At 70.7% G+C, this 49117-nt stretch carries 41 protein-coding genes and 2 pseudogenes (1 of these 43 only partly in view); 23 read left to right on the top strand and 20 right to left on the bottom strand.

Features of this window, described 5'->3' with window-relative positions; genetic code table 11:
- Positions 1-246: 246 nt before the first annotated feature.
- The 5 genes from ACZ6KF_RS22505 to ACZ6KF_RS22485 all read right to left on the bottom strand — a co-directional run bounded on the left by ACZ6KF_RS22505 (position 247) and on the right by ACZ6KF_RS22485 (position 6945).
- Complete coding sequence (locus tag ACZ6KF_RS22505) at positions 247-3987, bottom strand: NACHT domain-containing protein (protein ID WP_469239769.1); 3741 nt, start codon at positions 3985-3987, stop codon at positions 247-249.
- Between the two features lie 709 nt (positions 3988-4696).
- Positions 4697-5125 (bottom strand): PIN domain-containing protein, encoded by a 429-nt coding sequence (locus ACZ6KF_RS22500; protein ID WP_469239767.1) that lies wholly within the window; start codon positions 5123-5125, stop codon positions 4697-4699.
- Entirely contained in the window at positions 5122-5394 is a 273-nt protein-coding gene (locus ACZ6KF_RS22495) for a hypothetical protein (protein WP_469239765.1), read from the bottom strand. Before ACZ6KF_RS22495 ends, ACZ6KF_RS22500 begins: the two co-directional genes overlap by 4 nt.
- A 505-nt stretch (positions 5395-5899) precedes the next feature.
- Entirely contained in the window at positions 5900-6094 is a 195-nt protein-coding gene (locus ACZ6KF_RS22490; protein WP_469239763.1) for a hypothetical protein, read from the bottom strand.
- A gap of 128 nt (positions 6095-6222) precedes the next feature.
- On the bottom strand, positions 6223-6945 hold the full coding sequence (locus ACZ6KF_RS22485) for a tyrosine-type recombinase/integrase (protein ID WP_469239761.1): 723 nt from the start codon (positions 6943-6945) through the stop codon (positions 6223-6225).
- Between the two features lie 290 nt (positions 6946-7235).
- Here ACZ6KF_RS22485 and ACZ6KF_RS22480 point away from each other — a divergent pair, with 290 nt between their 5' ends.
- The 4 genes from ACZ6KF_RS22480 to ACZ6KF_RS22465 all read left to right on the top strand — a co-directional run bounded on the left by ACZ6KF_RS22480 (position 7236) and on the right by ACZ6KF_RS22465 (position 8599).
- Positions 7236-7607 carry a GIY-YIG nuclease family protein gene (locus ACZ6KF_RS22480; protein ID WP_469239758.1) on the top strand — a complete coding sequence of 124 codons (372 nt, stop codon included), beginning with the start codon at positions 7236-7238 and terminating at the stop codon, positions 7605-7607.
- A 71-nt stretch (positions 7608-7678) separates the two neighbouring features.
- Positions 7679-7804 (top strand): hypothetical protein, encoded by a 126-nt coding sequence (locus tag ACZ6KF_RS22475; protein WP_469239756.1) that lies wholly within the window; start codon positions 7679-7681, stop codon positions 7802-7804.
- A gap of 78 nt (positions 7805-7882) precedes the next feature.
- Positions 7883-8224: a hypothetical protein gene (locus tag ACZ6KF_RS22470; RefSeq protein WP_356629862.1), complete on the top strand. Its 342-nt coding sequence runs from the start codon at positions 7883-7885 to the stop codon at positions 8222-8224.
- 174 nt (positions 8225-8398) lie between these two features.
- On the top strand, positions 8399-8599 hold the full coding sequence (locus ACZ6KF_RS22465) for a dehydrogenase (protein WP_356629860.1): 201 nt from the start codon (positions 8399-8401) through the stop codon (positions 8597-8599).
- A 50-nt stretch (positions 8600-8649) separates the two neighbouring features.
- Here the strand turns inward: ACZ6KF_RS22465 and ACZ6KF_RS22460 are convergent.
- From ACZ6KF_RS22460 to ACZ6KF_RS22450, 3 genes and pseudogenes are all read right to left on the bottom strand, one after another.
- Positions 8650-8763: pseudogene (locus tag ACZ6KF_RS22460) on the bottom strand (type II toxin-antitoxin system RelE/ParE family toxin); the annotation flags it as partial.
- A gap of 92 nt (positions 8764-8855) precedes the next feature.
- A complete protein-coding gene (locus ACZ6KF_RS22455; RefSeq protein WP_469239754.1) occupies positions 8856-11123 on the bottom strand; it encodes a fibronectin type III domain-containing protein in 2268 nt (755 codons plus the stop codon).
- A gap of 194 nt (positions 11124-11317) precedes the next feature.
- Complete coding sequence (locus ACZ6KF_RS22450; RefSeq protein ID WP_469239753.1) at positions 11318-11623, bottom strand: hypothetical protein; 306 nt, start codon at positions 11621-11623, stop codon at positions 11318-11320.
- A gap of 213 nt (positions 11624-11836) precedes the next feature.
- Here ACZ6KF_RS22450 and ACZ6KF_RS22445 point away from each other — a divergent pair, with 213 nt between their 5' ends.
- Positions 11837-12661 carry a helix-turn-helix domain-containing protein gene (locus ACZ6KF_RS22445; protein WP_469158683.1) on the top strand — a complete coding sequence of 275 codons (825 nt, stop codon included), beginning with the start codon at positions 11837-11839 and terminating at the stop codon, positions 12659-12661.
- 100 nt (positions 12662-12761) lie between these two features.
- Entirely contained in the window at positions 12762-12986 is a 225-nt protein-coding gene (locus ACZ6KF_RS22440; RefSeq protein WP_356629852.1) for a hypothetical protein, read from the top strand.
- Between the two features lie 43 nt (positions 12987-13029).
- Here the strand turns inward: ACZ6KF_RS22440 and ACZ6KF_RS22435 are convergent, their stop codons facing one another.
- The 3 genes from ACZ6KF_RS22435 to ACZ6KF_RS22425 form a co-directional block, all read right to left on the bottom strand.
- Positions 13030-13905, bottom strand: coding sequence for a geranyl diphosphate 2-C-methyltransferase (locus ACZ6KF_RS22435; protein WP_356629850.1), 876 nt, complete (start codon positions 13903-13905; stop codon positions 13030-13032).
- 15 nt (positions 13906-13920) lie between these two features.
- Positions 13921-15342 (bottom strand): family 2 encapsulin nanocompartment cargo protein terpene cyclase, encoded by a 1422-nt coding sequence (locus ACZ6KF_RS22430; protein ID WP_469239751.1) that lies wholly within the window; start codon positions 15340-15342, stop codon positions 13921-13923.
- A 113-nt stretch (positions 15343-15455) separates the two neighbouring features.
- Positions 15456-16871 (bottom strand): family 2B encapsulin nanocompartment shell protein, encoded by a 1416-nt coding sequence (locus tag ACZ6KF_RS22425; protein ID WP_356629848.1) that lies wholly within the window; start codon positions 16869-16871, stop codon positions 15456-15458.
- 423 nt (positions 16872-17294) lie between these two features.
- Here ACZ6KF_RS22425 and ACZ6KF_RS22420 point away from each other — a divergent pair, with 423 nt between their 5' ends.
- From ACZ6KF_RS22420 to ACZ6KF_RS22400, 5 genes are all read left to right on the top strand, one after another.
- Positions 17295-17915 carry a dihydrofolate reductase family protein gene (locus ACZ6KF_RS22420; RefSeq protein ID WP_469239749.1) on the top strand — a complete coding sequence of 207 codons (621 nt, stop codon included), beginning with the start codon at positions 17295-17297 and terminating at the stop codon, positions 17913-17915.
- 103 nt (positions 17916-18018) lie between these two features.
- Positions 18019-18723, top strand: a complete 705-nt coding sequence (locus ACZ6KF_RS22415) for an RNA polymerase sigma factor (protein WP_469239747.1) — start codon at positions 18019-18021, stop codon at positions 18721-18723.
- Positions 18720-19829 (top strand): CU044_5270 family protein, encoded by a 1110-nt coding sequence (locus ACZ6KF_RS22410; protein WP_469176740.1) that lies wholly within the window; start codon positions 18720-18722, stop codon positions 19827-19829. Before ACZ6KF_RS22415 ends, ACZ6KF_RS22410 begins: the two co-directional genes overlap by 4 nt.
- 57 nt (positions 19830-19886) lie before the next feature.
- Positions 19887-20576 carry a hypothetical protein gene (locus tag ACZ6KF_RS22405; RefSeq protein ID WP_469158677.1) on the top strand — a complete coding sequence of 230 codons (690 nt, stop codon included), beginning with the start codon at positions 19887-19889 and terminating at the stop codon, positions 20574-20576.
- A gap of 81 nt (positions 20577-20657) precedes the next feature.
- Entirely contained in the window at positions 20658-21179 is a 522-nt protein-coding gene (locus ACZ6KF_RS22400) for a glutathione peroxidase (RefSeq protein ID WP_469239745.1), read from the top strand.
- A gap of 241 nt (positions 21180-21420) precedes the next feature.
- On the opposite strand, the gene ACZ6KF_RS22395 is transcribed toward ACZ6KF_RS22400, so the two are convergent.
- The 3 genes from ACZ6KF_RS22395 to ACZ6KF_RS22385 all read right to left on the bottom strand — a co-directional run bounded on the left by ACZ6KF_RS22395 (position 21421) and on the right by ACZ6KF_RS22385 (position 23887).
- On the bottom strand, positions 21421-21630 hold the full coding sequence (locus tag ACZ6KF_RS22395; RefSeq protein WP_356629836.1) for a DUF397 domain-containing protein: 210 nt from the start codon (positions 21628-21630) through the stop codon (positions 21421-21423).
- Positions 21631-21876: 246 nt separating this feature from the next.
- Positions 21877-22743, bottom strand: coding sequence for a helix-turn-helix domain-containing protein (locus tag ACZ6KF_RS22390; protein ID WP_469158675.1), 867 nt, complete (start codon positions 22741-22743; stop codon positions 21877-21879).
- Between the two features lie 382 nt (positions 22744-23125).
- The gene (locus ACZ6KF_RS22385) at positions 23126-23887 is read right to left on the bottom strand and encodes a GOLPH3/VPS74 family protein (RefSeq protein WP_356629832.1); all 762 of its coding nucleotides are present in this window, start codon (positions 23885-23887) and stop codon (positions 23126-23128) included.
- A gap of 241 nt (positions 23888-24128) precedes the next feature.
- Between ACZ6KF_RS22385 and ACZ6KF_RS22380 the strand changes: the two genes are divergently transcribed.
- The 3 genes from ACZ6KF_RS22380 (at position 24129) to ACZ6KF_RS22370 (ending at position 30783) form a co-directional block, all read left to right on the top strand.
- Positions 24129-26777, top strand: a complete 2649-nt coding sequence (locus ACZ6KF_RS22380) for a D-alanyl-D-alanine carboxypeptidase (RefSeq protein ID WP_469239743.1) — start codon at positions 24129-24131, stop codon at positions 26775-26777.
- A 253-nt stretch (positions 26778-27030) separates the two neighbouring features.
- Entirely contained in the window at positions 27031-28839 is a 1809-nt protein-coding gene (locus tag ACZ6KF_RS22375; protein WP_356629828.1) for an MFS transporter, read from the top strand.
- A gap of 369 nt (positions 28840-29208) precedes the next feature.
- Positions 29209-30783, top strand: a complete 1575-nt coding sequence (locus ACZ6KF_RS22370; RefSeq protein WP_356629826.1) for a sodium:solute symporter family protein — start codon at positions 29209-29211, stop codon at positions 30781-30783.
- Positions 30784-30897: 114 nt separating this feature from the next.
- Here ACZ6KF_RS22370 and ACZ6KF_RS22365 read toward each other — a convergent pair whose 3' ends face one another.
- A complete protein-coding gene (locus tag ACZ6KF_RS22365) occupies positions 30898-32013 on the bottom strand; it encodes an ADP-ribosylglycohydrolase family protein (protein WP_469158673.1) in 1116 nt (371 codons plus the stop codon).
- Between the two features lie 174 nt (positions 32014-32187).
- On the opposite strand from ACZ6KF_RS22365, the gene ACZ6KF_RS22360 reads away from it, so the two are divergent.
- A complete protein-coding gene (locus tag ACZ6KF_RS22360) occupies positions 32188-32697 on the top strand; it encodes a DUF2165 domain-containing protein (RefSeq protein ID WP_356629822.1) in 510 nt (169 codons plus the stop codon).
- Here ACZ6KF_RS22360 and ACZ6KF_RS22355 read toward each other — a convergent pair.
- Positions 32690-33262, bottom strand: a complete 573-nt coding sequence (locus ACZ6KF_RS22355; RefSeq protein ID WP_469176748.1) for a hypothetical protein — start codon at positions 33260-33262, stop codon at positions 32690-32692. The two genes, ACZ6KF_RS22360 and ACZ6KF_RS22355, sit on opposite strands and share 8 nt — an antisense overlap.
- Positions 33263-33328: 66 nt before the next feature.
- Positions 33329-35914 carry a bifunctional FO biosynthesis protein CofGH gene (locus tag ACZ6KF_RS22350; RefSeq protein WP_469239741.1) on the bottom strand — a complete coding sequence of 862 codons (2586 nt, stop codon included), beginning with the start codon at positions 35912-35914 and terminating at the stop codon, positions 33329-33331.
- A 322-nt stretch (positions 35915-36236) separates the two neighbouring features.
- Here ACZ6KF_RS22350 and ACZ6KF_RS22345 point away from each other — a divergent pair, with 322 nt between their 5' ends.
- The 4 genes from ACZ6KF_RS22345 (at position 36237) to ACZ6KF_RS22330 (ending at position 42109) form a co-directional block, all read left to right on the top strand.
- Complete coding sequence (locus ACZ6KF_RS22345) at positions 36237-37775, top strand: CehA/McbA family metallohydrolase (RefSeq protein ID WP_469239739.1); 1539 nt, start codon at positions 36237-36239, stop codon at positions 37773-37775.
- Positions 37776-38019: 244 nt separating this feature from the next.
- Positions 38020-40995, top strand: a complete 2976-nt coding sequence (gene afsR / locus ACZ6KF_RS22340) for an SARP-family global regulator AfsR (RefSeq protein ID WP_469158668.1) — start codon at positions 38020-38022, stop codon at positions 40993-40995.
- A 212-nt stretch (positions 40996-41207) separates the two neighbouring features.
- Positions 41208-41444, top strand: coding sequence for a regulatory protein AfsS (gene afsS, locus ACZ6KF_RS22335; RefSeq protein WP_356629812.1), 237 nt, complete (start codon positions 41208-41210; stop codon positions 41442-41444).
- A gap of 212 nt (positions 41445-41656) precedes the next feature.
- Entirely contained in the window at positions 41657-42109 is a 453-nt protein-coding gene (locus tag ACZ6KF_RS22330; protein WP_356629810.1) for a phospholipase, read from the top strand.
- Positions 42110-42145: 36 nt separating this feature from the next.
- On the opposite strand, the gene afsK is transcribed toward ACZ6KF_RS22330, so the two are convergent.
- On the bottom strand, positions 42146-44503 hold the full coding sequence (gene afsK, locus ACZ6KF_RS22325) for a protein serine/threonine kinase AfsK (protein WP_469239737.1): 2358 nt from the start codon (positions 44501-44503) through the stop codon (positions 42146-42148).
- Positions 44504-44696: 193 nt separating this feature from the next.
- Positions 44697-45419: an AfsK-binding protein KbpA gene (gene kbpA / locus ACZ6KF_RS22320; protein ID WP_356629806.1), complete on the bottom strand. Its 723-nt coding sequence runs from the start codon at positions 45417-45419 to the stop codon at positions 44697-44699.
- A gap of 134 nt (positions 45420-45553) precedes the next feature.
- On the opposite strand from kbpA, the gene ACZ6KF_RS22315 reads away from it, so the two are divergent.
- From ACZ6KF_RS22315 to ACZ6KF_RS22305, 3 genes are all read left to right on the top strand, one after another.
- On the top strand, positions 45554-46192 hold the full coding sequence (locus ACZ6KF_RS22315; protein ID WP_356629872.1) for a TetR family transcriptional regulator: 639 nt from the start codon (positions 45554-45556) through the stop codon (positions 46190-46192).
- Positions 46193-46283: 91 nt separating this feature from the next.
- A complete protein-coding gene (locus ACZ6KF_RS22310) occupies positions 46284-46709 on the top strand; it encodes a pyridoxamine 5'-phosphate oxidase family protein (protein ID WP_356629804.1) in 426 nt (141 codons plus the stop codon).
- Between the two features lie 11 nt (positions 46710-46720).
- Positions 46721-47392, top strand: coding sequence for a pyridoxine/pyridoxamine 5'-phosphate oxidase (locus tag ACZ6KF_RS22305; protein ID WP_356629802.1), 672 nt, complete (start codon positions 46721-46723; stop codon positions 47390-47392).
- A gap of 651 nt (positions 47393-48043) precedes the next feature.
- Here the strand turns inward: ACZ6KF_RS22305 and ACZ6KF_RS22300 are convergent.
- A pseudogene (locus ACZ6KF_RS22300) lies at positions 48044-48640 on the bottom strand (GNAT family N-acetyltransferase); the annotation flags it as partial.
- 460 nt (positions 48641-49100) lie between these two features.
- On the opposite strand from ACZ6KF_RS22300, the gene ACZ6KF_RS22295 reads away from it, so the two are divergent.
- Positions 49101-49117: the beginning of a flavin-containing monooxygenase gene (locus ACZ6KF_RS22295; protein ID WP_469239734.1), read on the top strand. Its footprint extends 1195 nt past the window's final position; only the first 17 of its 1212 coding nucleotides appear in the window; its start codon is at positions 49101-49103; its stop codon lies off the right edge, out of view.

Genomic DNA, 49117 nt, shown 5'->3' with positions numbered 1-49117 from the left:
GCCCTTCTCTTCATGCCCCGACGTCAGCCAACTCACCCGATCCAGCATCCCGTTCGAACCAGACCAAGCACACGAACGGATAGAGAACGGCCAGTTAGGCAGCCACTTTGGCGCGAGCCTCGAAGATCATGGCCCCAACGTCGTGCTTTAGCGGGCAGGTCCACAGACTGCCCGACGCGCCGGAAGCTTACGGGGCCATGATCACTCGCGCCAAAGCAGCTCCAGCCCAAAGCCGCTCCGCCGACCTCATACCTCGTCGAACCAACCGTTCTCTTCCGCCACTTTAGAGAGGGGAACGGCTTTTTCAGCAAGGTCCCTCTTAACGCTCAACTCTGCCATGCGCACCAGAAAGATGGGATAGGCGAAAGGATTACTAGCGACCTTACGCGCAACTTCAACTGGCATACCTCCTGCCGTACGGAAGTACCCCAGGTGTGGATATCTCACGCTCTCCACTCGATAAGCTCTCTTAATCCGGTCAATTTCTGCCGCCCAGTCGACGGAATCGGTCTGCATTCGCTGGGCCGATGCAGCAAAAATGGCCTGACTTACCGTTGCGTCATCCCCGATGTACGAAGACAGATACTTCGAAATGATTGCTTCGCGTACGGAATCATGCGCCCAAATGGTAAGCGCCGCAGCGAGCCGTGGACTCATTGACTCAGGGAAAAGGTCCAGTCTAATATCCCTAGCCTTTCCCAACCAACCTCTGATTTGATCGACGCTTTCGAAAAGTCGCATCGCGTCACGCATATCGAGGCTGTCAACAATGTCGTCCAGCTCGCCATAAATCTTGGAAAGCGTGGCAGGACCGCAGAGACAGAGCGACACGAGCGTCCAGATTTGCCGCTGCTCGGCATTCGCAGACTCGAATTGCTCCTTCCACCACGAGGCACTGCCAGCCTGGAGGCGCGCATACCTCACCCGCTCCATCAAGCTGATGGAGCCGTCAAACAAATCATTCCTGCTGACTTCCGTGCGCTTGCCTCTCGGAGCCGTAAGTGCGACGGCGCACGCTGCGGCCCAAACCTGCCATCGCTCCCCGATAGACGAAACCATGGAGTCGATATACCGGGAGAATGCGCCGCCTACTCCTGGTGCATCCTCCTCTTGGGGGCTGTTCAACAACCCCTGAAAGGCCTGGACTACGCCATCGATTTCGGCATCCCCAACAGAAAGTACATCGCCTTTCGGCCACCTTATGCCGAAACGTCTCGTTAGGCTTTCGCCGTATGTGCTTCGACCGTCTGGATAATTCCTGAAGAGGACGAATGGATTCAGGGCGGCACACAGGAGCTCCACGGTGGACTCATTGGGACGTGAAAACCGGAAGCCGCTAACGTATCCGCTGCAGGTTCTCTCCTTGTAATCCTGCAAAAGTTCAACGTTCTGGGTGAAGAATCCGGCCCGTCCGGCCGAGACTAGAGCTTGCACCACTTCGTCGTCTAGCGGAATATTGAATTCATTGAACATGCCTAGCAACTCTTCATTGCTATGGGAATTCAATACGCCAAGGAAATGGCCAGACCAAATCCAGGAAATCTTTTCATGCGTAGATGAAATGCGAGAAAATCCACTTTTCCAGAGAATACGGAGCTCTTCGCGTGTTCCGTTCTTCTTTGCAAGTTCAGTGATTGACATCTGAATATCACGAGGGGGCGCGCTCTGAAGTACGGTAATGCACCGCTCAAGCAGCTCGACGCGTCCGCAGCCATCCGGTAGCGTGATGGGCTCTCCACCGCTACTGCTGTAGTGGTCATCGCCCAAAAGAGAGCGATATCCGTCTCTATCCAGGATAAGCGCGATTACCTTTTGCAGACTTCTATTGTTCTGACTGAAGACCCAGTCTGCGACGAGAGTAGCCGCCAGCGAACGTGGATGCGACGTCATCCCTAGATGGCTATCGGCACATAGAACCTCAAGGCGATCGACGAGTGCCGGCAGCTCACCCTTGCTGAAGCAGCCAGCGTAAAATCGGGTGACGTTCAACCAGTGTGTATTACGGGCCACAGCATCGAAACGCTCATCTTTGGTACCGCTTCGAGGATTACCAACAGGACTATAGGGTGCTGTTTCATATAGGAAGCGACCGGCGAAGTACTCACGTAGGGGCTGAACTTCGAACTCAAACAGGCCTTCTACTGCACCAACGAGGAAAACGACCCGCTGAGCAAGGCCTGTGAATAGCTCCGTTGCCCAGGCAGGATCCCTCCCTTCAGAGACTAGATACTCCCGAATCACTTCACGTAGCCGATTCGCGTCGATCTTCCCTAGCGCCCTGCCCGTTTCTGCCTCACTGTGAAGCATCCAGGCCAAATAGCGATGCAGGTCGATCAAAACTTCTTGACGCTTCTTAACGATTTCGCTCTTCTCGGCCTCACGCGCCAGAAACTGCTCGACGTAAAAATCATACAGCGCGGTTCTTTTGTCAGGGAGAGCTTCCCCGCGAGTATGAATTACAGTGAGAAGAATCGCCAATTGCATCGGATTTCGAGCCAAGTCACGCATATGCGGCTGATCCAGCTTCTCAGCCAATGTGCGACGGAGATTGGCTTTCTCTTTTTCCTTGAGGCGACGCGATTTGGCCCAGCGCTCTGAGTATTGCTCGATTAGAGGACGGCCCAGCCTAGTAAGCGTCCATCGCTGGAACACCCTAGAAGGGAAATCTGTCACCTCTGCTAGGGCAGACGGTCTCGTAGTAACTAGCATTTGAAGCGCGACGGAAGACTCTCTAAGCCGCCGAGCCGCCGAGCTAATTTCCTTAACCATCTCATTGCGGAGCCGCACTTCTGCGACTTCGTCCAAGCCGTCAAGCACAATAAGAAGCGAGCTAGAGCGGGCAACGGCAGACAGGTCGTCAACCGTGAACGTGCGCCCGCCGGATACGTCACTGATCAGTGCACTTATGAAGGATTCGAGAGATTTCGACGATTGCGCAGGTCTAGTTGCGCCGACCTCCTGGTCGAACGGGTTGTTACCAGCCAACCAACTAGCGTACTCCCGTAGGTCTACCTTGATAGGGAATCGCACCGATTTTGGGCGATGCCCATCGGGGAGTGTGTCAAACTCCGACTTCCCTAGCACGCGCATGCGATGCACTTGGCATACATACTGCGCCAAGGTCGACTTTCCCTGCCCAGGGCCGCCTTCCAGAATTACCAGGTCGGAGAGTCGTGCTATTTTGTCATGCAGAAGCAGGGTCGCGGCACCGATGGGCTCATCCCGATCATTGCCCGTCTCTCCCCGGTTCGCGATTTGACTCACGACGTCACGAATTTCGAGTGCGCGCTTCTCTTCTCTGCGCCGCCCCTCTGTATGCGTTAGTGAGATTAGCGCGGGTACATCCACAAATAGGTTCAAAATTTCATTGCTAAGTTCTACTTGCTTGAAACGGACCTCGTTGTCCAATTCGAACTGCTCGACCATAAAGGTCCGCAAAATGTCGAGCCGATTACCCTGCAGATCAGGCCCGATTGACTCTGCCAGCGCCTGGAGTAGATCACTACCGCGCAAGATTTCTGGGTATGACCATTTGACATCGGCGTGACCATCGCACCTACGATCAAGGTCGTCTCTCCACCAGACGCGAACCGGAACAGGCGAGTCGGAATTGAGAAGATGATTCAACTTGTCGATTGAGCCTGCGTCCGGGAAGGCGGTCCCTGGGACATTACAAACCAGAATGTATTCAATCGCCCCCTTTCTTCTTTGGAGAATATCCTGAATCTTGGGAACCTCGGCTTCCATCGTGTCGACGAACCACTTGTGAACGTCCTCAACTACGAATGGATTCCTAACAAACTTGACCTGGAAGACCCGATAATCACCCTGCTTGTTAGTGAACAGTTGGACCGCGTCCCGACCGCCATCCCTCTGACCAACGGGGAAGCACTGTGTTCCGGGGTATTCAAGCGAGATTAGCGCCTGACAGAGGTGTTGAAACCGCTCGGGATCCAGCTGCTCGAAGAGATAAGTCAACTCAGCCACCCTCAACTGCCCTAAGTGCAACCAGCCCTGACGGTACGGCAGACCACTCTATCGACAGCAGGACGCTCAGTCTGCCGGTCGGACCGAACACGAAGCAGGTAGTCGTTGCAGCCCTCGAACGTGGTAGCTACTTCGGTGTTCTTGGCACCATCGTTGGGCTCGCCGGAGCCAACCGTATGCGAACGGTCGCAGCTTCCGAAGCTGATGGCATCGACGTGCGACGGCGCGCACCCAGCGATCCGGCATGCGCCTTCCCTGCTGGCGCAAGCCGAGTCACGGTTCCCAGAGCTCCACGTACTGCGTGTCGGGACCGGAGGGGGAAGCTGCGTGGCCAAGACAGGCAGACGATGTCAGCGGAAGGTGGTGACCGGCACCTCCCGGTGGCCGGTCCACGATGGACCGTGGTCTGCGTACGGTGTGGCGCAACGCAAGGAGAAGGAAGCCAAGGAGAAGAAGCGCACGATCCGCAAGAAGCGCTAGCTCCAGCTGACATCCACGATTGACATCGACGGTGGCGGACGTGAGTACCCCTGCTCGGCCCAGTGCGGTCGACACGACCGAGTAGTAGCGCCACTGAGCCGCGCTCGGATCGAACTCCTAAAGCGGGTGTCGCAGGTTCGAATCCTGCCGGGGGCACCACCGAAGAGGCCGCCCAGGAACTTCCCTGGGCGGCCTCTGACGTCAACGCCGGCGGTCCCTCATAGCCTGGTCAGGCCAGCTGTTCCCACGGGTTGATCACCATGGCGCCGGTCCGGGCGAGATGCTTGATGTTGCGAGTGGCCACCGACCAGCCGTTGGCCAGGGCGGTGGCGGCGATCAGTGCATCCGGTGGGTCGATGCCGGCGCCGGCTGATTTCAGTGCCTTGTGGATGTTCAGGTACGCAGCCGCTTCCGGTTCACCGATCGGTGCGATGCGTCCGGCGTACTCGTGCCGCACGGCAGCGAGTGCCTGGGCGTAGCGGGCCTTGCGCACGGGATCCACCGTGGCGTCCACGCCTGCCTCGATCTCGGCCACGGTGATCACGCTGAGGAAGCGGTTGGGCCGGGGCGTGGACCGGAACCAGGCCAGGACGCGCTGGTCGGGCTTGGGCCGCGCGGTGAGTTCGGCGACGACGTTCGTGTCGAGCAGGTAGATCACTCGGCGTCCGGCTGCTCGTCGTAGGAGCGGGCGCCCAACTCCATGCCCTCGAAGGGCCGGGACAGCAGGAACTCCTCGAAACCGTCGTTGCTCAAGGCCACCCAGCGGTACAGCATCTCGGGCAGGGCCTCAATCGCCGTGTCGGCGAGCTCTGCGTCGAAGTGCCTGCGCTGGTCCTCGGGCAGGGACTCCCGGATGTCACGGATGGTCCGCAACGGGTGCGCCGTCGAGTGCGGCGGGTGAGGAACCTCGCTCGGGGCGGTGGTCATCAGCATCCCCTCCGCTGTGTCGCGCCGTGTGCTTCTACTGGTCCCAGGTTAACGGCGTCCGGTCCGTTCGCTCAGCCCTTCCGAGATCCACACCGCCTGCCGCAGCCGTGGGACCGGCCTGTCGGCAGACCGAAGGGCGGCCGGCCTGACCGGATCCTGCCCCGACGATCCCGAAACGCCGACCTTCCGCAGCACACCTACGGCACACATGAGGCCAGGAAGCACTGCGAACGGGTGAGAACCGGCGAGGCGTATTTCGGCAGGTCAAGCGCCCGTTTTACCAGGTCGCAGCCCCACCCGGAGGGATCTCCTAAAGCGGGTGTCGCAGGTTCGAATCCTGCCGGGGGCACAGAGAGAAGGGCCAGCTCAGGAGGGGTTTCCTCCCCGGCTGGCCCTTTGTCGTCTCCGGGGTCGTGCCACGCGCGTCCCACTAGAGTCCACGCGGAGTCCACCGCCCCGAGGAGCGTTCAGAGGATCAGTGACCGCACCCGTGCTCGGTAGCTACTCAGTAATCGCTCGCCACTACAACGAAGAGGCACGCGACGACCGCGACCGCGCTGAGAACGGCAATGGTGATCAGCACACAGCCGAGCGCTCCTGTAGTCCAAACGATCGCTGACCAGCCGGACCGTGTCGCCCGTTCGGCCCGCTGGACTGCTTCGTGGTAGTCACTGTCGTCGTACCAGCCGCGATCAGCCATGATTCCCCCCGTTGGCGGACCCTACAGCCCGCCGTCTTGCCGTAGATGGGTGGTGCCTGGCCGGAAGAGAAGGCCATGGTGTGCGCGTCCCCCTTCCTAAGCGGGGGCGTCTCCTCCGCTGCTGCGGATCATGGCCCCGAGTCGATCGGCGATGGCCCATCCCGGTCACTGGTCATGTGCTGGTAGATCAACGCGGCACGCGAGCTGCTATGCCCCATCCGCGTCATCAGCTCCCGTGTGCTAGCACCGGCCGTCGAGGCCAGCGTGTTACCCGTGTGCCGAAGATCATGGAAGTGCAGCTCAGCCGTGACCCCCGCAGCCTCCGGGCCTTGACCCAGTCGTCCCGGAAGTTGCTCCGCCGCAGCTGCCCACCCTGCGGCCCGACGAAGACGTGCCCGTCGCGGCCGGGAGCGGAAGTGCTCCAGGTGATGCGTGACCGCGTCGAGCAGCTCGGCGGGGAAGGAGACGGAGCGCACCCCGGCCGCGGACTTCGGCGCCTTGTCGAAGAGCCGGCCGTCCTGCAACCCGGCCTGAGCCCGGCGCACGGTGACGGTCAACCCCTCCAGGTCGACGTCCCGGCGCCGCAGGGCCGCCAGCTCCCCGAACCGCAGGGTGGTGAAGGCCGCCAAGAGCACGAGCAGCCGGTAGCGCGGCGCGATGGAGCCGGCGACGGCGAAGACCTCCGCCACCGTGAGAACCGGCCGCTCGGGCACGTCGTAGCGGTCCGCGCCCTTGACGCGGCAGGGGTTGCGCCGGATCAGCTCGTCGTCCACGGCCGTGTTCATCAGGGCCCGCAGCAGTTGGCATGTCTTGACGACCGACGGCTCACCGACGCCGGCCGCAAGGAGCATTCCGCGTCAGCTGCGCCTCTCTCCTAAAGCAGTGCTTGTGACGGGCATATAGGGAGAGGTCGTGTCAGTGTCGACCAGTAGCCTGCGACAATCCCCGTGGCGCGTCTGGAGGGTTCGTGGCAGCTACCGCTCTCGTCAGCCCCGATCGCTTGTGGTCGGCGCCGGAGGTCTTGGTGCGTCCGAGCCCGGTCCCGGCGGCGGCAGGGGTCTACGGGTGGCACTTCAAGCAGCCGCCCCATCCGGACCTGGACGCCGGGCGCCTGCTCTACGTCGGTATAGCCCCGCGGTACATGGCGAACCGGACCAGCACCCAAAACCTGCGCAAGCGGGTGCGCTACCACTACCGGGGCAACGCGGCCGGCTCGACACTGCGGCTCACCCTCGGATGTCTGCTCGGACTCGAGCTGCGCCGTGTGGGCAGCGGCAAACGGATGACCTTCGGCAAGGCCGGCGAAGCCATCCTGAGCCAGTGGATGGCGGACAACGCGTGGGTGTGCTGGATCGAGCAGAGCGAACCGTGGGCCCTGGAGTCGCAACTCATCTCCCGACTCGACCTCCCACTGAACCTGGACCAGAACCGCCACAACGCGTTCCACAGCCGCTTGAAAGGGCTGCGAGCCCAAGCACGCGAGCGGGCCCGAGAGTTGCCCATCAGTGCGTAGGCCACCGAATGGGCCGATGGGCCGCTACTTGCGCCGTCTCTGGACCATCCGAGGACGCTGGGCAGTGGCCAATGACGACCAACGATGACCATCAGGCGCACATCCCCACCGCCCTGACAAGCAAGAACCAGGCCACCAAGATCTCCGGCAAGACCGGGGCAGGAAGACACCACCCGCGAGGGAGCGAGGAGCCTTGACCATGTGAGTGGCCGCAGGTCACGGCCGCCCTCGATCAGTCGCGGGTGTGCAGCGGCGCAGCATGTGCATCATGAGGCATGGGGATCGATCTGGAGTTGCACTCATCGCGGCCGGCTCGCAACAACTGGCACAAGTCCCGCGTGACACTCCTGCGGAGCTCCTACGGGCATGGCGACGCGCTGGCCGATGCTCTCGGCTCACTCCAACTCCTCGGAGTACCGGGGAGGCTCACTGCCGTCGATCCGTACGGAGACACGTTGATGAACGAACAAGAGGCCGAAGTCGCTCTCCGGGAAATCCACGGCCTGAGGCAGAGGTGCGGCGATGAACGTCAGCTCGCCGCGCTGGACGACCTCGCGACGATGCTGGAAGAGTGCGCGGCCACTCCAGGAAGTTACTTGTGGTTCGCGGGCGACTGATGCTCGTGTCACGTCCGCTGTGTGCGTGTCTGACTGAGTGACGACGATGCGCACGCACAACGGCGAACAAGCCCGGACGTCTGCGGACCGGCAACGCAGGCGACACCAGCCCCAGGCAGGGCCCACATCCAGATTGCTCCGGGACGAAGCCGGCGCTCCGTTGGGGTGCGCCGCATGACCGACGACGCTCCGGCCTGTCCCGTGTGCAACCAGCCCATGACGTCCGGCGGCTTCGTCCTCGTCAAGCGGGAGGACGATGGCAGGCGGACCTGCCGGACACTGCTGAGGTGTACCAGTCGGCACGTGTGGTGGCGCTGGGCCGACCGGCCGGAGGGGCCGCTGGAAGCCTGCCCGGTGCCCGAGCTGTTCCGGTGACATCCAATTGCTGACATCAAGCGCCAGGACGACGGCGGTTCGAAATCTGCGACCTCCGCCGCTTCACGCCTCCTCGTTTTACGGAAGACCGTCAGCAGCACGACCCGCTGTCCTGGCGCGAGCCAGTACGGGATGCGCACGGCCTCGCCGTCCAACTCCCTCCGACGCGAAGACCCCCCGCCCTCGACGTGAAGCCCCCGCCGTCCGGAAGGCACGAGGCGTCCGGGCGGCGGGGGCCGGGGGATTGAGGGGGGCGTCAGGGGGCCATCAGTGATATTCCGAACGGCGTGGCCTGCGGGGCCGATTCTGTGCCGTCGGCGGACACGGCGGTGACGACGTAGTAGTAGTACGCCCTCGCCAGGCCGGGGTCCTTGTACGTCGGTGCCGTCACGCCCGTGGCGATGCGGTGTTCAGGGGTGAAGACGTCCGCGCCGGAGGTGGACCGGTAGACGTTGTACGACACGGTCCGGCCCTGGTCGCACGCTCCCACCTCCCAGTTGAGCTGGGCATAGTCCGCGCCCCTGCCGCCCCCGGTGATCCGGGGGGTGGCCGGTCCGTCGAAGACGGGACAGGGCACGGTGGCTCCGGCCATCGGTGAGAAGTCGGACCACTGGCTGTGCGTGCTGACTGCGCGCACCACGTAGTACCAGGTCTTGCCGGCGGGGACGTTCTCGTTCGTGAACGTCGTCCCCGTGATGAGCGGGGAGACCGAGTAGGCCGACGTCGGGTCCGTGCCGGTCGTGCGGTAGACGTAGTAGCCGGCCACATCGGTCGACGTGCTTGCGGTCCACTCCACCTTGACGTTGCCGTTCTCGGCCGTCGCGGTGACCGAGGCAGGCGCGGCGGGCTTCTCGTGGACCGGCAGGCGCTTGCCGTAGACGGTGCCGTAGCCGGGCTCCGGCATGGGGGAGACGTTGCCGGCCGCGTCGACGGCGCGGACGGTGTAGCCGAACTGCACGCCGGCCGGGGTGCTGGTGTCCAGGTACTTGCCGTCCCGCACCACGGCGATCTGCTCCCACGCGCCGAACGTGGCCTGGCGCATGACGAGGTAGTGGTCCGTGTCGTCGGTGTTGGGCGTCCAGACGAGGTGCACGCCGTCCGTGCCGTCCCAGGCGTCCAGGCCGTACGGCATGCGCGGCGGGGTGACGTCGCCGGTGCGGGTCGCCGAGGCCGTCGCCGACGGGTTGGACTCCGTGCCGAGCGTCGTGACGGTCCGCACCTGATAGTGGCGGGCCTCGCGGACGGGCGCCGTGTAGTCGTCGTAGGCGGGGCCGGTGACCGGCGTTTCGGTCAGCCGGGTCCACGGACCGGCGGCCGACTCGGCGGCATAGACGTGGAACCGGTGGGACGCGTCACCGTCGTACCGCCAGCCGACGGTGTTGCGGTCGACCCAGCCGTTGGCGGAGACGGCCGCCGGCGGCAGCGGCCTGGCCTCGGCGACGTCGAGCCGGATGGGGGCGGAGTACCCGGAGGCGTTGCCCGCGCTGTCCTTGGCCCGCACGCGGTAGTAGTAGGTCGTGCCCACGGCGGCGGACGGATCCGTCAGGGCGGCGCTCTGCGTGGGCGTGCCGACGGAGGTGAACGGCCCCTCGGGCGCGACGGCCCGCTGCACCTCGTACGAGTTCGCCCCGCTCACCGGGGACCAGGAGAGCCGGGCGCCTGCGGACGGGTCGTGCGTGGCCGTGAGCCCGGTGGGGGCGGCGGGGGCCGTCCTGTCGGCGCTGACGACGCTCGTCACCGCGGACAGCGCGGAGGCGTTGCCGGAGCGGTCGACGGCGCGGAGGGCGTACTCGTAGGTGGCGCCGCTGGCCGGGGCCGCTTCGGTGAAGGTGGTGCCGGTGATCGGGGTGGAGGTGCGCAGGCTCCAGCCGCCTGCGCCGGCGAGGCGGCGGTAGACGCGGTAACCGGCCAGATCCATCTCGTGGTTGCGGGACCACGTCAGCGTCGCCTTCAGGGTGGACGCCGAGTATCCGGACTTGAAGCCCGCCGGGGCCAGGGGGGCGGTCTTGTCGTACGTGGCGCTGATGACCGGCTTGTAGGAGAAGGAGATGTTGGCGGTGCCGGTGAAGGCGGCGAAGTCCACACGCAGGGTGTGGGTCCCGCGCGGGACGGTGAGGCGGACGGTCTTCCGCTGGGTCGAGCTGACGTTGCGCCACAGGTCGATCCTGCGGTTGCCGTCGAGGTAGACGCGGGCGCCGTCCTGGACGGCGACGCTCAGGTCGAAGGGGCCGCCGGAGCCGAAGTTGCGGGTGGTGGTCCAGCGGACGCCGAAGTAGTTGCTCGGCAGGGTCACGCCGGAGGGATCGCCGTAGCCGTAGTTCTCGGCGATGGCGGTGTCGCAGACGGTGGCCTTCGGAGTGCCGGAGAAGCTGGTGTTGGCGTAGTACTGGGCCTTCCACACGCCGGCCGAGCACGTCACGGCCGCATGCGCGGTGGTGGGGAAAGCGAGCCCGGCCAGGGCTGTGGCCAGGGAGAGCACGACCGCACCACCTGGACGGCGCGCCGCGCCGAGGGATATTCGCATCTGCGGATGCTCACACTTTCGACGATGAGATGAGGACAAGGCGTGTATGCCGCCCCAATGGTGCCATTTGAAGATCACGTGCGATAGGTGGTCGGTCGAGCGCCAGCACTGGTCGTAGGAGATCAACTCCCCCTCCGCCGAGAGCGGATCGGGGTACTCGACCCACAGCTGGGGCACCCGCGCCCGCCCACCCCTCACACCCAGCGGCCCTCCGTCACGCGCCCCGCTCCGCCACCCCCGGTCCCGCCCCTGGTCCCGTCTCCGGTCCCGTCTCCGGTCCCGTCTCCGGGACGGTCGGCCGGGACGGTCGGCCGGGAGGGGTCGGGTGGCGCGAGGACGTAGCCCGCGATCAGGCCCGCCACGCCGAGGAGGCTGTTGATGTAGAGCTCCGCCGCGTACGTGGGGCCGTTGACCGCCATGATCAGCACGATTCCGGTCACGAGCACCGCGAGGAACGCCGTGTAGTGGCGGCGGAGCGACTTCCTGAGATCGATCGGCATGCTTGCTCACCCTTTCCGTCTGTCCCACCTGGGACGACAGTCATTCGAGCAGGCGCCGCTCCACGTGGTCCAGGAAATCCGTCGGAGTCCGGTCCTCTCGGAAACGTCGGAGGAATTCGGCCTTCTTCAGCGGGATTCGGTGAAGTTCAGCGAAAGGGCCCGGAGAGTGGGACGATCACGGTCGTCGGACCGGGTGAGGCCCTCGGGGGAAGCATGGACACCCACTCGCGCAGTGCGCCACCGCCCGTGCGGCGGTTCGCTGCGGAGTTGCGTCGGCTGCGCATCACGGCGGGCGACCTGCAGATAAGGACGATCGCCACGCGGGCGCAGTGCAGTCCCGCGACGGTCTCCGAAGCGCTCAACGGGCGGCGCCTGCCCAGCGAGATGGTCACGCGTCGTCTGGTCGCCGTGCTGGGCGGCGACTGGGGTCACTGGCAGGTCCTGTGGCGCGAGGCCAGGACGGAGCTGGACGCGCTGAAACGGGAGGGCCCCGAGCTGCCCGCGGAAGCGCTGCACGCCGAGATGGTGCGCTACCCGGACCCGACGTCCTTCTACCGCGCCTCGGCCGACCGCATCCGCTCCGCCCAGCGCGAGATACGGCTCACCTACGTCCGGCTCCACCCTCCCGGTCACTGGGGGGCGGTGGCGGTGGCCGAGTACTACAGCACGGTGCTGCAGTGGGCCCGGGACCACTCCGGTGAGGGCGCCAGCGTGCGACGCATCATCGGCGTTCCCGAGCGCGGCGGCGCTCCGCGGACGGCCTACCTGCAGTGGCTGCTGGAGCATCAGCGGGAGACCGCCGACATCTACGCCTACGAGGCGCGCGTCATGCCCTGGACCGCCTCCTGCGCCTGGCACAACACCGGCCTCGTGGACGACACCGTGACCTTCCTGTCGTTCTCCGGTGCGGGCCGGCAGCAGCTGACGGGCTTCAGCGTCGAGGGGCCCGCCTTCCTGTCGTACTTCGCGGACAGCTTCGACCTGGCGTGGGGCGCGCTGGAGCCGCTGGACTCGTACGTGGCGCGGCACTGCCGATAGCCCTTCGCTCTTTCCCGCTCCCGCTCCCGCTCCGATTGACCCATGTTCCCGCCCGGAAGTGCACCTCTCCCCGGGTCTTTCCCGACCCTACGGTCGAGGCATGACCTGGATCCTCGGCGCGGCGCCCGGCGCCGCTGAGGCGGCCTCCTCGCCGTTCGTCTCCGCGTTCAATCTGTCCATCGCCCTCGGCGCCTTCGCCGGCGGCCTCGCCGTCGACGGCGTCGCGGCCACGAGCGTGCTCTGGATCGGCGCCGTCCTCGTGCTGGCGGCGGCCCGGTTCGCGGTGGGCGGCGCCCGCCGTGCGGCGGGCGTACCGGCCGGGTGACGCCCCCGGGCGGGGCGGGGGCGCGTGGCCGGTGGCGGGCGGCTCAGACGCGGTCGGCCGCGATCAGGACGTACTGGAACGAGCCGTCCCGGTACGACTCGATGAACGCCTCCTCGATGCCGGTGACCAGCGACGACGTGGCCCGCAGCTCCCAGTAGGGCAGCGTGTCCGGGGTCAGGTCGATGACCGTCTGCGGTACGAGGCGGTTGTCGGCCATGGCCCGCAGGTACTCACGGCGGGAGTGGATGTTGCACTCGAAGTGGGCGTTGATCTGGGAGACCCACTTGGACGGCTGGCCGTAGCGCGGGTTCCAGCAGCCGGTGATCGTGACGTACCGGCCGCCCACCCGCAGGAAGCGGGAGTGCTCGGCGAACAGGTCGTGCAGGTCGACGTACATGGACGACTCGTTGTTCCACGAGGCGGCCACGCTGCCCTTCTCGAAGGGCGTGTCGAGCATGTTGCACACGCGGGCGCGCACGTGGTCCTCGATGCGCAGTTCGCGGGCGCGGCCGTTGGCGAAGTCGGCCTGCGCGGAGGAGAGGGTGACGCCCTCGACCGTGCAGCCGAAGCGGTGGTGGGCCATGACCATGGAGCCGCCGCGTCCGCAGCCGGCGTCGACGAGGGTGTCCTCGGCGCGGACGGGGCCGAGGTGGTCCAGGAGGAACTCCGCCTGGGCCGACTCGAGCCGGTGCAGTTCGGCGATCAGCTTCTTCTCGTACTCGCTGTGCTCCGGGTCGCCGAGCGCGGCGTGGTCGACGGGGCCGATGCCGTAGTGGTGGTGGTAGAGCCCGTCCACGTCGCCGAGGCGCAGGTTGACCGGCCTCGCCTCGTTGTTCCAGTAACGGGCGATGTCCCCCTGGTAGGGCGTCGCCGGGGCGGGGATGGCCGCGGAGGCGGCGGGGGCCGTTTCGGTGGTCACAGAGATGTCCGTTCCTTACCAGAAGTCGGGCAGGCTGTAGCGGTAGGTGTTGGTGCGGTGCCAGTCGTGGTTGCCGTCGACCCAGGCGGCCACGCCCTTGAGGAAGCGCAGCACGGCGGGCAGGGGGCAGGTGGCGGCCAGGTCGGCCGCGGCGGCCTCGAAGGCGTGCATGAGGTCGTTGTGGATCTCCACGGCCTTCAGGTACGCGTCGCGTGCGGAGAGCCCCTCGCGCTCCGCGAGCACCACCGGGAGGTTCAGGTGGCGGCCGGGGCTGTCGAGTTCCTTGGTGTACGAGTAGAGGTCGTTGACGATGGTCGTCGCGTTGCCGGCGAGGGCGATGACCCGCTGCATGTCCGGCCGGGCGTGGGCGTCCGCGGGCAGTTCGTAGCCGCCGACGGTGTCGGTGATGGTGGGACAGGGGCGGAAGTTGTTGAACTGGCGCATCGCCAGGTACTCCCACACCTCCGGTACGTGACCGGTCTCCGCCCAGGCCGCCTCGGCCAGGTAGCCCATGTGCAGACGGGCCATGTCGTGGCGGTAGCGGTCCGCCTGGGAGGGCGTGGCCGCGTGCACGAAGTGGTCCATCGCGCTGCGGTACGCCCGGCGCGGGGCGTCGAAGCCGAGCGACTCCTGCCACGCCGGCGCGTACTCCGGGGTGGTGTGGAGGTGGTCCAGCGCGGTGTGGGCCAGGAGGAGCCGGCCGCCGAGGCCCACGGGCGAGCCTCCGTGGTCCTCGCAGTAGCAGTCGTCCACGGCGTTCTCCGCGACCATCAGCCGGGTCGCCAGCATCAGGTGGTCGACCGTGGGGGCGTCGGGGTGGCAGCCGACCATGTAGCGGCCCACGGAGAAGCCGTCGAACTGGCCCTCCCACTCGTCGGGGTAGAGCTGGACCTCGTCTTCCGCCCAGCGCTTGATCCGGCGGCTGACCTCCTCGACGCGTACGGGGTCGGGCTCGGGGACGGGGTGGTGGTAGAGGCCGGGGACGGCTCGGCCTTCGGCGGGTGGGCGGGGTGAGGTCTGCGGGGCCGGCGGAAGGGGAGGCGGTTCGAGGAGGCGGGCGAGGGAGAGGGAGGCCGTGCCCAGGCCGGTGGGTCCGCCGAGGGCCCGCCGTGGAGCCTGGGGGGCGGCGAGGACAGGGGCGGGGGCTGCAGACGCCGCCGACGCAGTGGGTACGACCGCTACGGCCGGTGCGCCTGGACCCGCCGCCGGTGCTGCTGGTACGGCCGGGCCCCCCACCGGGCGCGACGGTGCGATCGGGGGATGCGGGGCCGTCGGGAGGGCGAAGGTTCTCGGCGGGGCAGCGGCCGGCGTGGAAACGACGTCCGGCGTACGGGCATCCGGCGCGGGGCCGCCGGGTGCGGTGACGTTCGGTGTCGTGGCGGCCCTGCTGGACCGCTGCCCGGGGATGAACGGTCCGGGGGACCCGGGTACGGGCATCCGTAGCTCCTTGCTCCAGTGGGGGTGGGCGCTCCTTGCTGACGCGCGGGACGCTGACGCGCGGGTCCTTGCCGCGCGGGCGGGGGACGTCGATCGCCCCGGGGACCGGGCCCTCAGTCCCGCCTGCGGCCGATCTGCACGTTCTCCATCACGCCGAGCGCGTCGGGCACGAGCACCGCGGCGGAGTAGTACGTGCTGACGAGATAGGAGATGACCGCCTGCTCGTTGATGCCCATGAAGCGCACGGACAGGCCCGGCTCGTACTCGTCCGGCAAGCCGGTCTGCCGCAGGCCCACGACGCCCTGGTTGTCCTCGCCCGTACGCATCGCGATGATGGAGCTGGTCTGCTCCTTGCTGATCGGGATCTTGTTGCAGGGCAGGATGGGGACCCCGCGCCAGGCCGGGACGGACTGTCCGCCGAGGTCGACGTGGTCGGGGTAGAGGCCCGCGGCGTTGAACCCGCGACCGATCGCGGCGATCGTCCTCGGGTGGGCGAGGAAGAACTTGGTGCCCCGGCGGCGGGAGAGCAGTTCGTCCATGTCGTCCGGGGTCGGCGGGCCGGAGTGGGTCTGGATGCGCTGCTTGAAGTCGGCGTTGTGGAGCAGGCCGAACTCGCGGTTGTTGATCAGCTCGTGCTCCTGGCGCTCACGCAACGCCTCGATGGTGAGCCGGAGTTGTTCCTCGGTCTGGTTCATCGGCCCGTTGTAGAGGTCGGCGACCCGGGTGTGGACCCGCAGGACGGTCTGCGCGACGGAGAGTTCGTACTCGCGCGGATTGAGCTCGTAGTCGACGAAGGCGGTCGGCAGTTCGGCCTCGCCGACGTGGCCGGCCGACATGGCGATCTCGGCCTCGCCGTACTTGTTCTGGCGCTGCCGCGTGACGGAGCTGAACTCCTCGATGTGGGCCCGGAGGCTGGGCGCGGAGTCCCGTACGGCGGCGAAGTCGGCGCGGGAGAGGGTGAGAAGGGTGCCGGCGGTTTCGGCGGTGACCGTGTAGTCGTGGCGGGCGTCGGCGTCCAGGAGGGCGTTCTCGCCGAAGTGGTCGCCGTCCGCGAGTACCGCGATGGTGATCTCGTCGCCGTACTTGCCGTCGGAGGTCTGGGTGACGCGGCCGTGGGCGATCATGTGGATGCGGTCCGCCGGGGCGCCGCGTTCGACGAGCACCTCGCCGGCCGAGAAGTCGCGCTGCGTGCAGCGGCCGGCGAGGGCGGTGAGGACATCGACGTCGTCGAGCCCTCGCAGCAGGGCCAGTTCGCCGAGTTCGCGGGGGATCACCCGGACCGTGGCGCCCTCCTGGACGAACTCGATGCGGCCGTCGCCGACCGTGTGGCGCAGCCGTCGGTTGACCCGGTAGGCGCCGCCCTTGGTCTCGACCCAGGGCAGCATCCGCAGCAGCCAGCGGGAGCTGATCTCCTGCATCTGCGGTGCGGACTTGGTGGTGGTGGCGAGGTTGCGGGCGGCGGCGGTGCTCAGGGACTGCTGGGGCGTCTGGGGCGCGGCGGGCGTCTCGGGGCTGCTGTCGACGGTCATCGGGGTGAGTCTCTCCTTGTGTGACGGGGCGGTCGGCGCACACGGGACGGGTGTGCCGACGGCGAGACAGGGAGGAGTGAGAAATGAGGAACGGCGAGAACTGAGGAAGGAGAAATGAGGAACGGGCGGTGGTGCATGGGCGTGGAATGCGTCGGATCACGGCGATCCGTCCACGGGGAGGAAGCTAACGGCCGGTCGGGACGCGGTTGCCGCAGACGGCGAACGCTTCCTCCGAAGCGGTGACAATCATTTGAACAGGGTTTATCGGCCCCATGAGTGTTATCGCGCCATCCTTTACCGGACCTGCCGGACCGCAGAGGCCGGCGACCACCCCTGACGGCCGGCTGCCCCTTCCGCGATCACCCATAATCAGGCCAAAGTCCGCGCACTGCTCAGCTGTGCCGCTGCGAGGAGGACAGGGCGATGACGGAACGAACGGGCCGGGTGGTCTGCGACATCACGGTCTCCGTCGACGGGTACTCGGCCGGCCTCCATCAGACGGGGGAGCGGCCGTTCGGCGACGACGGCGGCGACGGCACCGGGGCCGGACTGCACGCCTGGATGTTCGACACTCCCGAGGAGAACCGGGAGGAGATCGACCGGCTCGGAGCCGCGGGCGCCTTCATCATGGGCCGCAACATGTTCGGACCGGTGCGCTGGGCGTGGGACCGGCCGTGGAACGGCTGGTGGGGCGAGGACCCGCCCTTCCACGCGCCGGTGTTCGTGCTCACCCACCATGCGCGCGAGCCGCAGCCGATGGCCGGCGGGACCACCTTCCACTTCGTCACCGACGGCATCGAGGCGGCCCTGGACCGGGCCCGCGCGGCGGCCGGCGACCGCGACGTCGCGGTCCAGGGCGGCGCGACCACCGTCAACCAGTACCTCGCCGCCGGCCTGATCGACGAACTGCGGCTGCACATCGCCCCCCTCACCCTCGGGGCGGGCACCCGGCTCTTCGAGGGCGTCCCCCCACTGCGGCTGGAGCAGATCGGCTCACGCCCGGCGAGCCTGGTGACGCACGTGACGTACCGGGTGCTGTCCTGAGACGCACGGTCGACTGCCGCGTGCGACACCACTGACACGCCTGGCACACCGCATGTGACGCAGGTCACCGGAAGTCGGGAGTGGGGGGCGACAGCTCATTGAGGTGAGCACTCATCTGCGTACCCGGGTACGGGCCGGGGAATCGGGCGCGTTCGCGGAGCTCTTCGACAGCTACGCCCGCGCGGTCTACAACCATGCCTTCCGGCTCACCGCCGACTGGTCGGTGGCCGAGGACGTGATGGCCGCGACCTTCATGGAGGCGTGGCGGTTGCGGGAGCGGGTCGATCCCGAAGGGGGGTCGCTACGGCCCTGGTTGCTGGGGATCGCGACCAACACGGCGCGCAACCAGTACCGGTCCGACCGGCGTAACCGCGCCGCCGCCCAGGCCGCCGCCGCTGCCGGGCTGTCGGTGCCCGACCATGCCGACGAGGTGGCCGGCCGGGTCGACGACCGGCGTCGGCTCGCGGGCGCGCTCGCCGCGCTCGCCGCGCTGCGCCGTCCGGAGCGGGAGGTGATCGCGCTCTGTCTCGGAGAGGGCCTGGACTACGAGGCCGCCGCCGAGGCCCTCGGGATTCCCGTCGGGACCGTCGCCTCGCGGTTGTCCCGGGCGCGGAAGAAGCTGCGGAAGATCACCGAGGCGGCGGCGCGGTCCGGTGAAGGCGGGACCGCGTCTCGGTCCGGTACGGCCAGGGCGGCGGCGCGGTCCGGCGAAGAAGTCGCGCGGGAACGGGAAGGGCCGCGGGCCGGGCGACAGGTAAGAGGCGATCACGTCCACGCGATCCGGCCCGCACAGGAAGGAAACCGATGACCGCGAACACGTCCCGGCAGAACCCGGCCGAGTGGGACGAGAGCGCCCAGCTCCTGTCCCGGACCGCGCGGGACCTGCCACCGGGCCGCCACCAGTTCCACAAGGAGCGTTTGATGGCCCAGATCCAGCAGGACCAGCGCATACAGCACGACCACGGGATCGTCCCGGCCCCGCGGCGGCGGTCGTTCCGGCTGCCCCGGCCCGCCGTGACGCTGCCCGCCCTGGCGGCCGTCGTCGCCGGAGCCGTCGTCGCCGGGGTCGCGCTGGTCGACGGCGGCGGCGCCCGCGACGGGCTCGCCACCGGACCCGCCCTCACCACCGAGCTCGGCGCGGTCGACAGCAAGGGCGCGTCCCGGCTGCTCGACCGGATCTCGCTGGCCGCGGCCGACGGGGCGCACCCGGAGGTCGGGCCCGGCCAGTACGTCTACATCGAGTCCAAGACCGCCGACACCTTCCTGCGCACGGAGGACGGCGAGACCACGCTGGCCAGTCACGAGCTGCACCGCCGGCAGATCTGGCAGTCCGCCGACGGCACCAAGGGGTGGCTCGTCGACCCCTCCGTCAACGACAGCCCCGAGGGCGAGACCCTCAGCCTCCCCGACGAGCAGGGCAACACCCCCAGGGCCTCGCTGAACAGTCCCTCGTACGACTATCTCGCCCGGCTCACGACCGACCCCGACGAGCTGCTGGAGAAGATCTACGACGAGACCGCGGGGCACGGGAACTCCCCCGACCAGCAGGCCTTCACCACCATCGGCGACCTGCTCGGCGAGACGTACCCGCCCGCCGAGCTGTACTCGGCGCTGTTCAAGGCAGCCGCCAGGATTCCCGGCGTGGTGGTCGTGGACGACGCGGTGGACGCGGTCGGGCGGCGCGGTGTCGCGGTGGCCCGGCTGGACGAGACCAGTGGCGCGCGCGAGGAGTGGATCTTCGACAAGAAGACCCATGTCTTCCTCGGCGAGCGGAGTGTCCAGGTCGAGCGGCTCAACGGGCCCGAGGCCCTGATCGAGCCCGGCACGGTGAACTACACCAGCGCCATCCTCACCCGCGCCGTCGTCGACGGGATCAAGGAGACGCCGAGCCCCGTGCCGACCTCCGCGGGATAGCGGGACAGCCAGGGCCGCCGGGACGGCGAGACGGCGAGACGGCGGGATAATCGGCGCATGGCCACTTCGACCGCCGTCCACCGCCTGGCGGTCGACGTCCTGGAACTCGGGGCGCCGTACCCGCTCGCCCTCGCCGGCGGGCGGGCGGCGCTGGTCCACGGCCTGCTGTCCCGCGCCGGTGACGGGCTGTGCGTCGCCACCGAGAGCGCCGTCCGGATGGAGCTGATCGCCGCCGCGCTCGTCACCGGGCTGACGGAGCGGGGCTGGGCCGTCCGGGTGCGGCCGGCGGCCGGCCCGCTCGCCGTACGGCTGCTCGTCGCCGGGGCGGACGTCACCGGCGAGCGGGACGAGGAGTGCGTGGTGGACGTGGTCAAGGAGGTGCTCTGGCGGCCTCTCACGGCCTCCGAGGCCGGGCCGGTGCTGTCCGTCGAGGATCTCGTGGGCATCGCGGTGCGGGATCTGGCGGATCGCGGTCTGGCGCGGGACCTGGTCGTCGTACGGGCCGCCGCTCGCGCGCACTGGAGCCTTCCCGAGCTGGAGGAGCTGGGGCACCGGCACGCTCCCGAGGTCTTCGACCTCGCGGATCTGCGGGCCCGGCTGGAGGCCGTGGAGCTGGTCGACGATCACGCCTTCCTGCGTTGCGGGCTGGACGACACGGAGGTCGGCGAGCTGCGGCGGTGGGTGCAGGAGTGGGCCGACGACATCGGGGAGCGGCTGCTGGAGGCGGGGGCGCCGGAGGACGAGTGACGGTCGCCGGGCGACCTGTGGGCCGGCGGATGGGAGGGTGCGGCCTCGGGTGACGGGCGGCGCGCCGTTAGCATCCGGGGCATGACGACTTCGGAGAACACCGGAACCGGTTCCCCCCTCGATGTCGAGATCGGCGCCCTCCAGGGCGGTGCCGCCGATCTCGCGCAGTACGCCGGGAAGGTCGTGCTGGTCGTGAACGTGGCGTCCAAGTGCGGGCTGACCCCGCAGTACGCCGGGCTGGAGCGGCTCCACGAGCGGTACGCCGCCCAGGGCTTCACCGTGCTCGGCGTGCCGTGCAACCAGTTCCTCGGGCAGGAGCCGGGCACCGCCGAGGAGATCGCCGAGTTCTGCTCGGCGACGTACGGCGTGACCTTCCCGCTGACCGAGAAGGTCGAGGTCAACGGGGCCGGGCGGCACCCGCTGTACGAGCGGCTCGTCGGGTTCGAGGACGCCGAGGGGCACAGCGGGGACATCCGCTGGAACTTCGAGAAGTTCCTGATCGGCAAGGACGGGGCGGTCGTCGCCCGGTTCTCGCCGCAGACCGAGCCCGAGTCGGCCGAGGTCGTGGGCGCCGTCGAGCGGCACCTCGCCGCCTCACCCTGACCCGTGCCTTGGCCGTGGCCTGGGCTCGTGCCTGGCTTCGGCCCTGGCTCTGGGGCGGGGCCGAGCGTTTCCGTCACCGGGCGACAGGCGCCCGGTGACGGGGCCGCGCCGGGACGGAGCGACGGCGCCGGGATGAAGCCGAGCCCCCTCGGCAAGGACGGCGTGCTCGACGAGAGGGCTCTTCACTGTGGTGCGTATGCAGTTGTGGATGCGTATGCAGTTGTGGGGGTCTTTCGTCGCATCAGTGGTGGTCGAGAGCGCTCCTGCCGACCTCCGTCACGAAGGCGTTCCACGAGTGCGCGGGGAAGGACAGGGTGGGACCCTCGGTGACCTTGGAGTCCCGTACCGCCATGGCGGCGACGACCGTCGACCTGATCTCGACACAAGCGCCGTTGCCGGTGGAGTACGAGGACTTGGTCCAGGTGTCCGTGACGCCCTGACGAATTGCCATTTCTGCTCCGGATTGCCAGTTGGGGGGTTGCTGTCACCGCACGGGTCCGTTCCGCGGACCTCGGGGCGGTTTGCGCCAACGTGTTGCGCGATGGCGTGATCGACGTTACTCGCCAACCTGGCTGACCGACGCGGTCGTTCACTCGACCGGATGGCATATTCCAGTGAAGTCTTCCGCCCCGGCCGGGTCACGGTGTACCGTGCCGCGCCTCCCCGGTCCGGGACCGGCCGTCCGGCGGACAGTGGGTCATCCGGTGTACTCGGCGTACTCCTTCGCGACCTTGGAGATGTACTCGCGGGACTGCTCCACGTTCAGCGCCTGCGCCCTCAAGTGCTCGTACATCACGCTGTACTTCTGCACGTCGTTGGGCTTCTCGAGGTACAGGTCGCTGGTGACGCCCTCGATGTAGACGACGCTGGAGTCGGTCGCGTCGGGGAACTCCAGGATCGCGTACTGGCCGTTCAGGCCGGGGTGCGAGCCCAGCTCGAAGGGGATCACCTGCACGGTGACGTGCGGCAGTTGGGACTGCTCGATCAGGAACTCCAGCTGATCCCGCATCAGGGAGCGGTTGCCGACGATGCGGCGCAGGGCGGCCTCGTCCAGGACGCTCCACAGGCGCAGCGGGTTGTCGGTGGTCGTGATCCGTTCCTGGCGGCGCATGCGCACCTGGACGCGCTTCTCGATGTCGGCCGGGGCGGTCTCCGGCAGGGCGCCGGTGATGAGCGCCTCCGCGTACTGCCGGGTCTGCAACAGGCCGGGCACCACCTGGGGGTCGTACACCCGCAGGCTCGCGGCGTCCGTCTCCAGGCCGATGTAGACGCTGTACGGGATGTCGCCGAAGGAGTGCCACCAGCCCTGCTGGCGCGAGTCCTTGGCCATCTGCATCAGCGACTCCACGACGCGGTGGTCCTCCACCTCGTAGACGCCGCACAGGTCGCGGACGTCGCGCTGGCTGATGCTGCGCCGCCCGTTCTCCAGACGGCTGATCTTCGACTGGGACACCAGCAGCCGGTCGGCGACCTCCTCGGCCGTCATGCCCTTGAGTTCGCGCAGCCGGCGCAGCTCCTGGCCCAGCCGGCGCCGCCTGACGGTGGGATTGACGTTGGACGCCACGGGACGTGCACCTCCGGCTGCGAGCCTCGACTTGCAACTATGCGTATCTGCTTCTGAGCAGATTGCCACCAAGGTGCTTGCCGCCGCTGGGAAACGGCGGATATGCGGCCCGCGCGGGCCCGATTCACACATGCGTCCGCGCGGGGCGGCGGGTCCGTCGGTCGTCCGGACGACGGTTCCCGTCACCCCGCGCGGTCGCTGCGGCTCCCGAACCGGGTCTTTGGGGACTCGCTGTTGGGGACTGGCCGTGTGCGGCTTTGCGGTTGTGCAGCTGTAGGTGTGCTGCGGTGTGCTGCTTCTCGTTGAGCGTGGCGCCGGGTGTTGCCATGGTGCGTGGTGCTCGCGGTCTTGCGGTGTCGTGGCTGTGTCGTGGGACTGCGGCTCAGTGGGCCACGGCACGCGCCATCGAACCGTGGTGCGGTTGCGCCGGAACGCCCCTGGCGGGCTCTCCGGCCGACCGCGCACCGGCGGTCTGCCTGCCGCCCGGTGGGGCCGCCGCCTGGCTGCGACGCGGCTGGGCCGCGACGCCGTTCTGGACGTCCATCACGGCGTGCGCCACGAGGCCGCCCATCGGGTCGTGCCTGATGAGGTCCCGCAGCCGGGAGCGGGACGAGCGTCCCTCGTTGCCCGGATACAGGTGCTTGCCGAGTCCGACCGCGTGGGCCAGTGCGGCGAGCGCCGCGGTCCGCGGGTCCGGCGGTACGCCGGTGCGGATCGCGGAGTCCAGCCGGGCCTTGATCTCCCGGCTGATCTCGGTGTCCGTCGCCTGGTAACGAGTCGTCGGCAGCACCCCGCACATCTGGCCGGCCACCGCGGCGACCATGCCGCAGCGCTCCAGATGCGAGAGGTAGGTCTGACGCAGCCCCAATCTCGGCCCGCCGATCCAGTGGACGGCACGCACCGGAGCGCCGCGCCTTCGCAGCAACTCCAACGCGCAGTCCAATGTCGGATCACCTGTCGGCCGTGGTACAACCACGGCGATACGATCCCCGTCTGGGGCTATCCGTCCGGCCAGCGCCAGCTCCACTAGCTGTGCTCCGGCCAGACCGAGGTCGAGCGACTGCGGCTGTGCAGTGGTACCCGTGGCCGGGTCCAGTGCCAGCAGCAGAAGCTCCTCCGGAAGTGTTCTGCGGCTCCTGCCCATCCATGCCTCCCCGCGTGGATGAATGACAGGGTGACCCCTCTCACAATGGTCTGTCGAGGGTGCGTGACCAGTTCGTAGTGGAACCAGTAGGTATGTCGTTCTCGTCTACCGCTTGTGTTTAGCCCGCACACAGGACACTGGTACATGGTTCGGACAGCGCGGGCAGCGGGGTCCGGGCAGTGGTTCACGGTCCGGTCGAGGGTCGGTTTCACGGTTCGGTACGCGCACGGAGACGTGCGGCATGGAGGAGGCATCGGTGGCGGGCGAGTCCCCCGACAGGTCGAAGCAGCGCGAGTCGTCACAGGAGCCGACGCCGGGGAGCGCGAGTCCGGTTCCCGAGGCGCGTGACCCCCGGCTCGCCCTGCGCTCCGCGGGGTGGGCGGCGAAGAACGGCGCCGCGGGCGACGAGCGGTTGCGTGCCGCGGTGGCGGCGTGGGTGACGACGGCGGACTCCGGCGACCGTGCCGGGACCGGGACGGACTCCGATGACGAGGGCGCCGCTTCCGGACCGGAGTCCTCCGGCGCGAAGGGATCGGAGTCCTCCGGTACGAAGGGATCGGAGGCCTCCGGTACGAAGGGCGCCGAGGAGGGGCCTGGGCGGGCTTCTGCGGGTGTTCCCGCCGACGCGGCCGGAGAGGGGGCCGAGGAGGCCGTCGCGGCTGCCGAGGAGGCCAGGGAGGCCGCGGACGGGGCTGCGGCGGAGGCCGACGCCGCGAAGGAGGCCGCGGACGGGTCCGCGGCCGCGGGCGCGGTGGCCGACGGCGGCGCGGTCGGCGACGGCGGCCACCACGGCGACGAGACCGGCGCCGGGCGGACCGACGACGGTGACGCCTCCCCGGCGGATGCGGGTGCCCCTGATGCCGGTGACCCCGGTGCCGGTGCCGCGGACGCCGGTGACGCCGTGGCCGCCGACGACGACCCGGCGGCCGAAGCCGACGCCGAGGCGAGCGCCGCCACGCCCGGCGCCGGTGACGGGACGGAAGCCGGCACCGCGGCCGCAGGGCCGGCCGGCGACGCCCCGGCGGACGCCGACGAGGCCGCCGCCGAGAACGCCTCCGTGCCGGGCGCCCGCAGCGAGGCCGACGTCTCCGCCACGCCGCACGACGCGCCCGACGCCCCGCCCGCCGGCGACCACCCCACCGCCGTCTTCCGCGCTCCCCGGCCGAAGCCCGCCGTCGATCAGCCCACCACCATGCTGAAGCTCGGCGACGTCAGGAAGCCGGAGCCGAAGCCCGAGTCGGAGCCGACGGAGCCGAAGTCCGACCAGGACCCGGACGACGCGACCCCCGAGTCGAAGCCGGAAACCGACGGGGAACCGGCGACGGACCGCAAGCCGACGACGGACCGCAAGCCGGCAACGGACCCCGAGCCCGAGCCCGAGCCGAAGCCCACCCCGGCCCCGGCCCCAGGCCCTGCTCCCACCCTCGACCGCACCAGCAAGTTCGTAGCCCTCAAGCCCCTCGACACCCCCGAGACCCGCACGCCCCCCCGTTCCGCGGAGGGCCCCCGAGGCTCGGGCACCGGCGCCGGCACGGGCACCGCCGCCCCCGCCGACGCCACCGCCGTAGTCCCCCAGATCGGCCCCGAGCGGACCACGCAGCAGCCGTTGCCGCCCAAGCCACCGCTCGATCTGCTGGCCGAGCTGACCAACACCCCGCCCCCGCCGCAGACGCCCCTGCGCACCGCGCTGCGGCGGATCAAGATCTGGACGCCGCTCGTCGTGCTGCTCGCGATCGTGTTTGCGATCGTGCAGGCCGTTCGGCCACTGCCCACGCCCACCCTGGAGCTGACCGCCGAGGACTCCTACACCTTCGACGGCGACCGCGTCGACCTGCCGTGGCCCAGCGAGGGGCAGGGCGCGATGGACGTGGCCGGGATCGGGACGATGGGCGGCTTCGGGGAGCAGAAGCCCGTCGCCATCGGGTCGGTCGCCAAGGCGATGACGGCCTACCTCATCCTCAAGGAGCACCCGCTGAAGCCGGGTGAGGAGGGGCCGAAGATCGAGGTCGACGCGCTGGCCGAGAAGGAGGGCGGCTACGACCAGCAGGGCGAGTCGACGCTCAACACCGTCAAGGCGGGCGACACGCTGACCGTGCGCCAGGCGGTCGCGGCCATCATGATCCCGTCGGCGAACAACATCGCCCGGTTGCTGGCACGCTGGGACGCGGGCTCCCAGGAGGCGTTCGTGAAGAAGATGAACGACGCCGCCAAGGACCTGGGCATGAAGAACACGACGTACACCGACCCCTCGGGCCTAGAGGAGACGACGGTCTCCACGGCCGAGGACCAGGTGAAGCTCGGCAACGAGCTGGTGCGGATGCCGGCGCTGGTGGAGATCACCAAGCTGCCCGAGTGGGTCGACCCGTCCGGCAAGAAGTGGCGCAACTGGAACGCCCTCGTCCCTTACGACGGCGCGATCGGCATCAAGACCGGCACCACCACCGCGGCCGGCGGCAACCTGCTGTTCGCCGCGGTCAAGGAGGTCGGCGGCGAGTCGGTCACCGTGGTCGGCGCGATCCTCGGGCAGCACACGCCGCCGATCATCGACACCGTTAACGCGGTCAGCCGTACGGCGATGATCGGCGCGCAGGAGGCGCTGGAGTCGGCGAAGGTCCTGAAGAAGGGTGACGTCGTCGGGTACGTGAACGACGGTCTGGGCGGCCGTACGCCCGTGGTCGTGACGGAGGACGTCGCGGCGGTCGGCTGGCCGGGGCTGAAGGTGGAGCTGTCCTTCGTCTCGGACGAGGTCCCGCACACGGCGAAGGCCGGGACCAAGGTGGCCACGCTCACCGTGGGCGACGGCAGCGGCGGCGCGGTCGAGGTGCCGGTCGCCCTCCAGTCGGACCTCGCCGAGCCGGGCTTCGCCGACCGTCTCACCCGCGTCGCCTGACCGGTGGGGCGGCCTGCCGCCCCACCCGTCCCGCACACCCGCCACGCACCCCGCCGGACGGCCCCCACCCGGAGCGCCGCCCGGCGGGGTGCGTGCTAGCGTCACGAATCGGGACAGGCCGCCCGCCTGCGCGAACCGGACGGAAATCGGACGGAAACCACGGGTCGCATGGCCGAAAACCGGCGGCGAACGGCAGGCGCGGCGGGAACACGTCCCTGAACACACGTATTGGGGACACGGGGAGTGCCGACAGGTGGCGACTGCGGAGCCGACACGCACCGACGACACGGGTCCGGACGCGGAGACCGAGGCCGGCCCTCGAATACGCGTACCCGAGTCCCCCGGACGCCGGTCCCTGCGTGAGCGCCCGACCCGGCACCCCGTCCTCTTCGTCACCGCCGTCGCGGGTGTGCTGCACATCGTGTGGTTCTTCACGTTCGCGAACAGCGGCGGCGACCTCGCGGCGCAGGACGCCTGGGCCGAGTTCGTCGGCCGGCATCCCGACTCGGCGTACAACTTCGCCTGGTACGGCGGCATCCACCCGGTGTCGTACAGCGTGGTGTCGCCGTATCTGATGTCGGTCCTCGGCGTCCGGACGACGATGATGATCGCGGGGACGGTGTCGGCGGGGCTGCTGACGCTGGTGCTGATCCGCAGCCGGGCGGTGCGGGAGCCGCTGTGGCCCGCGCTGGCGGGTGTGTTCGCGCTGCTGTGCAACGCGGCCTCGGGCCGGGTGACGTTCGGTCTGGGCACGGTGTTCGCGCTGGGGGCGGTGGCCGTCGTGTTCTGCTGGCCGCACCGCTGGCGGCACAAGCGGTGGGCGAAGGCGCTGTGCGCGGCGCCGCTGGCCGCGCTGGCGACGATGGGCTCGCCGGTGGCGGGCCTGTTCGTGGGTCTGGTGGCGGTGGCGCTGTTCCTGCAGAAGCGCCGGCCGGGCGCGTGGGCGCTGGGGCTCGGGCCGGCCGCGGTGGTGGCGGTGTCGGCGTGGGCGTTCCCGTTCTCCGGCACCCAGCCGATGTCGTTCGGGTCGGCGGCGCTGCCGTTGCTGTACTCGGTCCTGATCTTCCTGCTGGTCCCGCCGGCGTGGAGGACGGTGCGCATCACGGCGGCCGTGTACCTGCTGTCCGTGCTGCTGGTGTGGCTGATCAGCTCGCCGATCGGCTCGAACATCACCCGGCTGCCGATGCTGTTCGCCGGCGTCGCGCTGCTGGCGGCGCTGCCGTTCACGGCGCCGCGGTCGCGCAAGTGGTACGCGATCGTGCTGGCCTTCGCCGGATTCACCGGGTGGATCGGCTTCAAGTCCGTCGACGACGTCGTGCACACCACTCCGCGGGCGGCGTGGGCGCGCGAGCTGGCGCCGCTGGTGAACGAGTTGCAGGAGGTCGGCGCCGACAAGGGCCGCGTCGAGGTGGTCCCGGCCCGCTCGCACCGCGAGGCCTCCGCGCTGGAGACGTACGTCTATCTGGCCCGCGGCTGGAACCGCCAGGCCGACATGAAGCGCAACCCGCTGTTCTACGACGACACCCTGAACTCGGCGAACTACCACGAATGGCTCAAGCGGTGGGCGGTGCACTACGTGGTGCTGCCCAAGGACGAGCCGGACGGCGACGGCGGCGAGCGGGAGCGGGAGCTGGTGCAGCGCGGGCTGCCGTATCTGCGGCAGATCTGGGGCGACGCGAACTGGCAGCTGTTCGCCGTGGACGATCCGACCCCGCTGGCCGATCCGCCCGCGACCGTGGAGCGCGCCGCGCAGGACGGGATGACGCTGCGGGTGCGGGAGCCGGGCCGGGTGCTGATCCGGGTGCCGTACTCGCCCTGGCTCAAGCTGGTCGACGCCGACGGCGAGGGCGTCGAGCCGCCGCGGGAGACGGAGGCCTCCAGGAACCGGCCGGAGGGCATGCCGAAGACGTACGAGAACGTCAGCGGCTGTCTGACGGAGACGGAGGAGGACGCGAAGGGCGACCGGTGGACGGTGCTCGTCGCGCCGCGCGCCGGGACGTACCACCTGGCGTCGCCGTACGAGCTGCCGCGCGGGACGCCCTGCCCGGAGGAACTGCGCTAGGCCGCAGGCCGCCCTCTCGCCCTCGCGCGCACTCTTCCGCCGTTCTCCGCGCTGCCTTCCACCGCCCTCCGCACTCTCTCCCCCGCCCGGTTTCCGCCGCTTTCCGCCACCTTGCGCGCGCCCTCTCGCGCCTTCCCCGCGACTCCTCCCCACCACCCACCCATCCACCCCGCCTCAGTTCATAAATCTGAACCGAGGTCATCACCCAGAACTATTTTACCCGCTCTTGACCTTCCTCTTCCTTGTCGCGCCCGCACCACCGCACCCACGATGAGCGGGCACTTCGCGGCCTGGCTCGCCCTTCTCCCGCTCACGCGAAGTGTCGCGCTGCTGAGCGGAGTTCACAAGGCGGACCCTGGAAGGGGGCACATGAACAGTCTCGACTGGGCCGTGCTCATCGGCTACTTCGGCGTGATGGTCGCGATCGGCATCTGGTCGCACAAACGCGTGGACACCGTGAGCGACTTCTTCACCGCGGGCGGCAAGATGCCCTGGTGGCTGTCGGGCATCTCGCACCACATGTCCGGCTACAGCGCGGTGATGTTCACCGGGTACGCGGGCATCGCCTACACCTACGGCGTGACGTCCTTCGTCACCTGGTCGTTCCCCATCGCGCTGGGCATCGCCATCGGCTCGAAACTGTTCGCGCCGCGCATCAACCGGCTGCGCGGCCGGCTCCATGTGGCGTCCCCGCTCGAATACCTCAAGAACCGCTACAACCTGCCCACCCAGCAGGCGCTCGCCTGGTCGGGCATGCTGCTGAAGATCGTCGACGTCGCGGCGAAATGGGCGGCCATCGCCACCCTGCTCTCCGTGTTCACCGGCGTATCCCTCAACCAGGGCATCCTCATCACCGGTGTGGTCACGGGCATCTACTGCACCATCGGCGGCCTGTGGGCCGACGCGCTGACCGAACTGGGCCAGTTCATCATCCAGTTGCTGGCCGGCGTCGCGATGTTCGTGGCGGTGCTCGTCGAACTCGGCGAGTACGGCGGCTTCTTCGGCGTCTGGGACGAGCCGGCCCTCGACGGCCACGAGAAGCCGCTGGTCGGGCCGTACGGCACCGTGTTCCTGCTGGCGTTCCTGTTCATCAAACTGTTCGAGTACAACGGCGGCATGCTGAACCAGGCCCAGCGGTACATGGCCACGCCCAACCCGAAGGAGGCCGAGCGCTCGGCGCGCCTGTCGGCGATCCTCTGGCTGGTCTGGCCGCTGGTGCTGTTCTTCCCGATGTGGATGTCGCCGCTGCTGGTGGAGTCCCAGAAGCCCGACGGCTCCGACTCCTACGCCCTGATGACCGAACAGCTGCTGCCGCACGGTCTGCTGGGCCTGGTCATCGTCGGCTTCTTCTCGCACACCATGGCCATGTGCTCCTCCGACGCCAACGCCATCGCCGCCGTCTTCACCCGTGACGTGGCGCCGGTGCTGTCGTCCAAGGCGCGGCAGTGGAGCGAGCGTTCGGGCCTGATCGCGGCGCGGCTGACCACCGTCGTCTTCCTGGCGCTGTCCATGGCGGTGGCCACGCAGGTCAACTCGCCGACGTTCAAGGACATCATCACCGTCGTGATCAAGTGGGTGGCCGGTCTGATGGGCCCGATCGCGATCCCGATGATGCTGGGTCTGCTGCGCCAGTTCCGCCGCTCCGGCCCCACGGCGGCGCTCACCAGCTGGGCGGCCGGTCTGCTGGCCTTCTGGCTGGTCAACTACCCGATCCACTGGAACGTCGACGGCGGCGTGCCGCTCCAGTTCCAGGTGTCCATCCCGCTGGCGGTCTCGCTGGTGCTGTACATCGTGATCGGTTACGTGAAGCCGGAGGACACTCCGGAGCGGCTCGCCATCATCGAGCGGCTCAACACCGACGGGGACGACGGCGCGGCGGCCGCCGCGGTGCCGGCGCCGGCGGGCGCGGCGGACGGTGTCGTGGGAACGACGGGCAAGGACTGACCGGGGTCGGTAACCCGGTGCCCCTGGTTCTCCCGGTTCTCCCGTACGGCGTCGGGGCGGTCCCTCCGCGGAGGGGCCGCCCCGGCTGCCGTTGCGGTCGGCGGCGTCGGCGGGTCAGGCGCGCGGGTATCGCGCCAGCCAGGCGGGGGACGCGCCGGCCGGGCCGTGCAGGGCGGGGCCCTGGGTCATCTCCATGGCGAAGTCGTCGGCGAGCTGGAGGATCGTGGGGCGGCCCTCCAGCTCGGCGAGCCAGGCCGGCGGCAGCGTGGTCTCGCCGTGCAGGGCGCCGAGGAGACCGCCGGTCAGGGCGCCGACCGCGGCGGAGGGGCCGCCGTGGTTGACGGCGAGCCGGAGCCCGTGCCGGACGTCCTCGGCGACGAGGGCGCAGTAGACGGCGGCGCCGAGCACGTCGCCGGCGGCGCCGGCGCCGAGGATCTCCTGCACCCGGCCCGGCGTGGGTATCCCCTGCCGCACGGCGCCGAGGGAACGCTGCAGGGCGTCGGAGACGGGCTCGTGGCCGGGCCGGGCGGCGAGCAGGGCGAGGGCCCGCTGCACCGCGGCGTCGAGGCTCTCACCGCAGGCCAGGGCGTGCACGACGACGGCGTACCCGCCCGCCGCCAGGCAGGAGACCGGGTGGCCGTGGGTCTGGGCCGCGCACTCGACGGCGAGCTGGAGGACGAGCTGCGGTTCCCAGCCGACGAGCAGCCCGAACGGCGCGGAACGACCGGCCGCCTCCGGTCCCGTCTCGCCGGGGTTCTTGGGCGCGTCGAGGGTGCCCATGACGTCGTCGCCGAGGCCGAGCAGCAGCGGGCGGGGCGGATTGCGGCGGGCGTACAGCCACTCCTCGCGGGCGAGCCAGCCGTCGTCCTCGCGCCGCTCGTCGGGTCCCCAGTCGTGCTGGGTGGCGATCCAGCGGCGGTAGGCGCGGTGCAGGTCGGTCGGCGGGTGCCAGGCCCCGGTGTCGCGGCGGACCTGGGCGCGGATCAGCCCGTCGACGGAGAACAGGGTGAGCTGGGTGAGGTGGGTGACGGCCCCGCGCCGACCGAACGCGGGCACCGGATCGACGATGCCCTCGGCTCCGTACGCCTCCCGGATGCCGTCGAGGTCCAGCGCGTCGACGGGCGCCCCGAGTGCGTCCCCGACGGCGACGCCGAGGAGTGTGCCCCGCACCCGGCTGCGGAAGTCCTGCTGCTCGGTACGGCCCCAGACGGCGCCGGCAGTCGCACCCACCCAGACCTCCCGGGGCACCGTTCGCTCCTACGACGCTCAGCACTGTATGCGACGGGGTCGCGGGGGGCGCGTGGTTCCGGGTCCGAACCACGGGCGACGCGGCCGGCGGGGACGCCCGGGTCCACGGGGCCGAGTCGGGGCGTCGGAGCCCGCGGCGGCGGGAAGAAGCCAGCCATGACTCCCACCGCACCCCGTCCACTCCCCCTCGCCGCCGCTCTCCTCACCGGGACCGTCGCGCTCTACATGGCCCTCGTCGCGTTCGGGAACATCACCGACTTCGGGACCAATCAGGCGTTCGTCCGGCATGTGCTGGCCATGGACACCACGTTCGAGGACGAGGACCTGATGTGGCGGGCGATCACCAGTGAAGGGCTGCAGGACGCGGCGTACGTGCTGATCATCGTCTGGGAGGCGGTCGCCGCGCTGGTGCTGGTCGCCGGGACCTGGCTGTGGTTCCGGCGGGCCCACGCGCGGGCCCGGCGGGTGTCGACGTACGGGCTGCTGATGGTGATGCTGCTGTTCGGGGCCGGGTTCATCGGGATCGGCGGCGAGTGGTTCGCGATGTGGCAGTCCGAGGACTGGAACGGGCTGGACGCGGCCACGCGGGTGTTCGTGCTCGCGGGCGTGGTGCTGCTCGTAAACCACCTGCCGCTCGGGCGGGACTCCGACGGCTCCGCTACTTGACGACCGTCACCGTCGTCCCGGCCGTCGCGAACTTCCACACCGCCGAGCCGTCCGCCGACCGCATGCGGATGCCGCCCGTCTGCGCGCCGGCCTCGGGCGGCGGGGGCGAGGAGCCGTCCACCGCGCTGGAGAAGGCGATGTTCACGCCGGACTTGGCGGTGAAGTAGACGATGTGCTCGATCGCCACGCCGTCCGACCCCGTCGTCGCCTCGGTGCGCGCGCCGACGGTGTACTTGCCGGGGTCGGGGTCGACCGTGCCCGGCCAGACGGTGAACGTGCGGCGCGTGCTGTCGCTGGCGTCGACCAGCCAGACGCGCCGCTGCCCGAGGGAGTACACGATCCGCCGTCCGGTGCCGGAGTCGTCCGGCACCGCGGCCGGCGGGCGGTCCTTCGGCCTGGCCGACGGTTTCGCGCTCGCGGACGCCGAAGGGGTCGGGCTCGCGACGGCCGTGGGGTGGGGGCCCTGCTCGGCCTGTACGGCCATGACGACGACCGCCGCCACCGCCCCCACGGTCAGGCCGCTCACCCAGGCCCACGAGGGAAGCCGTCGGGCAGGCACGGGCACGCATCTCCTCAGTCTCCGGCCCCCGACACCGGGGGTCGGATCATCGTACTGTGAGCGCCCGGGGCCTCAGTCAAGCACCGGCAGCAGCTCCGGCAGGTGCCCGTCCGACCGCGCCGCGGCCCGCTGCCGTTCCTCCGGGACCTCGCCGTAGAGGGTGGTGCGGGGCTTCGCCGGGCGGCCGGCCGCCGCGGCGATCGCGGTCAGGTCGCGCACCGACTTGTAGGAGCCGTACGACGAGCCGGCCATCCGGGAGATCGTCTCCTCCATCAGCGTGCCGCCGAGGTCGTTCGCGCCGGAGCGGAGCATCTCGGCCGCCCCTTCCGCGCCCAGTTTGACCCAGCTGGTCTGGATGTTGGGGATGTGCGGGTGGAGGAGGAGCCGGGCCATCGCGGTGACCGCGCGGTTGTCGCGGACCGTGGGGCCGGGGCGGGCGATGCCGGCCAGGTAGACGGGCGCGTTGGTGTGAATGAAGGGCAGGGTCACGAACTCCGTGAAGCCGCCGGTGCGTTGCTGGATGCGCGCGAGGGTGCGCAGGTGGCCGAGCCAGTGGCGGGGCTGGTCCACGTGGCCGTACATCATGGTCGAGCTGGAGCGGACGCCCAGGTCGTGGGCGGTCTCGACGACCTCGATCCAGGTGGCGGCGGGCAGTTTGCCCTTGGTGAGGATCCAGCGGACCTCGTCGTCGAGGATCTCGGCGGCCGTGCCGGGGATGGAGTCCAGGCCCGCCTCCTTCGCCGCCGTCAGCCACTCGCGGATCGACAGGCCGGTGCGGGTGGCGCCGTTGACCACCTCCATCGGCGAGAACGCGTGCACGTGCATTCCCGGCACCCGCTCCTTGACCGCCCGCGCGATGTCGAAGTACGCCGTCCCCGGCAGGTCGGGGTGGATGCCGCCCTGCATGCAGACCTCCACCGCGCCCACGTCCCAGGCCTGTTGGGCGCGGTCGGCCACCTGGTCGAGGGAGAGGGTGTAGGCGTCGGCGTCGGTGCGGCGCTGGGCGAAGGCGCAGAAGCGGCATCCGGTGTAGCAGACGTTGGTGAAGTTGATGTTCCGGGTGACGATGTAGGTGACGTCGTCGCCGACCGCCGACTTCCGGACGTCGTCGGCCACCTTGCACAGGGCGTCCAGCGCCGGGCCGTCGGCGTGCAGGAGGGCGAGGGCCTCGGCGTCGGTCAGGCGTGCGGGGTCGTCGGCCGCCGTGCGCAGGGCCTGGCGGACGTCCGTGTCGATGCGCTCGGGGACCATGCCGGGGGCGGCGGCCTCGCGCAGGGCGGTCCAGTCGCCGTACACCTCGTCGAAGTCGTCCCGGCGGTCGGTCGTACGGCCCTCGGTGTCGATCGTGGCGTGCAGGTCGGTGCGGCCGGACGCGGTGAACGCCTCGTCCGGCTCCTGCCAGGGCAGGCCGCGCGGCCGGGCGTCCTCGCGGGCCAGCCCCGTCTCCGGGTCGGCGAGCGCCGCGACGTGCGGGCGCAGCCGGGGGTCCAGCCAGGGCTCGCCGCGGCGGACGAACTCCGGGTAGACGCAGAGGCGCTCGCGGAGCGTGAAGCCCGCCGCGGCGGACCTGGCCGCCAGTTCCTCGATCTGCGGCCAGGGGCGTTCCGGGTTGACGTGGTCGATCGTCAGCGGGGAGACGCCGCCCCAGTCGTCGATGCCCGCGCCGATCAGCCGCTCGTACTCGCCCTCGACCAGGTTCGGCGGGGCCTGGAGGCAGGCGCCGGGGCCCATGATGTGCCGGGCGACGGCCACCGTGGCGACCAGCTCGTCCAGTTCCGCGTCGGGCATGCCGCGCATGGCGGTGTCCGGCTTGGCGCGGAAGTTCTGGATGATCAGTTCCTGGATGCCGTGGTAGGCGCGGGCGACCCTGCGCAGCGCGAACAGGGACTCGGCGCGCTCCTCGTACGTCTCCCCGATGCCGATCAGCAGGCCGGAGGTGAAGGGGACGGACGAGCGGCCGGCGTCCTCCAGGACGCGCAGGCGCACGGCGGGCTCCTTGTCCGGCGAGCCGAAGTGCGGGCCGCCGGGCTCCGACCACAGGCGGGTCGCGGTGGTCTCCAGCATCATGCCCATCGAGGGGGCCACGGGCTTGAGCCGCTGGAAGTCGGTCCAGCTCATGACGCCGGGGTTGAGGTGGGGCAGCAGGCCCGTCTCCTCCAGGATGCGGACGGAGACGGCGCGGACGTAGGCGAGGGTGTCGTCGTAGCCGTGCGCGTCGAGCCACTCGCGCGCCTCCGGCCAGCGGTCCTCCGGCTTGTCCCCGAGGGTGATGAGGGCTTCCTTGCAGCCGAGGGCGGCCCCCTTGCGGGCGATGTCCAGCACCTCGTCCGGCGACATGAACATCCCGTGCCCGGCGCGGCGCAGCTTGCCGGGGACGGTGACGAACGTGCAGTAGTGGCACTTGTCCCGGCACAGCCGGGTCAGCGGGAGGAAGACGCTCTTCGAGTACGTGATGACGCCGGGCCGCCCGGCCGCCGCAAGGCCCGCGTCCCGCACCCGGGCGGCGGACGCGGTGAGGTCGTTCAGGGCCTCACCGCGGGCCTGCAGCAGGACCGCGGCCTCGGCGACGTCCAGGGCGACGCCGTCACGGGCGCGTTTGAGGGCGCGACGCAGGGAGTTCTCGGTGGGTCCGGTTCCGGGGGCCGCGGAAGTCGTCATCCTTCGAGCATACGGTCGGGTCATCGGCGGCCCCGGGCTCACCGGCCGGCACGACGGGACGGCACGGGCCACGCCCACCGCGCCTCGCCGGTGCGGCGCGACCGAACGGACCGCGCCCACCGCGTCCCGTCGGTGGGACGGACCGTCACGGAGACGCGCGTGTCCGCATACGTACCGCGCGGGACGGCCGATGCGCGTACCGACCGGCCGACATCGCGCGCTCCCACGGCCGAGTACGGCCGAGTACGGCCGGGTACGGCCGTGTACAGCCAATTTCCCCGTCTTTCCGCGGCAGTTCACGCGCGTCCGGAAGAGTCGTGGCATGTGTGACGACCACCACGACCACGGCCCCGGCCGCCGCGCCCTCCTCGTGACGGGCGCCGCCGCCGCGCTGACGTCGGGAAGCGTGACCTTCGCCTCGGCCGCCGACGGCGGCCAGGAGACCCGGACCGTGCGCGGCACGCTGCCGCCCGGCTCCCCCGACTTCGTCTACCTCCCGGTCGAGGTCCCGGCCGGCGTACGGGAGATCAGGGTCGCCTACTCCTACGAGCGGCCCGCCGTCCCGGCCGGCACCCAGGGCAACGCCCTCGACATCGGCATCTTCGACGAACGCGGCACCGGCCTGGGCGGCAAGGGCTTCCGGGGCTGGTCGGGCGGGGCGCGCCGGGAGTTCTTCCTGCGCGCGGACGCCGCCACGCCCGGCTATCTGCCGGGACCGGTCCGCGAGGGCACCTGGCACATCGCGCTCGGCCCGTACACCGTGGCCCCGCAGGGGTTGTCGTACGAGATCACCGTCACGCTCGTGTACGGCGAGCCGGCGCCCGCCGTGAGCCCGGTGTACCCGCCGGAGCGGGCGAAGGGGCGGGGCCGGGCCTGGTACCGGGGCGACTGCCATCTGCACTCCTGGTACTCCGACGGCCGGCGCACCCCGGCCGAGATCGGCGCACTCGCCCGGGCGGCCGGGCTCGACTTCATCAACACCTCCGAGCACAACACCCACGCCGGGCACGCGCACTGGGCGGACGTCGCCGGCGACGACCTGCTGGTGATGCTGGGCGAGGAGGTCACCACCCGCAACGGTCACGTCGTCGCCGTCGGTACCGACCCCGGCACCTTCGTGGACTGGCGGTACCGGGCGCGGGACAACCGCTACGGACGGTTCGCCCGGCAGATCCGGCGGGCCGGAGGGCTGGTGGTCCCGGCCCACCCGCACGCCACCTGCATCGGCTGCAACTGGAAGTTCGGGTTCGGCGAGGCCGACGCGGTCGAGGTGTGGAACGGCCCCTACACGGCCGACGACGAGGTGTCCCTGGCCGACTGGGACGGCATGCTGGCAGCGTCCGTGCGCGACGGGCAGGGCTGGATCCCGGCGATGGGCAGCAGCGACGCCCACCGCGACCCGGACGTCGTGGGCCGCCCGCAGACGGTGGTCCTCGCCGACGACCTGACCCGCGAGGCGATCCTCGACGGCATCCGGGCGGGCCGCTCCTACGTCGCCGAGTCGTCGAGCGTGGTGCTGTCCTTCACGGCGGCCGGCGGGCGCGGCCGGCACGCGGGCATCGGCGAGCGGCTCGACGTCGCGGCGGACGCCCCGGTGACCGTCCGCCTGGAGGTCGTGGGCGCGCCGCGGTGCGTCGTCCGGCTCGTCACCGACCAGGGGGTGCTGCACACCGCCGGGCCGCTGCCGGAGTCCGGGGACGGCGTGGTGGAGTGGCGTACGACGCCCGCCTACGCGGCGTACGTGCGCGCGGAGGTCCGCCACGAGGCCCCGGCCGGACCGCTGCCCGGGCCGCCGGCGGCGTTCACCAACCCGATCTTCCTGGGCCGCGGCGCGGACCGAACCGCCGCCGGCGCGCGCTGAGACTCCGCCGGCGGGCACGGAACCCTCGCCGGCGCGCCCGGAACTCCCGTCGACGCGCACGGAAACCCCGCCGGCCGCCGCGCCCTCCGATTGTTCGACTCTGTCCGGAAGTGAGCGGAGAAGGTGTGGAGGTCGTGTGGAACACCGTTTGTTGGCTTGTGATCGGCGTCTCCCGCGGCTGACGCGTCCGGCATCGACAGGGCAAACTGACAGGGTTGCTCAGGGTGTCTAGGGGGACGGTGCGATGGACGGGGTACCGCGAGTGCCGGCACAGAGGCGCTCGGCCGCGGGCACGGACGCGGACGCGGTGGTGGGCGCCGCGCCGGGCGCGCTGCGCTTCGGTGTGCTCGGACCGGTGCGGGCCTGGCGCGGAGAGGAGCCGCTGAACACCGGCTCCCCCCAGCAACGCGCTCTGCTGGCGGCCCTGTTGCTGCGCGAGGGGCGGACCGCGACCGCGGCGGAGCTGATCGACGCGCTGTGGGGGCAGGAGCCGCCCTCGCAGGCGGTGGCGGCGCTGCGGACGTACGCCTCGCGGCTGCGCAAGGTGCTGGACGCCGGCGTGCTCGCGAGCGAGTCGGGCGGGTACGCGATCCGCTCGGTCGGCGACGGCGCACTGGACCTGGCGGTGGCGCAGGAACTGGCGGCCGCGGCGGAGAAGGCGCGGACGGCCGGGGACCTGTCGCAGGCGCGCGAGACCCTGAACCGGGCGCTGGCGCTGTGGGACGGCGAGCCGCTGGCGGGCGTGCCGGGACCGTACGCGCAGGCGCAGCGGGTGCGGTTGGAGGAGTGGCGGCTGCAACTCCTCGAAACGCGGCTGGACATGGACCTGGAGCAGGGCGGCCACGCCGAGGCGGTCTCCGAGCTGACCGCGCTCACCGCGGCGCACCCCCTGCGGGAGCGGCTGCGCGAGCTGCTGATGCTGGCGCTGTACCGCAGCGGCCGGCAGGCGGAGGCGCTCGCGGTGTACGCCGACACCCGCCGGCTGCTCGCCGAGGAACTGGGCGTCGACCCCCGTCCCGGCCTGCGCGAGCTCCAGCGCCGCATCCTCCAGGCCGACCCGGCCCTGGCGGAGCCGCCGGCGCCGGTGGGCGAACCGGCCGCCGTGGTCGTACGCCCCGCCCAACTCCCGGCGACGGTCCCGGACTTCACGGGCCGGGCGGCCTTCGTGCAGGAGCTGGGCGACATGCTGGCCTCGGCGGACGGCCGGGTGATGGCGGTGTCCGCCCTCGCCGGGATCGGCGGCGTCGGCAAGACGACCCTCGCGGTGCACGTCGCCCACCGGGCGCGGGCCGCCTTCCCGGACGGGCAGCTGTACGTCGACCTCCAGGGCGCCGGTCCCCGCGCGGCCGAGCCGGAGACGGTCCTCGGGTCGTTCCTGCGCGCCCTCGGCACGGCCGACTCGGCGATCCCGGACTCGCTGGAGGAGCGGGCGGCGCTGTACCGGTCGGTGCTGGACGGGCGGCGGGTGCTGGTGCTGCTGGACAACGCGAAGGACGCGGCGCAGGTGCGTCCGCTGCTGCCGGGGACGGAGGGGTGCGCGGCGCTGGTGACCTCGCGGGTGCGGATGGTGGACCTCGCCGGCGCGCAACTGGTCGACCTGGACGTGATGTCGCCGGACGAGGCGCTGGCCCTGTTCACGAGGATCGTGGGCGAGGAGCGGGTCGCCTCGGAGCGGGACGCGGCGCTGGACGTGGTCGCGGCGTGCGGTTTCCTGCCGCTGGCCATCCGGATCGCGGCGTCCCGGCTGGCGGCGCGGCGCACCTGGACGGTGTCGGTGCTCGCCGCGAAGCTGGCCGACGAACGTCGGCGGCTGGACGAGCTGCAGGCGGGCGACCTCGCGGTGAAGGCGACGTTCGAGCTGGGCTACGGCGCGCTGGACGCGGCCCAGGCCCGCGCGTTCCGCCTGCTGGGCCTGGCGGACGGGCCCGACATGTCCCTGGCCGCCGCTGCCGCCGTGCTCGACCTGCCGGTGGACGACACGGAGGACCTGCTGGAGTCCCTGGTCGACACGTCCCTGCTGGAATCGGCGGCCCCCGGCCGCTACCGCTTCCACGACCTGGTCCGCCTCTACGCGCGTGCGTGCGCGGAACGCGACGAACAGTCGTCCGGGGAGCGGGAGTCGGCGATGTCGCGGCTGTTGGACTTCTATCTGGCGACGGCGGCGGGGGTGTACGCGATCGAGCGGCCGGGGGACCGGCTGGTGGACCATCTGGAGCCCACCGATCATCCCGGCCTGCGGTTCGCCGACGGGGCCGGCGCCCTGGACTGGCTGTACACCGAGGCGGCGTGTCTGCTCGCCTGTGTGCGGCAGGCCGCCGGCACCGACCGTCTGCGCCGCGCCGTGGACCTTCTGTGGGCGGCCAAGGACCTCACCGAGTCGGGGGCCAACTCCCATCAGTACGAGACGACCGCCCGGGCGATGTGCGAGGCGACCCGCACCGCCGGCGACGTCCGCGCGGAGGGCCGGGCCCGCACGACGCTCACCAACGTGCTGCTGATCTCCGGGCGCATCCAGCAGGCCGAGGAGCAGGCGCAGCTCGCGATGGAGCTGGCGGCCGCCGCCGGAGACGACCGCGCGGTCAGCTGGGTCGCCAACGACCGCGGGCTGATCTCCCTGCACCAGGGCCGCTACGCGGACGGCAAGACGTTCCTGGAGCAGGCCATAGACGGCTACCGCGCGGCGGGCAACCGGCCCGGTGAGGCCCTCAGCCTGTGCAATCTCTCCCGCGCGCACCTCGGCATGGGCAACACCGACAAGGCCGTCGAGATCGCCCAGCGCGGTCTGGCCGCCCAGTTGGCGATCGGCCGCACGATGCGCCTGGCCAACGGGCACTTCACCCTGGGCATCGCGCTGACCCGGGCGGGGCGGCACGCCGAGGCGCTCAGCCAGTTCTCCGACGCGCTGCACATCTTCCGCGACCACCGCCAGCGTCTGTGGGAGGGCGTCACCCACTTCCGCGTGGCGGAGGCGCACTTGGCGGCCGGCCGGCCCGCACAGGCGGCCCAGCACGCCGAACAGGCCCTGTCCCTGGGGTGCATCGGCGGCGACCGGATGCGGGGCAACGTCCTGGCCCTGCTCGGCCGGGCGCTGTCCGGCCTCGGCCAGGCGGACCGGGCGAAGGCCTGCTGGCGGGAGGCGCTGACCCTGTTCGAGCAGCACGGCGGGCTCGTCGAGGCGGACCAGGTGCGCGGTCTGCTCTCCGCCGAGAAGGCGGCGTAGGCATACGGAGACACGTCTACGTACGGGCGTTCAGCATTCGTTTATCGCGGCACGGCACTGTGGTGCCTGTCGGACCGTCGCGTCGGGGGGCAGGCGGTCCAGCAGGGAGCACGCCGGGTTACTGTGCGGCTCCGAACGCCCGTCCGGCGGTCCTCGGGGGAACTTCCGGGCGGGCCTTCCTCACTCGTCACCACTGCAGAGGAACCAGAACCATGAGCGAGAACCTCAAGGACGCCGCGGCCGTACCGCAGGACAACGCGATGCCCGCGCCGCCCGCCATGGACGAGGCCGTCACGACGCTCGACAACGCGATGCCGACGCCGCCCAAGGGCGGGGCGGACATCACCACGCTCGACAACGCCATGCCGGCCCCGCCCACCAAGGGCGACATCCGCACCATGGACAACGCCATGCCCGCCCCGCCCGCCCTCGACCTCGACGGTCGCTGACGGGCCCACGCACCTTCATCCCGGCGGGGGGATCGGCCGCGACGGCACCTGGGGGAGCCGTCGCGGCCGACGTGCGTCCGACAGCGTGTCAATTCCACTGTCGTTCATGGAGATTTCGAGCCGTCGGAGTGTGAACCCACCCATCGCGCGGAGATCCTCTTGTCATGAACCTGTTGTCCGACAAGCGGGCAACGACGTCATGGAGGTGTGGGATGCACCGCAGACTCGGCACCGCTCTTGCCGCCTCGACCTTCGCCCTCGGCGCCGTCGTCGCCACCGCGACCGCCGCCGGAGCCGCGCCGGCCGACAAGCCGCAGGTGCTGTCCAGCTGGACGCAGACCAGCGCGACGAGCTACAACGCCTGGGCCGCCGCCCGGGCCAACCAGTCCGCCTGGTCCGCCTACGGCTTCGACTGGTCGACGGACTACTGTTCCACCTCGCCGGACAACCCCTTCGGCTTCCCCTTCTCCATGTCCTGCGCGCGCCACGACTTCGGCTACCGCAACTACAAGGCGATGGGCACCTTCTCCGCGAACAAGTCCCGCCTCGACAGCGCCTTCTACGAGGACCTCAAGCGCGTCTGCAACCGATACAGCGGCGCCACCAAGACCAGCTGCAACAGCACGGCGTGGACGTACTACCAGGCCGTGCGCGCCTTCGGCTGACCGGACGGGACCGACCGGGCACGGGCCGCGACCGGATCAGGCCGCGCGGGCCGTGCCCGTTCCCTTCTCCGCGTCGAGCGCGTAGACGCAGCGGTCCTTGCTGCACGCGTACACGATGCCGTCCCTGACCACCGGCGAGCCGGTGATCTCGCCGCCGGTGGCGAGCTTCCAGCGCAGCCGGCCGTCGTCCGCCTTCAGGGTGTAGAGCAGGTGGTCGGTGGAGCCGAAGTGGATCCGGCCCTCCGCGACCGAGGGCGCCCCCACGATGTCGCCGCCCGCCTGGAAGCGCCACTTGGGCGTGCCGGTGACCGCGTCGAGGGTGTAGAGGCCGTTGCCGCTGCCGACGTGCACATGGCCGCCGGCCACCAGCACCGGCTCGACCGAGGCCCGCGACTCGGTGGCGATGCGCCAGCGGTCGCGCCCGTCGGTGGGGTCGAGGGCGTAGACGGTGCCGAGGTAGTCGGCGAGGTAGACCCCGCCGCCGGTGACCGCGGGGCCGGGCGCGAAGGCGGGCGGGGACAGGAACACCGCCGGCGCCTCGAAGTGCCAGCGCACCCGCCCGGTCGCCGCGTCGGCGGCGATGACCCGGGTGCCGGCCGAGAGGTAGACGAACCCGTCGGGCGCGGCCGTCAGCCGGACCGGGACGCCGCCGCAGGAGGCCGCGTCGCCGATCGGATAGGACCAGCGCTCGCTGCCGGTGCGGGCGTCCAGCGCGCGCAGCCGGGCGTCCTGCCAGACGTACACCGTGCCGTCGTGCACGGCGGGCCCGGCCTCGGGCGACTCGAAGTCGGTCTGGCAGCCGGTCGTCTCCCACAGCTTGCGCCCGTTGGCGGCCTCCCAGGCCTGGACCCCGCCGCCGCGCGTGCCGGTGACGACGGTGCCCCGGTCGGCCTTGAGCGAGTACACCCAGGCGTCGGTGGACTGCCGCCACAGGTCACCGCCCTCGCGGGCGTCCAGCGCGAACAGCGTGGGCCCGTCGGAGGCGTGGATACGGCCGTCCGCGACCGCCATCGACCAGGCCACGTCACGGGTCTTGAACCGCCGCCGGCCGGTCGCCACGTCCAGGGCGTGCACCTCGAAGGAGGTGACGTAGACCAGGTCGCCGGCGACTGCGGGGGTGCCCCAGACGTCGTTGGACATGCGGAAACGCCACGGGCGCCAGCCGGTGGACGCGGGCTCGGCGGGGGCGGCCGGGGCCTGCGGCGCGGGGTCGGCGCCGTTGACGCCGGGGCGGGGTCTGGCCCAGGACGCGGCGAGGCCGGCCTCCGGCGGGGGCGCCTTGACGGCGGCGGCGCGGGCGTCGGCGACGCGCGGACCGGGGCCGATGGGCACGGCGGCGCCGGGCAGCCGCACGGGCCCGCCGTCGAGGCCGCCGGGCGGGACGGGCGGCGCGGTGGGCGGCGGGGCCGGAACGGCCGGGTCGTGCGGGGGCGGCGGCGGTACGGCGGGCCGGCCCCCGGCGCTGCGGCCCTGGCCGGACGCGGGCCTGGGGGCGGGTCTGCCGCCGCGCCGGGCCTCGATCAGGGCGACCGCCTTCTCGGGCAGCCAGGCGGACGCCGTGCCGCTGTCGTCGGAGCCGGAGCCGAACAGGTGCGGGGCGAGCTGCGCCTGGAGGTCGGCCGGGGTGGGGCGGGCGGTCGGGTCCATCTGCATGCAGGACTCGATCAGCGGGCGCAGCTCGTCCGGCAGGCCCTCCAGGTCCGGGCCCTCGCGCAGCAGCATGAACACGGTCTCGACCGGGTTGGCCCCGTGGTAGGGCGGGTGTCCGGTGGCGGCGAAGACGAGCGTGGAGCCGAGGGAGAAGACGTCGCTCGCACCGGTGACGCTGCGCGAGTCCTTGGCCTGCTCCGGGGACATGTAGGCCGGGGTGCCGACGGCGACGTTCGTCATCGTCAGACGGGTGTTCGACACGCCGGAGGCGATGCCGAAGTCGATCACCCGGGGGCCGTCCTCGACGACGAGGACGTTGGACGGCTTGAGGTCGCGGTGGACCAGCCCGGCGCCGTGGATCGACTGGAGCGCCTCGGCGACGCCCGCCGCCAGCCAGCGCACCGCCTGGGCCGGCAGCGGCCCGCAGTCGTTCACTATCTCCTCGAGGGAGGGCGCGGGGACGTAGGCGGTGGCCAGCCACGGCACGGCGGCGCGCGGGTCGGCGTCGACCACGGCGGCCGTGTAGAAACCGGAGACCGCGCGGGCCGCCTCCACCTCGCGCGTGAAGCGGACGCGGAACAGCTGGTCCTCGGCCAGCTCGGTGCGGACGGTCTTGATCGCCACGCGCCGGCCGGACGCCGAGCGCGCGAGATAGACCAGCCCCATGCCGCCGGCCCCCAGCCGTCCCAGCACCTCGAACGGCCCGATCCGCCGCGGATCGTGCTGCGTCAGCTGATCCACCACTTGCCTGCCACCTCCCCGTACGAGCCGCGTCACCCACTGATGTGTACGCGGCCGAAGTGCAGCGTCTCACCACCGCACCGCCGCGGCGGCACGCACCCCGATTCTTCCTGTCCCGGCCACAGGTTGCGAACCCGGTGACAATTGGGATGTCTCGTGTCATACACCGGCAAAAACGGGGAAGAACCGGGGCCTATCAGCGCTCCAGCACCGCGAACGACGCCCCCTGGTCGTCGCTGACCACTCCCACCGTGCCGTACGAGGCGCCGAAAGGGCCCGCCTGGATCCGGCCGCCGAGCCGGCGCACCTCGGCGAGCGCGGCCGCGCAGTCCGCGACCCGGAAATGGACGAGGAAGTGCGGCGGCATCTGGGCGGCGAAGAGGTCGGTGAGCGGGGCGCGGCCGAAGTCGGGCTCGGCGTCGGGGCCGAAGAGGGCGTCGTGGAAGAGGCCGCCGTAGAAGGCGTTGGCGGCCCCGGTGTCGCGGGCGTACAGCTCGGCCCAGACGAAGGCGCCCACCTCGTGGCGCACGCCGAAGCCCTGGAGCCGGCCCGGCTGCCACAGGCCGAAGACGGCGCCCTCGGGGTCGGTGGCGAGGGCGGCCACGCCCAGGTCGCCGACCGGTGCCGGAGCGGTGACGACCTGGCCGCCGGCCGCCATGATCCGCCGGCTCAGGGCGTGCGCGTCCGGCGTCGCGAAGTACACGGTCCACACGGTGGGCAGCCGGCCGTCCGTCTTGCGCGCGAGCCCGGCGACCGGCTCGCCGCCGAGACGGGCGCGCACGGTTCCGCCGTGCGACTCCTCGAAGGACCACCCGAGCAGCTCGCCGTAGAACCGCTTGCCCGCCTCGACGTCGGCGAGCTGGGCGTCCAGCCAGCAGGGGACGCCCTCCGTGTACTGCGGTGCCCTGTTTTCGGCCATACAGCCAAACTAGCGGCGGCGCGCGCACGCCGCCCACCAGGCACACCACGCCCGATTCACCCGTGCACCCCATTTGCAGTCGGCCAAATCGCGCTCCCACCCCCCGTCGGTAAGCTGACGGCATGACAGGACAAGTGCGCACCGTCGACGGCCGGGTGGCCGGCCGGCGCGGGCAGGCGACGCGGCAGAAGCTGCTCGACTGCCTCAGCGAGATGCTCAGCTCCTCCCCGTACCGGGACGTCAAAGTCATCGATGTGGCCCGCAAGGCGGGCACGTCGCCCGCGACCTTCTACCAGTACTTCCCGGACGTCGAGGGCGCGGTCCTGGAGATCGCCGAACGCACGGCCGCCGAGGGGGCCGGGTTGCTGACGCCGCTGCTGGAGGGTCGCACCTGGGCGGGGCGGGCCGGCTGGCAGACCGCGCAGGAACTCGTGGACGGTTTCCTGGATTTCTGGCGGAAGAACGACGCGATCCTGCGGGTCGTGGACCTCGGCGCGGCCGAGGGCGACAAGCGGTTCTACAAGATCCGCATGAAGCTGCTGAACTCCGTGAACAACTCCCTGGTCGACGCGGTCGCCGAACTCCAGTCCAAGGGACGGGTGGACAAGGACGTGAACCCCGCGGCGATCGCGGGTTCGGTCGTGGCGATGCTCGCGGCGGTGGCCTCGCACCAGAAGGGGTTCACCTCGTGGGGCGTGAAGCAGGCCGAACTCAAGCCGAATCTGGCACTGTTGGTCCATCTGGGGATCACCGGAAAGAAGCCGACCAAGTAAGCGGCGGAAAGCGCGAGTCCTGTCAGGCAGGCGGTGGTCCACCCCGGTGGACCACCGCCTGTCGCGCTTTTCGGCGCCGGAGGGGAACGAGATGGCACTGAACCGCGAAGAGCGCGAGAAGTTCCTGGCCGAACCGCACGTCGCCGCGCTGGCGGTGGCCGCCGGGGAAGGGAGGGCGCCTCTGACGCTGCCGATCTGGTACCAGTACGAGCCCGGCGGCGAAGTGTGGATCATGACGGGGGCGGACTCCCGCAAGGCCGCGCTGATCGAGGCGGCGGGCAGGTTCTCGCTGATGATCGACCGGCTGGAGCCGACCATTCGCTACGTGTCGGTGGAGGGCCCGGTGACCGGCGTCGCACCCGCCGCGCACGAACACCTCCGGGAGCTCGCCGTGCGCTACCTGCCTGCCGAGAAGGTCGACGGCTACGTGGCCTTCGCCGAGAAGAACCACGGCGAGCAGATCGTGATCCGTATGCGGCCCGAACGGTGGGTGTCGTCGGACCTGGGCCGGGTCTGACAATCGGGGACATGGAACCGGATCTTCACGAACTGCTGAGGTCGCTGCGGGTGTGGGACCCGGCGGTCACGCACCTGCCGCCCTTCGACCCGGCGACCGCGCCCGCCTCGCCCCTGCCGCTGTTCACCGCGTGGTTCGCGCAGGCGGTCGCGGCGGGCCAGCCGGAGCCGCACACCATGTCCCTGGCCACGGCCGACGAGGAGGGCCTGCCGGACGTGCGGATCGTGATGCTGCACGGCGCCGACGCGGCCGGCTGGTCCTTCGCCACGCACGCGACGAGCCGCAAGGGCCGCCACCTCGCCTCCCGCCCGTACGCGGCCCTCGCCTTCTACTGGCCGGCGCTGGGCCGCCAGATCCGGCTGCGCGGCCCGGTCACGCCGGCCACGCCGGAGGAGTCCCGCGCCGACCTGCACGCCCGCTCCACGGGCGCCCTCGCGGCGGCCCTCACCGGCCGCCAGAGCGAACCGCTGGGCTCCCTGGAGGAGTTGGCGACGGCGTCGGAGTCCGCCTGGACCCGCGCCGCCGGGACCCCTGGGGCGCACGCCCCGACGTGGACCCTGTACCGCCTCGCCCCCATCGAGGCCGAGTTCTTCCAGGGCGACGCCCACCGCCGGCACGTGCGCCTGGTGTACCGGCGGGAGGAGGGCGGGGGGAGCTGGACGCGAGGGCTCGTCTGGCCGTGAGGGCGGCCGGGGCATCGGCCGGGACGACGCATCGGGGGTGGGACGGGGGCTTGTCCGGCCGCGACGGCGGCCGGCGGCGTCGGCCGGGAGGGCGGATCGGGAGTGGGACGGGGGCTTGTCCGGCCGCGACGGCGGCCGGCGGCGTCGGCCGGGAGGGCGGATCGGGAGTGGGACGGCGCATCGGGAGTGGTGCGGGGCCCCGGTCCGGGGCGGACGGTCGAACCGGCCCCCACCGCACCGGCCCCGCCGCACCGGGCGCCCGGCCCGTGACCCGCCCGTCACCCTGCCGGGAGCCGTGGCCGGGACGGCGCACCGGGGGTCGGCCGGGAACCCGGTCCCGGGACGGCCGATCCAGCCCTCGGCGCTCGATCCAGCCCTCGGCGCTCGATCCAGCCCTCGGCGGGCGGCCCGCTCGCGGGACGGTCGATTCCCGTCCCGCGACGGCCGGTCGGCCGTCCCGCCCCGGGAACCGCAGGCGGGGCTGCCGACCGCCCCGCCGCTCGCAGCCGCCCCGGCTCACACCGTCCGTTCGCCCACCAGGTCCCCCCGGTCCGACGCCGGACCGGGCACCGCACCGGATGCCGTACCGGAGGCCGTACCGGATGATGTGCGGGACGTCTCGGCCGCCGGGTCGTCCGGTGCGGGGGGCGGTTCCGGGGGCGGGTCCGTGGCCAGGCGGGCGTGGAGGTGGACGTCCCTGAAGCGGTCCTGGCGGTTCGCTTCCCACATCGCGCCCCGGAGGGTGCCCTCGTAGGGGAAGCCGCAGCGTTCCGCGATGCGGCAGGAGGCGTCGTGGCCGAGGGCGTGGCCCAGTTCGAGGCGGTGCAGGCCGAAGTCGGTCAGGGCCCAGCGGGCGGCGAGGGTGAGGGCGCGGGTGGCGGCGCCCCGGCCGCGGGCCTCGGGAAGGATCCAGTAGCCGACGCGGGCGACGCGCAGGACGGGGTCGATGTCGTTGACGCCGATATGGCCGAGAGTCGTCCCCGAAGAGGCGTCCGTGACGCGGAAGGACACGCTCGTGCAGCCTGCCTCGTGGTCCGCCCTGGCACGCAGGGAGGTACGGGCGGCGGCGAGGTCGGTGATCGGATTGCGGGGGGTGTTCCAGCGCCGGAATTCCGGGTCGGACATGCCGCGCAGCCAGTTTCTGACGTCGTCCTCGGAGTCCGGGTCCCAATCGCGTAAGCGCAGTCCCAGGCCGTGGAGTTCGGGGTGCGGAGGGTCGCACGGGGTCAGCGCGCGTATGTGGGCCATGGGGCCATTGAAGCCTCTTGCGACGGCTGGAACACGCCCTTTCACCGCCCTCCCACAAGCACCGGTCCAGCCGGTGAATTGCGGCCGGGAACGTCCCTCCGCCCGCGGCGCGCGGTCTGTGCGGTTTATCTGAATCCGTGCACCGGCCATGAGCCCCGAAGGGGCGTCGCCGATTTCGCCGAGGAGCAGGTGGGTTCGCAACCGCAAGCAAGCCGAGGAAAAAATATCGATCCGGTGCCGGAACGAAGGGGCAGTCGAGGTGAGGCACGGCGGCAGCGCGCTCACCGGTCCCCCCGCACCGCCACGCGCACCCACCACCCACGACCCGGACATCCCCGCTCACCCACCCCCGGACATCCCCGCTCACCCACCCGCACCGAGCGTGCACATCCGTGCGACATCAGTCACACCCCGCCCCATCCCGACGCATCCCTCCGGCGGATGATTACGCTCCGGTGCTATGCCCGACTCCACTGC

The sequence above is a fragment of the Streptomyces sp. NPDC046379 genome (assembly GCF_055587785.1).
This window is presented reverse-complemented; position numbering and strand designations above follow the sequence as displayed.

Coding starts and splice junctions, on each gene's coding strand:
- ACZ6KF_RS22495 (WP_469239765.1), bottom strand. CDS start 5,394: ATGACCACCGCCCCGAGCGAGGTTCCTCACCCGCCGCACTCGACGGCG.
- ACZ6KF_RS22490 (WP_469239763.1), bottom strand. CDS start 6,094: ATGGCTGATCGCGGCTGGTACGACGACAGTGACTACCACGAAGCAGTC.
- ACZ6KF_RS22485 (WP_469239761.1), bottom strand. CDS start 6,945: ATGCTCCTTGCGGCCGGCGTCGGTGAGCCGTCGGTCGTCAAGACATGC.
- ACZ6KF_RS22480 (WP_469239758.1), top strand. CDS start 7,236: ATGGCGAACCGGACCAGCACCCAAAACCTGCGCAAGCGGGTGCGCTAC.
- ACZ6KF_RS22475 (WP_469239756.1), top strand. CDS start 7,679: ATGACGACCAACGATGACCATCAGGCGCACATCCCCACCGCCCTGACA.
- ACZ6KF_RS22470 (WP_356629862.1), top strand. CDS start 7,883: ATGGGGATCGATCTGGAGTTGCACTCATCGCGGCCGGCTCGCAACAAC.
- ACZ6KF_RS22465 (WP_356629860.1), top strand. CDS start 8,399: ATGACCGACGACGCTCCGGCCTGTCCCGTGTGCAACCAGCCCATGACG.
- ACZ6KF_RS22455 (WP_469239754.1), bottom strand. CDS start 11,123: ATGCGAATATCCCTCGGCGCGGCGCGCCGTCCAGGTGGTGCGGTCGTG.
- ACZ6KF_RS22450 (WP_469239753.1), bottom strand. CDS start 11,623: ATGCCGATCGATCTCAGGAAGTCGCTCCGCCGCCACTACACGGCGTTC.
- ACZ6KF_RS22445 (WP_469158683.1), top strand. CDS start 11,837: ATGGACACCCACTCGCGCAGTGCGCCACCGCCCGTGCGGCGGTTCGCT.
- ACZ6KF_RS22440 (WP_356629852.1), top strand. CDS start 12,762: ATGACCTGGATCCTCGGCGCGGCGCCCGGCGCCGCTGAGGCGGCCTCC.
- ACZ6KF_RS22430 (WP_469239751.1), bottom strand. CDS start 15,342: ATGCCCGTACCCGGGTCCCCCGGACCGTTCATCCCCGGGCAGCGGTCC.
- ACZ6KF_RS22425 (WP_356629848.1), bottom strand. CDS start 16,871: ATGACCGTCGACAGCAGCCCCGAGACGCCCGCCGCGCCCCAGACGCCC.
- ACZ6KF_RS22420 (WP_469239749.1), top strand. CDS start 17,295: ATGACGGAACGAACGGGCCGGGTGGTCTGCGACATCACGGTCTCCGTC.
- ACZ6KF_RS22410 (WP_469176740.1), top strand. CDS start 18,720: ATGACCGCGAACACGTCCCGGCAGAACCCGGCCGAGTGGGACGAGAGC.
- ACZ6KF_RS22405 (WP_469158677.1), top strand. CDS start 19,887: ATGGCCACTTCGACCGCCGTCCACCGCCTGGCGGTCGACGTCCTGGAA.
- ACZ6KF_RS22400 (WP_469239745.1), top strand. CDS start 20,658: ATGACGACTTCGGAGAACACCGGAACCGGTTCCCCCCTCGATGTCGAG.
- ACZ6KF_RS22395 (WP_356629836.1), bottom strand. CDS start 21,630: ATGGCAATTCGTCAGGGCGTCACGGACACCTGGACCAAGTCCTCGTAC.
- ACZ6KF_RS22385 (WP_356629832.1), bottom strand. CDS start 23,887: ATGGGCAGGAGCCGCAGAACACTTCCGGAGGAGCTTCTGCTGCTGGCA.
- ACZ6KF_RS22380 (WP_469239743.1), top strand. CDS start 24,129: ATGGAGGAGGCATCGGTGGCGGGCGAGTCCCCCGACAGGTCGAAGCAG.
- ACZ6KF_RS22370 (WP_356629826.1), top strand. CDS start 29,209: ATGAACAGTCTCGACTGGGCCGTGCTCATCGGCTACTTCGGCGTGATG.
- ACZ6KF_RS22360 (WP_356629822.1), top strand. CDS start 32,188: ATGACTCCCACCGCACCCCGTCCACTCCCCCTCGCCGCCGCTCTCCTC.
- ACZ6KF_RS22350 (WP_469239741.1), bottom strand. CDS start 35,914: ATGACGACTTCCGCGGCCCCCGGAACCGGACCCACCGAGAACTCCCTG.
- ACZ6KF_RS22345 (WP_469239739.1), top strand. CDS start 36,237: ATGTGTGACGACCACCACGACCACGGCCCCGGCCGCCGCGCCCTCCTC.
- afsR (WP_469158668.1), top strand. CDS start 38,020: ATGGACGGGGTACCGCGAGTGCCGGCACAGAGGCGCTCGGCCGCGGGC.
- afsS (WP_356629812.1), top strand. CDS start 41,208: ATGAGCGAGAACCTCAAGGACGCCGCGGCCGTACCGCAGGACAACGCG.
- ACZ6KF_RS22330 (WP_356629810.1), top strand. CDS start 41,657: ATGCACCGCAGACTCGGCACCGCTCTTGCCGCCTCGACCTTCGCCCTC.
- kbpA (WP_356629806.1), bottom strand. CDS start 45,419: ATGGCCGAAAACAGGGCACCGCAGTACACGGAGGGCGTCCCCTGCTGG.
- ACZ6KF_RS22310 (WP_356629804.1), top strand. CDS start 46,284: ATGGCACTGAACCGCGAAGAGCGCGAGAAGTTCCTGGCCGAACCGCAC.
- ACZ6KF_RS22305 (WP_356629802.1), top strand. CDS start 46,721: ATGGAACCGGATCTTCACGAACTGCTGAGGTCGCTGCGGGTGTGGGAC.